A 57671-nucleotide genomic window follows, 5' to 3' on the forward strand; every position below is an offset into this window, starting at 1 on the left:
CAGGCTGCGGGGCACCACCCTGTCGGTCGTGCCGCGTGGGGACGGCTGGCAGGTCCGCCGCACCCTCTACTGAGCGGGCGGCCGGCTCAGCCGACCGGCAGGTGCTGGGCGAGCCACGCCGTCGTGCGCTCCCACGACAGGCGTGAAGCCTCGGCGTCGTGGAGGAAGAAGTCGGGGTTGTCGAACGCGTGGTCCGCCGTCTCGTAGCCGTGGAACGTCACCTGCTCCAGGGGCTCGAGCGCGTCCCGCACCTGCTCGACGACCGGAGGGGTGAGGAACCGGTCGGCCAGGCCGAAGTGGTGCAGGGAGGGTGCCGTCACCGCCCCGGGCTCGACCACCGTCACGGGCGCGTCCGGCTCGACGAGACCGAGGATGTCCGGCAGGGCCGAGCCGTAGTAGCTCACCAGCACGTCGGGCGACGACTCGGCGGCGACGCTGAAGCCCAGGCCGCCGCCGAAGCAGAACCCGACGATCCCGACGCCGCCGACCACCTCGCTGCGCGCGCCGAGCTGCTCCAGGGCATCGAGGCTGTCGCGGACCGCGGCCTGCCAGTCAGCCTGCTGGAGCAGCGCCAGGGCCTCCTCCAGGGCCTCGGGACCCTCCTCGACCCGGGAGACCCCGAGTCGCCAGAAGAGCTCCGGGACCAGGACGACGTAGCCCAGCCCGGCCAGGTCCCGGGCGCGCTGCTCGATGTAGCGGCTCACCCCGAAGATCTCCTGCAGGAGCAGGATCCCGGGCCCACGGCCGGCCTCCGGCAGCCACAGGTGGGCCGGCATGTCGCCGTCGGGGGTGCTGACCGGGACCGGGGTGCTCGTCATGCCGAGCAACCTAGCGCCCTCGGGCACCGTGCCCCCGTGAAGCGCGAAGGCCCCCGACCGTGGTGGTCGGAGGCCTTCGTCGTACGACGCGGGGTCGGGGTCAGCCCTTGCGCTGGGTGACCTGCTCGGTCGCGGCCGGCAGGACGGTGTGGAGGTCGCCCACCACGCCGAAGTCCACGAGCTCGAAGATCGGGGCCTCCTCGTCCTTGTTGACCGCCACGATCGTCTTCGAGGTCTGCATCCCGGCACGGTGCTGGATCGCCCCCGAGATGCCGTTGGCGACGTAGAGCTGCGGCGACACGGTCTTGCCGGTCTGGCCGACCTGGAACGCGTGCGGCATCCAGCCCGAGTCGACCGCGGCACGCGAGGCACCCACGGCCGCACCGAGGGAGTCGGCGAACTGCTCGATCGGCTCGAAGTTGCCGCCCGTGCCACGACCACCGGAGACCACGATCGCGGCCTCCGTCAGCTCGGGGCGACCGGTCGACTGCCGCGGCTGGGCGGCGATGATCTGCGCCGTCTTCGCCACGTCGGAGATCGTGACCGGGAAGGCCTCCACCGTGGCCGCGCCCTCGGTCTCCTCCGGGGCGGCCGAGTTGGGCTTGACCGTGATGATCGGCGTGCCCTGGGTGACCTTGGCGGTGACGGTGTAGTTGCCCGCGAACACGCTCTGCGTGGTCACCGGGCCCTCCTGCACGTCGACAGCGTCGGTGATCAGCCCGGAGCCGGTCTTGATCGCCAGCCGGGCGGCGACCTCCTTGCCCTCGAACGTCGAGGGGATCAGCACGGCGGCCGGCGAGGTCTTCTCGACCAGCTGCTGCAGCGCCTCGGCCTTGGGGGCCACGAGGTAGCCCTTCAGCTCGGCGTCGTCGATGACGTAGACCTTCTCCGCGCCGTACTTCTTGACCTTCTCGGCCACCGCGTCACCCTGCGCCGGGGCGCCGAAGAACACCGCGGACGGCTCGCCGAGGCGACGGGCGATGGTGAGCAGCTCGTACGTCGGCTTCTTGACCTCGCCCTCGGCGTGGTCGATGACAACAAGAACTTCAGACATGTCTACGCAGCTCCTCAGATGAACTTCTTGGACGCGAGGAACTCGGTCAGCGCCGCAGCGCCCGAGCCGTCCTCGTCCTTGACGATCTCGCCGGCGGTGCGCGGCGGGCGGGCGGTGGTGTCCGCGACCTGCGTCCACGCCACCGACAGGCCGACCTGGTCGGCCTCGACACCGATGTCGGCCAGCGACAGGACCTCCATCGGCTTCTTCTTCGCCGCCATGATGCCCTTGAACGACGGGTAACGGGCCTCACCGGACTGGTCGGTCACCGAGAGCACCAGCGGCATCGTGGCCCCGATGACCTCGGTCGAGCCCTCGTTGTCGCGCTTGATGCGGACCTGGTCGCCCTGCGACTCGATCATCGAGGCCAGCGTGACCTGCGGCAGCCCGAGGCGCTCGGCGAGCATCGCCGGGATGACGCTGCCCGACGCATCCGTCGAGGCCATCCCGCAGATCACCAGGTCCGGTACACCGATCTTCTCGATGGCCTTGGCCAGCACGAGCGAGGTGGCGGCGTAGTCGGAGCCCGCGATCGCGTCGTCGAGGACGTGGACCGCCTTGTCGGCACCCATCTGCAACGCCTTGCGGGCAGCGTCGACGGCCTTCTCCGGGCCCACGCACAGCGCGGTCACGGTGACCTCCTCGTCGGCGCGCTTCTCCTTGAGCTGGAGCGCCTGCTCCACGGCGTACTCGTCGAGCTCGGACAGCAGACCGTCCACGCCGACCCGGTCAACGGTGTAGTCCTCCTCGAAGTGCCGGTCGGCAGTCGAGTCGGGCACGTACTTCACACAGACGACAATGTTCATGGTGTGTGGCCTTTGCGGCCCCTCCTGTGCTGGTTCTCCGTGGGCAGGGGGCCCATCGGATCCGAGGATGGTGTGGTGGCGAGGTTACAAGTCAGTAACCCCACCGCGGAACAGGGTCCGCGGTGGGGTTACTCACAGTGACGCTGTCAGGGACGTCCCGGGTCAGGGACGGATGATCCGGTCCAGGATCCGGCCGATCACGAGCCACGCGACGGCGCCGAGGCCCCAGTTGACGAGGGCGTTCTTGGTCGCGGCGTTCTCCCCCTCGAACTTCATGATCCCGTCGTTGCGGTCGAAGACCCCGAGGTCGACGGCGTCCGCCGCGTCCAGGATGAAGACGACGAGCGCGTTGTCGGTGTTGGCCTTGAGCGCCACCAGCAGTGCTCCGGACGCGAGCGCCAACGCGCACAGCACGCAGACCAGCCAGACCAGCTGGGCGAGGCGGGCGCGCACGGTGGTGACCGCGCTCGCGGCGCTGCGCTTCTTCGTCGAGGTGGTGTCTTCCTTGGCCACTGGGTGGTCCTTCCGGTGCGTGGTCGTGTGCGTGAGCAGGGTCGTGCCGGGGGCGGTCGCGGCTACCGTGCCACGAAGGCCGCCTTGCCCGGCCCCTGCTCAACGAACGACTGCATGCCGATGGCACGGTCCTCGGTGGCAAAGAGTGCGGCGAACTGCTGGCGCTCGATCTCCAGGCCGGTCTCGAGGTCGACCTCGAGGCCCCGGTCGATCGTCTCCTTGGCCGCGCGGACGGCGTACGACGCGGCGTTGCTGAACTGGCCGGCCCAGGCGAGGGCGGTGTCGTACACCTCGGCCGCCGGGACCACCCGGTCGACGAGGCCGATGGCCAGCGCCTCGTCGGCGGCGACGAAGCGGCCGGTGAAGATCAGGTCCTTGGCGCGGCTGGGACCCACCAGGCGGGTGAGCCGCTGCGTGCCGCCGGCGCCGGGGATGATCCCGAGCAGGATCTCCGGCTGCCCGAGCGTCGCGTCGTCGGCCGCGATCCGGATGTCGGCGCAGAGGGCGAGCTCGCAGCCGCCGCCGAGGGCGTAGCCGTTGACCGCCGCCACCACCGGCTTGGGGATCCGCGCGACCGCGGAGAAGGCGGACTGCAGCCCGCCGGAACGCTTGACCATGTCGGTGTAGGACATGTCGGCCATCTCCTTGACGTCCGCCCCGGCGGCGAAGACGCGCTCGCCGCCCCAGACCACGACGGCCTTCACGTCGTCGCGCTCGGTCGCCTCGTGGGCGGCGGCCCGGATCTCCTCCTGCACCTGCACGTTGAGCGCGTTCATCTTGGGCCGGTCGAGGCGCATCGTGGCCACTCCGTCGGCCACCTCGAGCCGGACGAACTCCCGGGTTGCGTCAGTCATGTCGCTCCTTCGTGCTCTGTGCGTGGTCCTCTGGAAGGTCGAGTCATTCAATCAGGGACAATGCCGGGCGTGACACCGGGAATGTGGGAGCACCACGACGAGACGACCGAGGTGTGGCCGGGTCGCAACTGGCCGCTGGGCGCGACATGGTCGCCGGAGTCGACCAACTTCGCCGTCTACGCGCCGCTGGCGCGTGCCGCCTGGTTGTGCCTGTACGACGACCGCGACGCCGAGCGCCGCATCGACCTCACCGAGCACTCCCTCGGCATCTGGCACTGCGCCGTCCCCGACCTGCGCCCGGGCACCCGCTACGGCTACCGCATCGACGGCGACTGGGACCCCGACCGCGGTCTGCGCTTCAACCCGGCCAAGCTGCTCCTCGACCCCTACGCGTCCGCGATCGCCGGGGACCTCACGGTGCACCCCGCCCTCTACGGCTACGACGTCGACCACCCGGAGCTGCGCAGCGACCTCGACTCCGCGCCGTACACCGCGCGCAGCGTGGTCGTGGACCCCGCCTTCGACTGGGAGGGCGACGTCCCCCAGCGCCGGCGCTGGCGCGACACCGTCATCTACGAGCTGCACGTCAAGGGCATGACCGCCCTGCACGACCGCGTCCCCGAGCACCTGCGCGGCACGTACGCCGGGCTGGCGACGCCCGCCGTCGTGGAGTACCTCCACGACCTCGGCGTCACGGCCGTCGAGCTGCTGCCCGTGCACCAGTTCTTCAGCGAGCCGGCGCTGGCCGAGCGCGGGCTGGTCAACTACTGGGGCTACAACTCGCTGGGCTTCTTCGCCCCCCACAACGCCTACTCCTCCTCCGGCGACCGCGGGCAGCAGGTCGCGGAGTTCAAGCAGATGGTCAAGGCGCTGCACCAGGCGGGCATCGAGGTGATCCTCGACGTCGTCTACAACCACACGGCCGAGGCCGGACCCGACGGTCCGACGTTGAGCTTCCGGGGCCTCGACGACCTGGGCTACTACCAGCGCGTCGTCCAGCGCGACCCGCGCGCCGAACCTGCCCCCGACACCTACTGGGACGTCACCGGCTGCGGCAACACCGTCGACGCCAGCCGCACCCAGAGCCTGCGGATGATCCTCGACTCGCTTCGCTACTGGGTCAGCGAGATGCACGTGGACGGCTTCCGCTTCGACCTGCTGAGCGCGCTCACCCGCACGGGCCAGGAGATCGACCTCGGCAGCCACCTGATGACCGCGATCGGGCAGGACCCGGTGCTGCGGCACGTCAAGCTCATCGCCGAGCCCTGGGACGCCTCGATGGACGGCTACCGCGTCGGGGAGTTCCCGCCTCCGTGGGTGGAGTGGAACGACCAGTACCGCGACACCGTCCGCGACTTCTGGCGCCGCCACACCTCCGGTGTGCGGACCGTGGCGACCCGGCTCGCCGGCTCGAGCGACCTGTACGCCGACGACGGGCGCTCGCCGTACGCCTCGGTCAACTTCATCACCGCCCACGACGGCTTCACGCTGCGCGACCTGGTGTCCTACAACCTCAAGCACAACGAGGCCAACGGCGAGCAGAACCGCGACGGCACCGACAACAACCGGTCGTGGAACTGCGGGGTCGAGGGCGAGACCGACGACCCGGACGTGATCGCGCTACGGCGTCGCCAGGCGGCCAACCTCATGGTGACGCTGTGCCTGTCCAACGGGGTGCCGATGCTCACCGCCGGCGACGAGCGGGGACGCACCCAGGGCGGCAACAACAACGCCTACGGCCAGGACAACGCCACCTCGTGGATCGACTGGCGCCCCGACGACGCGTGGCTCGACGTCTACGAGATCACCAAGACGGCGCTGCGCCTGCGTCGCGACCACCCCGCTCTGCGACAGCGGCACTGGTTCGAGGGACGACCGGCCATCAAGGGCGGCGCCAAGGACCTCGCCTGGATGCACCCCGACGGCCGGGAGATGACCCCCGACGACTGGCACGACGACGCCCTGCACACGGTGGGGATGTTCGTCTCCGGCGACCCGCTCCGCTCCCCCGGCCCGCGCGGGGAGCAGCTGCGCGACTCGTCGTTCGTCATCTGGCTCAACGCCTCCCCCGACGACGTCACGGTGCGGCTGCCCCGCAACGAGTGGGTCAACAAGGGCGAGGTGGTCCTGTCCACCTGTCCGCACAACCCGATCGGCACCGTGGTCACCTCGGGCGGCTCGCTCGAGCAGGAGGCGCGCTCGGTCGTGGTGATCCGGGAGGTCAAGGCATGAACTGGCGCACCATCCCGGTCATCAGGCACCCCTGCGCGGACCTGCTGATCGTCCAGCTGCTGGGGATCCTCGTCTACCCGTTCCTCGGCGACGCACCGCTGGGCCGGGCACTCTTCTCGATCTTCGCCCTCTTCGTACTGGTCCTGGCCGTCTTCGCCGTGCGGATGACGCCCGCCCTGAGCTGGATCTCGGGCGTCCTGGGCGTGCCGGTCGTGGTGTTCACCATCTGGGAGGCCGTCGACCCCGGCGTGGAGGCCGTGGTGCTGTGGTCGGCCGTCTTCCACGCGGCGTTCTACTTCTACACCGCCTACGCGCTGCTGCGGTACATGTTCGACGACCACATCGTGACCACGGACGAGCTCTACGCCACCGGCGCGACGTTCACGGTGGTGGCGTGGGGCTTCGCCTACGTCTACCTCGCCGTCGACGTGGTCGTGCCCGACTCGTTCACCGCCGTCGGCGACCCGCTGCAGGCCAGGGCGTGGTTCGAGATGCTCTACCTGTCGGTGACCACGATGACCAGCCTGGGACTCTCCGACATCGTGCCGGTCCGCCCGCACGCCCGTTCCTTCGTGATGATCGAGCAGATCGCCGGGATGCTCTACCTCGCCCTCGCGGTGGCCCGGATCATGGCGCTCACCGTCGCCCGCAGCACCGCCCGCGAGGAGCGCCGGCGCGGCTGAGACGCGACTCACCCACCGCCCCGGAGGGACGGTGGGTGAGGTGGGCGTGACGAGCGCGTACGCCGCCGATCAGGCGGGCGTGGAGACCAGCCCGAGCTCGGCCACCGAGGCCAGCGACTCGTTGCGCGGCACGACGCGCACGGTGTAGCCGAACGGGCCCGAGCGGTCGAGCTGCACGTCGGCGTCGAAGCGGTGCCGGTTGCCCTCGTAGGACTCCGAGACGTGCATCGAGGAGGTCACCTGGTCGAGCAGGTCGTCGTCGACGCCGGGGCGGCCGTGGACGACCTGCACCTCGACGTCGTCGGGGCTGAGGTCGCCGAGCGCGACGTAGGCGCGGACGGACAGCGTGGCCCCGACCTCGGCGGCGTCACCGACGCCCTCGGAGTCGACGTGCTCGACCCGCACCGAGACCCACGCACCGCGCACGTGCTGCTTCCACTGCGAGAGCTCACGGGCACCGGTGTAGTCGGAGTTGAGCGCGCGCGAGGTCTGGGCGGCCGGCGCGTAGAGCTCGCGCACGTAGTCGCGCACCTGGCGGGTGGCCAGCACCTTGGGACCGAGCGACTTGAGCGTGTGGCGCAGCATCTCGACCCAGCGCGTGGGCACGCCCTGCTCGTCGACGTCGTAGAAGCGCGGGGCGACCTCGTTCTCGATGAGCTCGTAGAGGGCCGTGGCCTCGAGGTCGTCGCGCCGGTCCTGGTCGTCGACGCCGTCGGCGGACGGGATCGCCCAGCCGTTGTTGCCGTCGTACCACTCGTCCCACCAGCCGTCGAGGATCGACAGGTTGAGGCCGCCGTTGAGCGCGGCCTTCATGCCGGACGTGCCGCACGCCTCGTAGGGGCGCAGCGGGTTGTTGAGCCACACGTCGCAGCCGGGGTAGAGCGGCTGGGCCATGGCGATGTCGTAGTTGGGCAGGAAGACGATCCGGTGCCGCAGCTCGGGGTCGTCGGCGAAGCGCACCATCTCCTGGATGAGCTTCTTGCCGCCGTCGTCGGCCGGGTGCGACTTGCCGGCGATGACCAGCTGGATCGGGCGCTCGGGGTCGAGGAGCAGGCGCTTGAGGCGGGCCGGGTCGCGCAGCATCAGGGTGAGCCGCTTGTACGACGGCACGCGGCGCGCGAAGCCGATGGTCAGCACGTCGGGGTCGAGCGCCGTCTCGATCCAGCCGAGCTCGGCCGGCGCGAAGCCGCGCTTGGCCGACGACTTGGCCAACCGGACGCGCGCGTCGTCGACGAGCTTGCCGCGCAGGGTGCGCTTGAGGTCCCACAGGCGCTTGCCGTCGATGCGGTCCACCAGCGGCCACAGGCCGTCGGTGTCGTCGCCGTCGACGTCGGCGCCCAGCTCGGCGGCGAGGTCGAAGATCTCGCGGGCGATCCAGGTCGGGCCGTGCACACCGTTGGTGACCGAGCCGATCGGGACCTCGGCCTCGTCGAAGGCCGGCCAGAGGCCGTTGAACATGCCGCGCGACACGTGGCCGTGCAGCTGGGAGACGCCGTTGGCGCGCTGGGCGAGGCGGAAGCCCATGACGGCCATGTTGAAGACCGCGGCGTCGCCGCTCTCGTAGTCCTCGGCGCCGAGGGCGAGCACCCGATCGACGGGCACGCCGGGGGTCGGGGACGCCTCGCCGCCGAAGTACTGCTGCACGAGCTCGCGCGGGAAGCGGTCGATGCCGGCGGGCACCGGGGTGTGCGTGGTGAAGACCGTGCCGGCGCGCGACACCTCGAGCGCGGTGTCGAAGTCGAGGCCTGGGCCGCCCTCGCCGACGGTGAGCTCGCGGATCCGCTCGATGCCGAGGAAGCCGGCGTGGCCCTCGTTGGTGTGGAACACCTCGGGCGCCGGGGCACCGGTGATCCGGGAGTAGACGCGCAGCGCGCGGACGCCACCCACACCGAGGAGCAGCTCCTGGCGGAGGCGGTGCTCGGAGTTGCCGCCGTAGAGGCGATCGGTGACGTCGCGGTAGTGCTGCGGGTTCTCCTCGATGTCGGAGTCGAGGAGCAGCAGCGGGACCCGTCCGACGTGCGCGACGAAGACGCGGGCCAGCAGCGGCTGGCCGCCGGGGAGGTCGATCGAGACGATGGCCCGCGAGCCGTCGGCCTCGCGGAGCAGCGTGAGCGGCAGCTCGTCGGGGTCGAGGACCGGGTAGGTCTCCTGCTGCCAGCCCTCGCGGGACAGCGACTGCTTGAAGTAGCCGTGGCGGTAGAAGAGACCCACGCCGACGACCGGGATGCCGAGGTCGGAGGACGCCTTGAGGTGGTCGCCGGCCAGGATGCCGAGGCCGCCGGAGTACTGCGGGAGGACGGCGGTGATGCCGTACTCGGGCGAGAAGTAGGCGATGGAGCGGGGCGCGTCGGCGCCGGCCTTGCGGGCGTACCAGCGCTCACCGTGGAGGTAGTGGTCGAGCGACTCGGTCGCGACCCGCAGCCGCTCGAGGAACGCCTGGTCACCGGCCAGCTCGTCGAGGCGCTCGCGGCCCACGGCGCCCAGCAGGCGTACCGGGTCGTGGTTGACCCCGGTCCACAGCCGCTCGTCGATCGCCCGGAAGACGTCCTGCGTCTCCGGGTGCCACGACCAGCGCAGGTTGCCGGCCAGGGTGGCCAGGCCGGCCAGCGGCTCGGGCAGGACAGGACGGACGGTGAATCGTCGTATCGCTCGCACGGACTGACCGTAGGGCATTTCTTTGATCGATCCAAGAGCCGTCTACGACCCCCTCACCGGGGCACCGGACCGGTCCACCGCGTAACCCCGCTCACACCTGCGCCGTTGTCGGCGCATGACCCGCACCCGCGCCTCGCGCCGCACCGGACTGCTCTCCGGCCTGCTCGCGCTCACCGTGATCGGTGGACTGTCCCAGCTGCCCGCCTCCGGCAGCCCTGCCGCCGCACCCGACGTCGACGTCGACGCGATCACCACCCTGGGGGACCCCGTCGACGCCCTCGGCGACCGCGACCTGCGCGGCACCGCTGCCCCGCTCGCGGGCCAGCGACAGGCGGCCGAGGCGCTCGGCACGGCCACCGTCCGGTGGAACGACCTCGGCACGCCGGCCTCGATCCTGCCGGCGGACGGTTCCCTCGGCGCGGCACCCGGCGATGCGGCCCCGGCCGCTCGCGCCTGGTTGCGTGACCACGCCGCGGTCTTCGGGTTGAGCGCCGCCCAGGTGGACGGGCTCGAGCTGGTCAACGACCAGCGGTTCGCGGGCAGCGAGGCCCGCGCCGTCCTCCTCCGCCAGCAGTACGACGGCCTCCCGGCCGCCGCGGGCGGGCTGGTGACCGTGGGGGTCTCCGGCGGCCAGGTCCGCTACGTGTCGTCCACGCTGGCCCGCAGCAGCACCTCGTCGGTCCCCGACGCGGCGCTCAACCCGCTCGACGGCTGGCTCGCCGCGGCGGCCGACGCCGGGCTGCCGCGGATCGAGGCGGCCGAGGTCGACGTCCAGCCGGCAGGCACCCGCACCGGGTGGACCCGCCTCACGGTCCCCGGTCTCGACGGGGAGCAGCAGGTGCGCCTGCGTGCCCTCCCGATGGCCGACGGCACCGTCCGGCCCGTGCTCGAGGCCAACGTCGTCGACGTCTCGGGCGGTGCCGCCTCGGCGTACACCTCGCTCGTCGACGCGGTGACCGGCGAGGTCCTCGTGCGCCGCAACCAGGTCGACAACGCGGCGTACAACGACCTCTTCACGGGTGCGATCACCGCGACGGAGTGCGGTCCGCGGCACGCCTTCGAGCTCGGCGACGACCTCACCCGGTCGATCAACGCGGTCGCCGTGGCCCTGCCGGCCGACGACGTGACCATCAAGCTCTTCGGTCCCGGCGACGAGCTGCTCGGCAGCTACGACCTCGGCACCAGCCCCGAGGTCGCCACCTACTCCCCCGCTCCCGGTCAGGCGGCCGCGATCCCTGCCGGCACCTACTCCGTCCGGGTCTGCCCGTTCGACGACGCCTCGGTCGTCGTCGGGCAGTACACCCTCGCCGTCTCCACCAGCGACACCGCCGCCCCGTCGGGCGGCGATGCCGGCTTCGAGCCGCGGTGGCGCTACTTCCCGGCCAACCCGACCCTCGACTCCCCCGCCGAGACGCCGACCAACGGCGTCGTCGGCTGCTGGTTCCTCCCCGGCGAGGCCTGCGACACCCCGCCCGGCGAGCTGGCCAACGTGGCGGCCTTCGGACCGTGGGACCACGTGGCGGCCGGCCTGTCCAGCACCACGACCGTCGGCAACAACGCCAACACCCACGAGGCGTGGGGCAGCCCGCTGACCCCCGGCGGTCTTGCCCAGGCCCCGGTGTCGCCGACGCGGGACTACACCGCCGAGTTCACCGACGCGTGGAACAACTCGCGCTGCAACCCGGCCGAGCTGGTCCCCGGCGGCAACGACGTCGAGGCGTCGGTGACCAACCTCTTCGTCGCGCACAACCGCATGCACGACTTCAGCTACTACCTCGGCTTCACCGAGGACAACTACAACATGCAGACCGACAACGGCGGCCGCGGCGGAGTGCCCGGTGACCCCGAGGTCGGCAACGCGCAGGCCGGGGCGATCACGGGCTCGCCCGCGACGACAGGGCTCGGTCGCGACAACGCCAACCAGATCACCCTCCAGGACGGCACCCCCGGCATCACCAACCAGTACCTGTTCCAGCCGATCGCCGGCGCCTTCTACGCCCCGTGCACCGACGGCGGGCTCGACATGGGCATCGTCGGCCACGAGTACACCCACGCCATCAGCAACCGGATGGTCGCCGGCCCCGACGAGGGCCTGACCTCCGAGCAGGGCGGCGCGATGGGCGAGTCGTGGAGCGACCTGGTCGCCGCGGAGTACCACTACGAGCACGGCTACGACAACGGCGGCAACGTCTGGGCCGTCGGCACCTACGCGACCGGCAACCCCGACGCGGCGATCCGCGACTACGCCATCGACCGCAACCCACTCAACTTCTCGGACTACGGCTTCGACATCACCGGTCCCGAGGTCCACGCGGACGGCGAGATCTGGAACGGCACGATGTGGGAGGTCCGCCAGGCGCTCGTGGACGCGTACGACGCCTCGCACCCCTCGGCCGACGCGGCGCTGCAGCTGCGGTGCGCGCAGGCGACGAGGAACGCCACGCCGACGCCGGCCGGGTCCTGCCCGGGCAACCGGCGCTGGCTCCAGCTGATGTTCGACTCCTTCCTGCTCCAGCAGGGCTCCACGTCGATGCTGGACGCCCGCGACGCGATGCTCGCCGCCGACCGGATGCGCTTCGACGGCGCCAACCAGGACGTGCTGTGGAAGGCCTTCGCCCGCCGCGGCATGGGGGTCGACGCGTCGGTCACCTCCGGCGACGACCACGAGCCGGTGCCGGGCTTCGCCGCGCCGGCCGGCAACACCGCGGTGACCTTCGAGACCACCGGCCAGGCCGAGGTCTTCGTCGGCGACTACGAGGCCCGGGCGACCCCGGTGGCCGACACCGACCCCGGGACGCCCCTGGAGGCGACGGCGTCGTTCACGCCGGGCGACTACGAGATGCTCGCCGTCTCGCCGGACCACGGGTTCACCCGCTTCACCCTCACCGTCCCCGCAGGCGGTGGTGCGCTCACCGTGCCGGTGGCCGACGAGCCCAACCTCGCGTCCGCCGCCGCCGGCGCCACGGTCATCGGGGCGACCGAGGGCTCCCTCAACGCCGAGGCCCTCATCGACGGCACCGAGTCCACCAACTGGGGCGGCGTCACCGAGGGCAACGTCGACCAGTCGCAGCCGTCGGTGGCGGTCGACCTCGCGGGTGACCTGCACACGGTGGACCGGGTCGGCGTCAGCGCCTTCCTGACCCCGGCCCCCGCCGACGACAGCGCGATCCCCCTCGCCCAGGAGGACCCCGACTCGGGCTCGCGCTTCACCGCGCTGCGCCAGTTCGCCCTCGAGGCGTGCACCACCGCGTGCGACTCCGCCGACGCCACGTGGTCTCGGTTCTACACCTCGCCCGCCGACGCCTTCCCGGGCGTGCGGCCCCGACCCGTCGCCCCGGACCTGACCATGCGCGACTTCGACGTGCCCGACACCGAGGCGGCCGCCGTCCGCCTGGTCACCCTCCACAACCAGTGCACGGGTGCCCCGGACTACGCCGGGGAGCAGGACGACGACCCGCTCAACGACACCGACTGCGCCACCGCGTCCGACCGAGGCACCATCGTGCACGCCGCCGAGCTGCAGGTCTTCGCGGCCGACGGCGGTGCGGGCGCCGACACCGGCGACACCGGGACCGGCACCGGCACCGGCACCGGAGGAAGCGACACCACCGGTGGCACCTCCGGATCGGGCAGCACCACGGGCGGCACGACCGGCAGCACGACCGGCGGCACGACCGGCGGCACACCCGCTCGGGTGGGCACCTCGGTGCGTCTCCGGATCGTCCGGTCGGCCCGGTCCACGGCCGGCTCCGCGCCCCGCCTGGTGGCGCGTCTGCGCCTCGACGGCGACCGTGCAGACCGCCTCGGGCACTGGGTGGTGACCGTCGACGGACGCCGCCTGGCGAAGGTCCGCGTCGACCGGCTGACGCTGAGGATGCCGCTGTCCCGGCGCCTGGCGCCGGGCCGGCACCGCGTGCGGGTGGCCTTCCGGCCGGCGGACCGCACGGCCTTCGCTGCGTCGCGATCGGCGCTCGCCCGGGTCGTCGTACGACGCTGAGTGCCGCGACCCGGCCGCTCCACCGTCCGCACCGTTCCCGCCCAGCGGGCGAGACGGCGGCGACGCGGCCGGGTCCCGGCTTGCGTCGGCCCCCCGGGTTCGCAAGTGTGGGCGCATGGTTGGACGCATACCCGTCATGGACGTCTCCCCCGTCGTCGACCTCGGTCGACAGGCGGCCAAGGCCACCGTCGGTGAACCCCTGCCCGTGCGCGCGTCGGTGTTCCGTGAGGGGCACGACCAGCTGAGCGCCGAGGTGGTGCTCACCGACCCGTCCGGCGCGCGGCGCGCGCCGCAGCGGATGGTCAAGCACGGCGAGGTGCCGGACCGGTACGACGCCTGGGTCACCCCCGACACGGAGGGCGCCTGGACGTTCGAGATCTCGGCCTGGTCCGACCCGCTCGCCACCTGGGAGCACGACGCCGGGCTCAAGATCCCCGCCGGGGTGGACGTCGAGCTGATGTTCACCGAGGGGCGCCTGCTGCTCGAGCGCGTCGCCGCCGCCGGCGATCTCGACGACCACGAGCGCACGATCGTCAACGGCGCCGCGCAGGCCGCCGGCGACGGCCGCCGCCCGGTCGAGGCCCGCCTCGCGGCCATGCAGAGCCCCGAGCTGTGGACCGTCCTGGGCGCCCACCCGCTGCGCGAGCTCGTCTCGACCGAGGGCCCCTACCCGATCTACGCCGACCGCACCCGCGCGCTCTTCGGCAGCTGGTACGAGTTCTTCCCCCGCTCCGAGGGTGCGACCAAGGACGCGAGGACCGGCACGGTCACCACCGGGACCTTCCGCACCGCGGCGAAGCGTCTCGACGCCGTGGCCGACATGGGCTTCGACGTGATCTACCTGCCGCCCATCCACCCGATCGGCGAGGTCAACCGCAAGGGCCCCAACAACACCCTGACTCCCGGCCCGGAGGACACCGGCTCGCCGTGGGCGATCGGCAGCAAGGACGGCGGGCACGACGCCATCCACCCCGACCTGGGCGACTTCGACGACTTCGACGCCTTCGTCGCGCGCGCCGGGGAGCTCGGCCTCGAGGTCGCGCTCGACCTCGCGCTCCAGGCGGCGCCCGACCACCCCTGGGTCACCAGCCACCCGCAGTTCTTCACCACCCGCGCCGACGGCTCCATCGCCTACGCGGAGAACCCGCCTAAGAAGTACCAGGACATCTACCCGGTCAACTTCGACAACGACCCGACCGGCATCTGCCGCGAGGTCCTGCGCATCGTGCGGCTGTGGATGTCCCACGGCGTGCGGATCTTCCGCGTCGACAACCCGCACACCAAGCCGCTCGCGTTCTGGGAGTGGCTGCTCAAGGAGATCCGCCGCACCGACCCGGACGTCCTGTTCCTGTCCGAGGCGTTCACCCGGCCGGCGATGATGCACGGCCTCGGCGCCATCGGCTACCACCAGAGCTACACCTACTTCACGTGGCGCACCGGCAAGCGCGAGCTCGAGGACTACCTCACCGAGGTCGCGACCCAGTCCGACCACCTGATGCGGCCCAACTTCTTCGTCAACACCCCCGACATCCTGCACGGCTACCTGCAGTACGGCGGACCGGCGGCCTTCAAGGTCCGTGCGGCCATCGCGGCCACCGGCTCCCCGAGCTGGGGCGTCTACGCCGGCTACGAGCTCTACGAGCACGTGGCGGTCAAGCCGGGCAGCGAGGAGTACCTCGACTCGGAGAAGTACCAGATCCGCATCCGCGACTGGGACGCCGCCGACGCCGAGGGCCGCACCCTCGCGCCGTACCTCACGCGGCTCAACACGATCCGCCGCGAGCACCCCGCCCTCCAGCTGCTGCGCAACCTCACGGTCCACCACAGCGACGACGACTCCGTGCTCGTCTACTCCAAGAAGCAGGGCGACGACGTCGTCCTCGTGGTCGTCAACGTCGACCCGCACGGCACGCGGGAGACGATGATCCACCTCGACATGCCCGCCCTCGGCCTCGACTGGCACGACTCGTTCGTCGCGCACGACCAGATCACCGGGGAGGAGTGGAGCTGGAGCCAGCACAACTACGTCCGCCTCGACCCCGGCCACGAGCCCGCCCACATCATCTCCGTCAGGAGGCCCCGTTGACGACGTCCAGCGTCCCCGACATCACCACCGAGACCGGCCACGAGGAGTTCGAGGACACCTCGACGACCGCCGCGACGCCCGACTGGTTCAAGACGGCCGTCTTCTACGAGGTGATGGTCCGGTCGTTCCGCGACTCCAACGGCGACGGCGTCGGTGACTTCAAGGGTCTGATCGAGAAGCTCGACTACCTCCAGTGGCTCGGCGTCGACTGCCTGTGGGTGCCGCCGTTCTTCACCTCGCCGCTGCGCGACGGCGGCTACGACGTCGCCGACTACACCAACATCCTCCCCGAGTGCGGGACGGTCGAGGACTTCCACGACTTCCTCGACGAGTGCCACAAGCGCGACATCCGGGTGATCATCGACTTCGTCATGAACCACACCAGTGACGCGCACCCGTGGTTCCAGGCGAGCCGCGAGGACCCCGAGGGCCCGTACGGCGACTTCTACGTCTGGTCCGACACCGACGAGCTGTACGAGGACGCCCGCGTCATCTTCGTCGACACCGAGCCGTCCAACTGGACGTGGGACCCGGTGCGCCAGCAGTACTTCTGGCACCGGTTCTTCCACCACCAGCCGGACCTCAACTTCGACAACCCCAAGGTCCACGACGCGATGCTCGAGGCCATGGCGTTCTGGCTGGACATGGGCCTCGACGGCTTCCGGCTCGACGCGGTGCCCTACCTCTACGAGAGGCCGGGCACCAACGGCGAGAACCTCCCGGAGACCCACGAGTTCCTCCGCAAGTGCCGCAAGTTCGTCGACGACAACTACCCCGGCCGGGTCCTGCTGTGCGAGGCCAACCAGTGGCCGGCCGACGTGGTGGAGTACTTCGGCGACGCCAGCGTGGGCGGCGACGAGTGCCACATGGCGTTCCACTTCCCGGTGATGCCGCGCATCTTCATGGCCGTCCGCCGTGAGTCGCGCTTCCCCATCTCGGAGATCCTCGAGCAGACGCCCGAGATCCCCGACAACTGCCAGTGGGGCATCTTCCTGCGCAACCACGACGAGCTGACCCTCGAGATGGTGAGCGACGAGGACCGCGACTACATGTGGGAGGAGTACGCCAAGGACCCCCGCATGAAGGCCAACATCGGCATCCGCCGGAGGCTGGCCCCGCTCCTCGACAACGACATCAACCGGATGGAGCTCTTCACCGCGCTGCTCCTGTCCCTGCCCGGCTCCCCCGTCCTCTACTACGGCGACGAGATCGGGATGGGCGACAACATCTGGCTCGGTGACCGTGACGGCGTACGCACGCCGATGCAGTGGACCCCCGACCGCAACGCCGGCTTCTCCTCGGCCACGCCGGGGCGGCTGCACCTGCCGGCCATCCAGGACCCGGTCTACGGCTACCAGTCGGTCAACGTCGAGGCGCAGCTGGAGAACTCCTCCTCGCTGCTGCACTGGACCCGCCGGCTGGTGCACGCCCGTCGGCGCCACCACGCCTTCGGGCTCGGCACCTTCACCGACCTCGGCGGCTCCAACCCGTGCGTGCTGTCCTACATCCGCGAGCACGTGGACGCGGACGGCAACCGCGACGTGATCCTCTGCATCAACAACCTGTCCCGCTTCCCGCAGCCGGTCGAGCTCGACCTGCGCCACTGGGAGGGCATGGTCCCCGTCGAGCTGCTCGGCGGCGTGCCGTTCCCGCGGATCGGCGAGCTCCCCTACCTGCTCACCCTGGGTGGCTACGGCTTCTACTGGATGCGGCTCGTCGAGGAGGAGATCAACCCGTGACCGACACGCTGCGCGACTTCATCGCCGGAGCCCGCTGGTTCGGCGGCAAGGGTCGGGACTGGACCCTGACCGGCGTACGCCGCGTCGGCGAGCTCCCCGACCCGCCGCCGGGCCTGCACGTCACCATCGAGCTGGCCGAGCTCACCTATGAGACGGGTGAGACCGAGCTCTACCAGCTGCCGCTGGCCTACTACGCCGAGCACCAGGAGCGCCTCGAGCACGCCTCGGTCGGCGAGTGGCATGACGACGACTTCGGGCACGCGTTCGTCTACGACGCCGTCCACGACCGCGAGGCGATGGGCCTGTGGCTGCGGGCCTTCGCCGAGGTCACCGACGGCCGGGTGACCCGCGACCAGCTGGCCTTCCACCGTGTGGAGGGCCACGAGCTCGACCTCACCGTCCACTCCACCCTCTTCAAGGGCGAGCAGTCCAACTCCTCGGTGGCCTTCGGCGAGGACTCGCTGATGAAGGTCTTCCGCAAGGTCACCCCGGGCGTCAACCCGGACATCTCGATCCACGAGGTGCTGACCCGGGCGGGCTCCGACCACGTCGCGGCGCTCTACGGCTGGCTGGACGTGGTCGACGACGAGGCCGACACCACGATCCAGCTCGCGATGCTCCAGCAGTTCCTGCGCACCGCGTCCGACGGCTGGGACCTCGCGCTCTCCAGCGTCCGCAACCTCTTCGCCGAGGCGGACCTGCACGCCGAGGAGGTCGGCGGCGACTTCGCCGGCGAGGCCTCCCGGCTCGGCACCGCGCTCGCCGAGACGCACGAGACGCTGGCCGCGCACTTTCCCGTCACCACCCGCTCGGCCAAGGAGACGGTCGCGCTGGCCGACGCCATGCGCACCCGCCTCGACGCGGCCCTGGCCGTGGTGCCCGCGCTCGCCGAGCACGAGGCCACGCTGCGGTCGACGTACGACGCCCTGGCCGCGCTCGGCGAGGTGACCGTCCAGCAGGTGCACGGCGACCTCCACCTCGGCCAGACGCTGCGCACGGTCCGGGGCTGGAAGATCGTCGACTTCGAGGGCGAGCCGGCCAAGCCGCTCTCCGAGCGGATGCTCCCCGACTCGCCGTGGCGCGACGTCGCGGGGATGCTCCGGTCCTTCGACTACGCCCCGCGCGTGGTCATGATGACCGGCTTCGCGGCCGACCCCTTCGAGGGCTCGGAGGAGCAGAAGTCCTACCGTGCGACCGAGTGGTCCGCACGCAACGCACGCGCGTTCCTGGCGGCGTACGCCGGACGCGAGCTCACCGCCGACGAGCAGACCCTGCTCTCGGCGTACGTGGCCGACAAGGCCGTCTACGAGGCGGTCTACGAGGCCCGCAACAGGCCGGCATGGGTGGACATCCCGCTCGACGCGCTGGCCAGGATGGAGCAGGCATGAGCACTCCCACGACCCCGACCCAGCCGACCCCCGAGGGCACCGGCACCCCCGGGACGCCCGGGACGCCCGGGGCCCCCGGGACCCCAGCCGTCGTCGCCGACCCGAGCGCGCCCGGCGAGCTCGACATCCACCTCATCAACGAGGGGCGCCACGAGGAGCTCTGGAAGGTCCTCGGCGCCCACCCCACCCCGGACGGCACGACCTTCCGGGTGTGGGCGCCCAACGCGCTGGAGGTCCAGGTCGCCGGCGAGTGGGCCGGATGGGACGGCTCGCAGCACCCGATGAGCCGGGTGGGCGACTCCGGTGTCTGGCACGTCCTGGTCCCCGAGGCCGGCCTCGGCTCGCAGTACAAGTACCGCCTGCGCGGCGCCGACGGCGCCTGGGCGGACCGCGCCGACCCGATGGCGTTCTACGCCGAGAAGCCGCCGAGCTCCGCCTCCATCGTCTGGGCATCCGACTACGAGTGGAACGACGCGGAGTGGATCGAGGCCCGGGCCGCCAAGCAGCCGGTCGACGAGCCGATGGCGATCTACGAGATGCACCTCGCGTCGTGGCGGCGCCACTACGGCGGCGACATCTACGCGTGGGACGAGATCGCCGACGCGCTCGTCCCCTACCTCGACGACCTCGGCTTCACCCACGTCGAGCTGATGCCGGTGATGCAGCACCCGTTCGGCGGCTCCTGGGGCTACCACGTCACGTCGTACTTCGCTCCCGACGCACGCTTCGGCGACCCCGACGGGCTGAAGCGGCTCATCGACCGGCTGCACCAGGCCGGCATCGGCGTCATCCTGGACTGGGTCCCCGGCCACTTCGCCACCGACGAGTGGGCGCTGGCCCGCTTCGACGGCACCCCGCTCTACGAGGACCCCAACCCGCAGCGCGGGTGGCACAAGGAGTGGGGCTCCCACATCTTCAACTTCGGCCGCCACGAGGTGCGCAACTTCCTCTACGCCAACGCGCTCTACTGGCTCGAGGAGTACCACGCCGACGGCCTGCGCGTGGACGGCGTCGCGTCGATGCTCTACCTCGACTACGGCCGCGAGCACGGCGAGTGGAGCCCCAACGTCCACGGCGGCCGGGAGAACCTCGAGGCGGTGCAGTTCCTCCAGGAGATGAACGCCACCGTCTACAAGCGGGTGCCCGGGGCCGTGACCATTGCCGAGGAGTCGACCGCGTGGCCGGGGGTCACCGGCCCGACGTCCGACGGCGGCCTGGGCTTCGGCTTCAAGTGGAACATGGGCTGGATGCACGACTCCCTGGGCTACGCGTCCAAGGACCCGATCTACCGCAGCCACCACCACGGCCAGATGACGTTCTCGCTGGTCTACGCGTTCACCGAGAACTACGTGCTGCCCATCAGCCACGACGAGGTCGTGCACGGCAAGGGCTCGCTGCTGCGCAAGATGCCGGGCGACCGGTGGCAGCAGCTGGCCAACCTGCGGGCCTACCTGGCCTTCATGTGGGCGCACCCCGGCAAGCAGCTGCTCTTCATGGGCGCCGAGATCGGCCAGGAGTCGGAGTGGGCCGAGTCCCGCGAGCTCGACTGGTGGCTGCTCGAGCACCCCGAGCACTCGGGTGTCCACGCCATGGTGCGCGACATGAACGCGGCGTACGTCACGTCGGGAGCCCTGTGGGGCCGGGACAACTCCCCGGAGGGCTTCGAGTGGCTGGACGCCAACGACGCCAACCGCAACGTGTTCTCCTTCGTGCGCCGCTCCCCCGGTGAGCCCGACGTCGTGTGCGTGGCCAACTTCGCGGCCCTGCCGCACGAGGGCTACCGGCTGCCGCTGACGTCCACGGGACGCTGGACCGAGGTGCTCAACACCGACGCGACGGCCTACACCGGGTCGGGCGTCGGCAACCTCGGCGCGGTGCAGGCGATCGAGGGCGGGCACGGGCACCACCCGGCGTACGCCGACATCGTGGTGCCGCCGCTGGCGACACTGTGGTTCCGCCACGAGGCCGACGACTGAGCGAAGAGCCACGACAGCGTGCTGGACGAGGCTGCGTCGCGGCCGGGATGGGGCCCGGACCGCGACGCAGCTGCTCGTTCACCAGCCAGGGCGTGCTACCGATGTGATCGTGCCCGGCACCCCCTGCGACGGGTCGCCCGTGCCTGCGGCGCTGCCGCCACCACCGAGGTGGATCATCTTGAGCATGCCCATGAAGGCGTGCGGCATGCCCTGCATGTTCGGGTCGGGGAAGAAGCACATGATCACGTACTGCCCCGGAGGCAGGTCGTAGTTCACCGTCATCTTGCGACCGGGGCTGAGCGACCCGGTGTCCATGCCGGCGGGCAGCATGAAGTCCGGCGGCGGGCCCTCCTCACCGCTGGTCAGCGCCGCGAGGACCTGGTCGGTCGTGGTGCCCTCCACCACCTGCTGGAGGACCACGAAGTGCGGCACCGTCTTGTCCGCGTTCTTGAACAGGAACGTGCCCTTCGCCGGCAGGGTGTTGGATCCGCCCCACACCGGCCCGGTCTTCCCGACGATCTTGCCGTCCACGTCGGGGGCCGGGCTGGTCCGACCCTTTCCTGCCGTGAGCACCGCGTGACCGCGGGACTCGAACGAGAAGACGGTGTACTCCCCGGCCTTCGGCAGCACGATCGTGCCGCTGCCTCCCGACTGGAAGCCTCCGAGGATCGTCGTGTTGGCCAGGGCGCGCTTGAGCGCCTTCATGTTGCCCTTGTCGGCAGCGGCGGCGTCCTTGCTGAAGTCTCGGTAGTCGTAGCCACGGTCGAACATGGCGATCTCGGCGCTCCCGCGGCCCTTGACCTGGACCTTGATGCGACCGGCGTCGAGACCCTTGGCGCCCTTGACGGTGATCGCCTGCTTGGCGACCCTGATGGTGATGGACTGGATGGCGGCAGCCTCGGCACGCTGTGCCGTGGCGGTGGCGGGCACCAGGAGTGGTGCCGCCACGAGGGCGGACGTGCACACGACGGCCATTCCGGCGCGCGCTGACCTGAGCAGACGCATGAGCGACTCCTTGCAGATGTGAGATGTGGATGTGGGGTGACGAGCCCTCCCACGATGCTCGCGATCCGGCCGGATGGTGGACGCCGGTGCAGGGATCTCCCCAACGCTGGGCATGACCGGTGTCATGAAACGTGCGTTCACTGACCGGGTGGGCACGCGGACGGGACGCCGGTGGAGCGGCTGGGTGGCCGGTCTCCTGGGACTGGCCCTGGCCGCCGGTGGCGCCCTGGGCGCCGCTCCGCCGCCCCCGTCCCCCGCGCAGGCGGCAGTCGCCCCGGTGTCGGCCACCGTGGTCGTCGACCGGGGGCAGGTCCGCTTCACGCCCGGGGAGGTCTCCCTGGCCGGTGGAGGCACCCTCACCCTGGTCAACCTGGACACCTTCGACCACACGGTCACGTCGGTGGCCACCGACGCGGGAGGCGTGCCGCTCTTCGACGTCCGCGTGGCCGCCGGGACCAGTGCCACGATCACCGGTGTCGAGGCGCTCGGGGAGGGCGACTACGCGTTCTTCTGCAAGCTGCACCCGCAGATGCGCGGCGTGCTGGTGGTCGAGGGCGGTGACGGCACGGCGACCCCCCAGCTCCCGTCGTTCGACCAGCCCCTGGTCGTCCCGGACCGCATCCGCGGTGCCGAGGTCACGCTGCCGATGCGCGAGGCACGGGTGCGGATGCTGCCGACCGGTCCGCGCACCCGGATGTGGACGTACGGCGGCACCTACCCGGGACCCACCGTCGTGGGGCGCGCCGGGCGCGAGACCCGGGTGCGGTTCGTGCACAGGCTGCCGCGCCGGGCCGGCGCCATGAGCGTGCACCTGCACGGTGACCACCACGCGTCGGAGCACGACGGGCAGCCGACCACGCAGCTGGTGCGCCCCGGGCGGTCCCGCACCTACGACTACCCGCTGACGTACGGCGGGCTGCCGGAGCCGAGCTCGTTCTTCTTCTACCACGACCACCGGATGGACCGGACCGCCCGCAACAACTGGCGCGGCCTCCAGGGGATGTTCGTGGTGGAGGACCCTGCGGAGAGGGGGCTGCGTCTGCCCACCGGGCGCCGCGACGTGCCGTTGATGATCTCCGACCGGTCGTTCCGCGGCGACAACTCGCTGACCAACCCGTTCGCCGGCGGGGCACGGATGGTGGGTCACCACGGCGCGATGGCGTGGGTCGGTCCGAAGGCTCCCCCGGACGACGCGACCGTCGGCACGCACGTGCTGGTCAACGGCCGCTACGCGCCGTACCTCCGGGTGAGTGCGACCCGCTACCGGCTGCGGCTGCTCAACGCGTCGCACTTCTCGGCGTACTCCATCGGTCTCTCCGACGGCCGGCCGCTGCTCCAGGTGGGCACCGGCAACGGTCTGCTGCGGCGCCCGGTGGTCCGCGACCGGGTGCTCCTCGGTCCGGCCCAGCGCGCCGGCGTGGTCGTGGACCTGCACGGGGCCGCGGGGCGGGACCTGGTGCTCGACTCGGTGCCGGCGGCGCCGGGCCAGAGCGGCGACGACGCCCGGCCGGCCGCCCTCATGCAGCTGCGCGTGGGCGCCGAGGCCGCGGACCCGTCACGCCTCCCTGCCCGGCTGCCGTCCCCCGACCTGGTCCGGGCACCGGCCCGGGTGTCGAAGACCTGGACCTTCGACCTGGACAGCACCGCTCACGGCCAGCACGGGAGAGCCACCTACTGGTCGGTCAACGGGCACGCCTTCGACCCCGGTCGTGTCGACCACCGGGCCCGGCTCGGCACCGTCGAGCGGTGGCGGTTGCGCAACACCAGCGACATGACCCACTACGTCCACATCCACGCCGAGCAGTGGCGCACGGTGCTCCGCGACGGGAAGCGGCCCCCGCCCTGGGAACGCGGTCTCGAGGACACCTGGCGGCTCGAGCCGGGCGAGGTCGTGGAGGTGGCCGCCCGCTTCGAGGACTACACCGGGCCGTTCATGATCCACTGCCACATGCTCGACCACGAGGACCACGGCATGATGGCGCGCTTCGACGTCGTCCGCCGGTGACGAGCGGACCTCAGTCGAGTCCCTGGTGCCGGTTGAGCACCGCCCGCACGTGGGCGGACGCCGCTGCCGCGGCGGCGTCGGCGTCGCCGGCGCGGATGGCGGCCAGGATCGCGCGGTGCTCGGTGAGGGCCTTGCGCGGCCACCGCGACAGGTCGCCCGAGAGCATCGCCACCTGGGCGCGGCCGAGGAGCGGGCCGAGCGCGCGCGTGAGGTGCTCGTTGCCGGCGGCGTCGAGGACGGTCTGGTGGAACGCCTGGTCGGCGACGATGATCGCCTGCTCGTCGCCGGCCTTGATGGCCTCGCCGTGGTCGCTGATGGAGGCGCGCAGCGCAGCCAGCAGGGCGGCGTCGTGGTGGTCGGCCACCAGTGACGCGGCGAGGCCCTCGAGCACCCCACGCACGGCGTAGACGTCGGCGAGGTCGTCCGCGTCCACGCCGGCCACCCGGGCGCCGCGGTGGAACTCCTCGACCGCGAGCCCCTCGACGACCAGCCGCTGCACGGCCTCGCGGACCGGACTGCGGGACAGCCCGAGCGACTCGGCGAGCACCGGCACGCTGAGGTGGTCGCCCGGCACCAGCTGGCGCGCCAGGATCTGGCCGCGCAGCACGGCGTACACCTGGTCGGCGAGGCGCTGGCGCGAGATCACGGGCCGATCGTCCACGGTCACGGCGTGGTCCTTCAACCGCCACGCCGCGCGGGGACGCCCGACGCCTGCTCCAGGACCCCCAGCACCGCGATCGAGTCCCGGGCGCCGAGCCCGGCCTCGACGCCGTCGGTGTGCAGGGCGAGGGCGGCCTCGGACACCGGTACCGGGACCCCGGACTCCGCGGCCAGGGCCACCGCCAGCGCGTTGTCCTTGCGCATCAGCGCCAGCGAGAAGACCGGGTCGTAGTCGCCGTCCACGGCGCGCGGCGCCACGTCACGGAAGAGACCGCTCACCGACGCGGCCCCGCTGTCGATCACGGTGTCCACGAAGACGCCCGGGTCGAGCCCGGCCGCCGCGGCCAGTGCCAGGGCCTCGGCCGTGCCGGCGTTGATGATCGCCAGCATCTGGTTGTTGACCACCTTGACGGTGGCCCCGGCCCCGACGTCACCGACCGGTACGACGCGCGCCGCCACCGGCGCGAGCAGGTCGGCGAGGTCCTGGTCCGGGCTGGACCCGCCGACCGGGACCGTCCAGCGACCGACGGCCGCCGGGCGGCCGAGCACCGGCGCGTCGACGTACGCGACCCCGCGCCCGGCGCACCGGGCGGCCTGGGTGCGCGAGTCGGCCGGTCCGATCGTCGAGGTGTCGACGACCAGCGTCGGCGGGGCGCCCCCGGCCAGGAGCACGTCGAGCACGGCCGCGACCACCGTCGCGTCGGGCAGGGAGAGGACGACGGTGTCCACGGCCTCCCCCAGTGCGGCCAGCGACGGGGCCACCTCGCACCCGGAGGCCGCTCCCCTCGCGGCGGCCTCCGGGGACGGGTCGTGCACGACGACGCGCCGGTCAGCGGCGAGGGCGGCAGCGATCGCGCCGCCCATCGCCCCGAGCCCGACGACGCCGACCGTTCCGTGCGGACGGGACGTCACTCGAGGTGCGCCTTCGCCTGCTCGATGAAGAGCGAGGTGTCGAAGAACTCCGACGGCTCGACGTACTCCGGCACGCCGCCGAGCTCGACGTACGCCTGCTCCGCCGTGCCCACGACGTCGAGGACGGTTCCGTCCTCGTAGGCCGCCAGCCACTCCTCGGCCGTGTAGTCGGTTTGGCTCTGCACCTGGTACTGGAGGTCCTCCAGGGTGGCCGCGTCCTCGTAGGCCTCGGCGTGGACCGTCTCCAGCGAGCCCTCGGGGTCCTCGCGGAAGTCGTCGTTGACGTCCAGCCAGGCGTCGATGATCGTCCGGACGGTGTCCTCGTTGTCGGCGTACCAGTCGTTGTTGGCGATCCAGCCGTCGCCGACCGCGGCATCGGGGTAGTTGCCCGCGTCGTCGATCTCGACGGCGTCGGGCATGGCTTCCTGCACGCGCAGGTCGAAGGGGACCCACAGGGCGATGGCGTCGGCCGAGCCGCCCACGAACGCCTGCACGGCGTCGGGCATCTTGGCGTTGACCACGTCGACGTCCTCGCGGTCGACACCGGCCTCGGTGAGCGCGCGGTGCAGGAAGATGTCGGCGGTGGTGCCCTCGGTGGTCACCACCGTCTTGCCCTCGAGGTCCGCGGCGTTCTTGATGCCGCTGCCGGGCGCGGCCCAGAGCCGGGCGGTGGCGTTCTCGATCGAGTTGAGCATGAAGATCTGGCCCTGGCCCTGGGCCGGGAAGTTGGAGGTGACGCCGCCCATGATCGCGACGTCGAGGCTGCCACCGGCCAGGGCCTGGCTCAGCTCGATGCCGGTGGCGAACTCCGTCACCTCGAGGTCGAGTCCGTGGTCTGCCCAGTGCCCGTCCACCTGACCGAGCCAGAGCTTGTCGTCGACGGCGATGGTGTGGAGGTAGCCGACCTTGACGGGCGTGCCGCCCTCGGCCCCGGAGTCCGTCTCGCCGCCCTCGTCGAGGGCGCCGCACGCGGACACGAGGGTCAGGGCGAGGCCGGCGGCCAGCCCGGTGGTCAGGACGCGCAAGTGGCTGCGGATTGATCTCATGGGTGTGCCTTTCGGAAGGCGCTCCCCGAGAGGGAGCGCATGACGCCCTCGAGGTGCCCACGCAGCTCGAGGAACTCGGGTTGGAGCCGCGACTCGGGCGAGCGCGGCCAGGGGACGTCGACGTCGACGACCTCGTGGACCCGGGTCGGCCGGTTGCCCAGGACGACGATCCGGTGGGAGAGGTAGATGGCCTCCTCGACCGAGTGGGTGATGAGCATCGCGGCGCGACGCTCGGCCTGGCTCGCCTCGTGGAGGAGCTCCTGCATGAACTCGCGGGTCTGCGCGTCGAGCGCGGCGAAGGGTTCGTCGAGCAGCAGCACGTCGGGGTCGGTGGCGTAGGCCCGGGCGAGCGCCACGCGCTGCCGCATGCCGCCCGAGAGCTGCTTGGGCAGGGACTTCTCGAAGCCCTCGAGCCCCATCAGCTCGATGTAGCGCCGGACGCTCTCCTCGGTCTCGGCGCGGGAACGGCGGTTGCGCTTGAGCGTGAGTCCGAAGGCGATGTTCTTCTCCACGGTGAGCCACGGGAAGATCGCGTACTGCTGGAACACCACTCCCCGTCTGCTGTCCGGGCGGGTGACGCGGTCGCCGTCGAAGCGCACCTCGCCCGCGTCGGGGGCGAGGAAGCCGGCCGCCATGTTGAGCAGCGTCGACTTGCCGCAGCCCGACGGGCCGAGCACGCTGACGAACTCGCCGGGGCGGACGTCGAAGGACACGCCGTCGATGACCTCCACACGCTTGCCACCGCGGCCGAAGCCGACGTGGACGTCGCCGAAGGAGATCCGGGCGCTGCCGGTGCCGTCGGTCATCGGACCACCCGCTCCTGCCAGCTGACGGCGCGGGCCTGCACCAGGCGGACCCCCATGTCCATGAGCAGCGCACAGAAGCCGATGAGCAGGATCCCGGCGTAGACCTCCTCGGTCCGGAAGAAGCTCGCCGACCTCTGGATCGTCCAGCCGAGCCCACGCTGGGCGGCGATGAGCTCGGCCGCGACCAGGGTCGCCCAGGAGACCCCGAGGGCGACCCGGACCGCGACGAACATCTGCGGCACCGTGGCCGGCACGATCACCCGGCGGAAGAGCTCGAGGTCGGAGGCGCCGAGCGCCCGTCCCGCCCGGACGTAGATGTCCTCGACCGCGGCGATCCCCTCGTAGAGGACGACGACCGAGGCGAAGAACGCCGCCCAGACCAGCACGAGCAGCCGGGCCTCCTCGCCGATGCCGACGTAGATGATCACCAGCGGCGAGAGCGCGATCGGCGGCAGGGCCCGGCAGAAGTTGATGATCGGGTCGAACATCGCGCGCAGCGTGGGGAACCACGCGAGCGCGAAGCCCACCGGGAGCGAGAGTGCGCACCCGACGGCGACACCGATCAGCACCCGCAGGACGCTGAGCCGGATGTCGATGAGCAGTCCCTCCGGCTCGCGCAGGCCCTCCCAGGCCGCGGCGAAGACCTCGCCCGGCGTGGGGACCTCCTTGCCGGTGATGCCGGTGGTGGCGGTCAGCCACCACGCCGCGATCACCACGGCGAACCCTGCGAACGGCAGGACGGTGCGTCGAAGCGCCGTCACATGTCCTCCTGAGTTAAAGTCGATCGACTTCATGCACATTAGCATGCACATTGGATGTAATGTGTAACAGGCAAATCCCCCGACGTGAAGGGCATCACATGCAGGTCGAGCTGGAGTACGGCGACGGACACGTCACCGTCGAGGTCCCCGACGACTCCGTGGTGGTCTCCGCGGACCGCACCGACCACGAGCCGGAGCCGCTCGACGACCCCGTGGGCGCCACGCGCGCCGCGCTGGACGCGCCCCTGGGCTGCGGGCCGATCGGTGACCTCGTCGGGCCCGGACAGACGGTCACCATCGCCTTTCCAGACCGCGTCAAGGGCGGCCAGCACGAGACCGCCCACCGGCGTGTCGTGCTCCCCCAGCTGCTCGACGACCTCGAACGGGCCGGCGTCGCGGCCGAGGACATCCGCCTCGTCTGCGCGATCGGCCTGCACCGCAAGAACCGCTGGGAGGAGTTCGAGGCCTACCTCGGCCGCGACGCGCTCGCCCGACTCCCCCGCGCCAACGTGGTCAACCACGACGCCGAGGACCCCGCCGGCATGGTCGACCTCGGTCTCTCCGAGCTCGGCGACCCGGTGCAGGTCAACCGCGCCGTCGTCGACAGCGACCTCACCATCCTCATCGGGCACACGGCCGGCAACCCGTACGGCGGCTTCAGCGGCGGCTACAAGATGCCCGCCACCGGCCTGACCAGCTGGCGCTCCATCGCCTCCCACCACGCGCCCCGCAGCCTCTACCGCGAGGACTTCGTGCCGGTGTCCACCCGCAGCCGCTTCCGCGACCAGCTGCGCGCGATCGGGCAGCGGATGGAGCAGGAGATGCCGCAGCCCTTCTTCAGCGTGGACGCGGTCCTCGACTCCCGGTCGCGCCAGCTCGGCGTCTACGCCGGGCGCATCCCCGACGTGGAGCAGGCCTCGTGGCCGCTGGCCACGGCCCGCACCGACCTGCGCATCGACGCGCCCTGGGAGGGACGGGCCGACGTGCTGGTCGTCGGCATCCCGCGCAACTTCCACTACGGGCCGGGCATGGGCTCCAACCCCATCCTGATGACCCAGGCCGTCGGCTCCAGCCTGATCCGCGCCAAGCGGGCGCTGGTCGACAAGCCGGTGGTGATCGCGGCGGCGGTGTGCGACGGGTGGTTCAACAGCACCGAGTTCCCGCCCTACGAGGCGGCCTTCGAGCGGCTCCAGGCCTGCCAGCACCCGGCCGACATGGTGCAGCACCAGGAGGAGCTCGCCACCGACCCCGAGTGGGTCTACCGCTACCGGCACCACTACGGCTACCACCCGTTCCACGCGTTCTCGATGATCTACGTCGGCGGCATCGCCCGCGAGCACTCCTCGCAGTTCTTCCTCGCCGGGGCCAGGCGGCCAGACCTGGCCCGGGCGATGGGTGCCCGCACCACGGCCACCGTCGAGGAGGCGCTGCGTGAGACGGCGGCCGCACTCGGCCGCCCGCCGCGCGTCGTCGTCGTACCCGCCCTGTCGCAGCCGGCGTTCCACCTGACGGCCGGGGGCCCGGGGACCGCGTGAGCAGGCGTCCCGGGGTGGGCGCTCACCGGCTGGCTAGGGTGGCCGGGTGAGCCAGCCCATCACCGTGACGACGGTCGCCGAGGGGGTCGCCCGCCTCGCCTGGACGGCCGACCACACGATCGACGAGGTACGCCGCGAGGTCGCGGAGGCGCTCGTCCACCACCCCCGCGTGGAGACGCTCGTCGACCCCGACGACCAGGGTGCGCAGCGGACGGCGACCTGGTCCGGCATGCACCGCGAGGGAGTGATGCGCGGCGTGACCGTCGACGACGGACCGGCCGACCGGATCGTCTACGCGCGCCTGGCCACGGACGCGCCGGTCAACGAGCCCGGCGGCTTCCGCGCGCTGCTCAACTCGTTCCTGCCGCGCAAGCGGGCGATCAGCCAGATGCTGGTGCGCGACCCGGACGATCGTGTCCTGCTCTGCCGGCTCACCTACAAGCAGGACTGGGACCTCCCCGGCGGCGTCGTCGAGGTCGGCGAGTCCCCCCGGGTCGCGGTGGTCCGCGAGGTCGAGGAGGAGCTCGGGCTGGCCCTCGACGCCGGCGAGCTGCTGCTCACCGACTGGCTCCCGCCCTGGGGCGGCTGGGACGATGCCGTCTGCCTGGTCTTCGACGGCGGGGTGCACGACGCCGCGGTGCTCGACGACGTGGTCAAGCAGGAGCGGGAGATCCGCGACGTACGCTTCTGCACCCTCGAGGAGGTCCGCGAGCTCGCCGCCGACTTCACCGCCCGCCGCGTGGAGGCGGCGCTGCGCGGCGAGGTGGACTACACCGAGTCGGGCCGCTGACGGCCCGCGGATCGACCGCCCGGACGCCAGTTCCCCGCTTTTGCCCGACTCGTGCCGCGTCGGCACTGCCCAATTCGCCGTCGGAGGAGCAAGATGCCTGAGGTGAACACTTGGGTCTACGACTTCGCCGACGGTGACCGCGACCAGAAGGACCTGCTCGGGGGCAAGGGTGCCAACCTCGCCGAGATGAGCAACCTCGGTCTCCCCGTCCCACCGGGCTTCACCATCACCACGGAGGCCTGCCGGGCCTACCTCGAGCACGGTGCCGAGCCGGACGGCCTCGCCGACGAGGTGACCACCCACCTCGCCTCGCTCGAGAAGGCGATGGGACGTCGGCTGGGTGACCCCGACGACCCGCTGCTGGTCTCCGTGCGGTCGGGCGCCAAGTTCTCCATGCCCGGGATGATGGAGACCGTCCTCAACATCGGTCTCAACGACGCCTCCGTGGCCGGGCTCGCCCGGCAGAGCGAGGACGAGCGGTTCGCCATGGACTCCTACCGCCGGCTGCTGCAGATGTTCGGCGGGACGGTGCTGGACATCCACGGCGAGCACTTCTCCGGCGCCCTCGACGCGGCCAAGGACGCCAAGGGCGTCACCGACGACCTCGACCTGGATGTCGAGGACCTGCGCACCCTGGTGGAGGAGTTCAAGGGCATCATCCGCGAGCACGCCGGGATCGAGTTCCCCCAGGACCCGCGCGAGCAGATGGACCGCGCCGTCCGTGCGGTCTTCGACTCGTGGAACACCCCCCGCGCCGTCCTCTACCGCCGCCAGGAGCAGATCCCCGAGGACCTCGGCACGGCCGTCAACATCCAGGCCATGGTCTTCGGCAACCGCGGCATGACGTCGGGCTCGGGTGTCTGCTTCACCCGCGACCCGGCCTCCGGCGACCAGGGGGTGTACGGCGACTACCTCCAGAACGCCCAGGGCGAGGACGTCGTGGCCGGCATCCGCAACACCGTGTCGCTGGCCGACATGGCGACCATCGACAAGGCGTCGCACGACGAGCTGCTGGGCATCATGTCGACACTCGAGCACCACTACCGCGACATGTGCGACATCGAGTTCACCGTCGAGCTGGGCAAGCTCTGGATGCTCCAGACCCGGGTCGGCAAGCGCACCCCCGAGGCGGCGTTCCGGATCGCGGTGCACATGGTCGACGAGGGCCTCATCGACATGGACGAGGCGCTGCGTCGCGTCACCGGCGAGCAGCTGGCCAACCTGATGTTCCCGCGCTTCGATGCGTCCGCCAGCAAGGACCTGCTGGGCGTGGGGATGAACGCCTCCCCCGGTGCCGCGGTCGGCAAGGCGGTCTTCGACTGGGCGACCGCGGTCGAGTGGGCCGAGCAGGGTGAGGACGTCATCCTCGTCCGCAAGGAGACGACCCCCGAGGACCTGCACGGGATGATGGTGGCGCGCGGCGTCCTCACCAGCCGGGGCGGCAAGACGTCGCACGCCGCCGTGGTGGCCCGCGGCATGGGCCGCACCTGCGTCTGCGGTGCCGAGTCGCTCGACGTCGACACCCGCGAGGGCGAGTTCACCGTGCGCGGCGGCAAGACCGTCCGTGAGGGCGACGTGATCTCGATCGACGGCTCCACCGGTGAGGTCTTCGACGGTGCCGTGCCGGTCGTGGACTCCTCCGTGGTGCGCCACTTCGAGGGCGAGGACACCGACCAGCCCGTCGTCGAGGCGGTGGCGCGGCTGATGGAGCACGCCGACGCCAAGCGACGGCTGGGCGTGCGCACCAACGCCGACACGGCCGACGACGCCCTGCGGGCGCGCCGGTTCGGCGCCCAGGGCATCGGGCTGTGCCGCACCGAGCACATGTTCCTCGGCGAGCGCCGCCAGCTCGTGGAGAACCTCATCGTGGCCGAGGACGAGGCCGAGCAGGACGCGGCCCTGGCCGAGCTGCTGGTGCTCCAGCGCCAGGACTTCCTCAGGATCTTCGAGGCGATGGACGGCCTGCCCGTGACCATCCGGCTGATCGACCCGCCGCTGCACGAGTTCCTGCCCGACATCACCGAGCTGAGCGTCGCCATGGCGGTCGCCGACGTGCGCGGCCAGCGCAAGAAGCGGCAGCGCAAGCTGCTCGCGGCGGTGCAGCGGCTGCACGAGTCCAACCCGATGCTCGGGCTGCGCGGCGTACGCCTCGGCATCGTGATCCCCGGCCTCTTCACCATGCAGGCCCGCGCGATCCTCGAGGCCGCGGCCCAGCACATCCGCGAGGGAGGGCACGCCGAGCCGGAGATCATGATCCCGCTGGTGGCCAGCGTGCGAGAGCTCGACCTGGTCAAGGGCCGGATCGTCCAGCTCGCGCACGAGGTGGAGGCGGAGCTCGGCGTCGAGGTCCCGCACAAGATCGGGACGATGATCGAGCTGCCGCGGGCGGCCATGACCGCGGGCGCCATCGCCGGGTCGGCCGACTTCTTCTCCTTCGGCACCAACGACCTGACGCAGATGACGTGGGGATTCTCCCGCGACGACGTGGAGGCCTCCTTCTTCAGCACGTACCTCGCGCAGGGCGTGTTCCCGGTGTCGCCGTTCGAGTCCCTCGACGTGGAGGGCGTGGGAGCGCTCGTACGCCGCGCCGCCACCGACGGGCGGGCGGCCAACGCGGACCTGCACCTCGGGGTCTGCGGCGAGCACGGCGGCGACCCCGCGTCGATCCACTTCTTCGACGAGGTCGGTCTGGACTACGTGTCCTGCTCACCGTTCCGGGTGCCGGTCGCCCGGCTCGAGGCGGGCCGGGCTGCGCTGGAGACCGAGGGCTCGTAGGGCTCGCCGCTCAGGGCGCCGCGGTCAGCACGGGCGGCTCGTCGCGGACGGGTCGCTCCGCACGACGGGGGCGCAGGGCGACGAGCGCGCCGACGAGCAGGAGCACGCCGCCGCCGGTCTCGGCGGCGTTGGGGGCCTGGCCGAGCAGCACCCAGGCCGACACCATGGCGACGACCGGGGCGAGCAGGACCCACGGGACCACCGCGCCGGACGGCCAGCGCGCGAGCAGCCCGGTGAAGATCCCGTAGCCCACCAGGGACGCCAGCGCGGCGGTGTACAGCGTCGACACCCCGGCCTGCCAGGAGAAGTCGGCGAGCGCCGCCCCGACCACCTCCGGCCCGTCCACCAGCAGCGAGAGCCCCAGCAGCGGCACCGGGACGACCAGGGCGGACCACACCGTGAGTGACAGCCCGCCGGACACGCCCGCGGCCCGCGCGATCACGTTGCCGCAGGCCCAGGACAGTGCAGCCAGCAGGCACAGCACGAGCGCGACGAGCGGGACGTCGCCACCCCTCCCGGCACCGACGACGACGAGGCCGAGGGTGCCGAGCGCCACCCCCGCGACCTGCGAGGTCGTGGGCACCTCGCGGAGCACGCCGGCCGCGATGACGATGGTGAGGACGACCTGCGCCTGCAGCACGAGGGCAGCCAGACCGGGCGGCATGCCGGCAGCCATCGACACGTAGAGGAAGCCGAACTGTCCCAGCGACATGAAGGCGCCCACCCCGAGGATGACCCGCCGCGGCGCGTCGGGGCGGCGGACGAGGAAGACGGCCGGCAGGAGCACCGCCGTGAACCGCACCGCCGCGAAGAGCAGCGGCGGCACGCCCTCCATCCCCCAGTCGATGACGACGAAGTTGAAGCCCCAGATCGTGGCGACCAGGGCTGCGAGGAACGAGTCGCGGAGGTTCACGTGACCCAGTCTGGACGCCATGACGATGAAGCACCAGCAAATGAATATGCGCACGACCTTGTAGCATCACTGCATGATCGATCTCGCCGCGCTCCTCTCGCTCCGGGCGGTCGACACCCACGGCTCCGTGGTCGCCGCCGCCGACGCCCTCGGCTACACGCCCAGCGCCGTGTCGCAGCAGGTGAAGCGCCTCGAGCGGCAGGCCGGCGTACCCCTGCTGGAGCGGGTCGGTCGGGGCGTGATGCTCACCGGTCCCGGACGGCACCTGGTCGAGGCCGGAGGCCGCCTGCTCACGGACCTCGAGGGGCTCGAGTCGTCGCTGCACCGCGACGCCGACCGGGTGGCCGGGCACCTGCGGGTGGCGGCGTTCTCCACGGCGATGCGCGGCCGCGTGGCACCGTCGGTGCGCGCCCTCCTCGATGCCCATCCCGATCTCGGGCTCACGCTGGCCGAGCACGAGCCCTGGGAGACGATCGACCTGGTGGCCTCAGGGCAGGTGGACCTGGGGGTCGTGCACAGCTGGGGCGACGTGCCGCTGGAGATCCCCGACCACGTGGTGGCCTCGGCGGTGGGTCGCGACGTCGCGGACGTCATCGTGCCGGCCGGCCACCGGCTCGCCGACCGCGCCCGCGTCTCGCCCCGCGACCTCGTCGACGAGGCCTGGATCGCCACCCCCGACGGCACGATCTGCCGGCAGTGGCTGCGCCGGATGTACGACGGCACCGGCCGGCTGCCTCGGATCGCCCACGTCGCCGCGGAGTTCGACAGCCACCTCGCGCTCGTCGCCGCCGGGCTCGGCATCGCGCTCGTCCCCCGGCTCGGACGCTCGCCGCTGGGCGCGGACGTCGTCGCCGTCGCCGCACACCGCCCCACGCCCACGCGCGAGCTGATGGTCCTGCACCGTGCGTCGATGAGCGACTCCCCCGCCGTGCGCGCCGTCGTCGCCGCGCTCTCCTGAGCCGTCCGTTCAGGCGTCGCTACACGACCGGGCCGACCGGGCCGACCGGGCTGTCGAGCGCGTGCCCGTGCTCGTGGGACGCCCGAAGACATCCGCCGATACCGCGCTCCTCCTACGTCCTCCTGTGGAAGCGGACACTGCCGTCGGGGAGCCGGGTGGTGTCGTAGTGAGGGTCGTGGATGACGCGGTGGTGGCGGTGGCACAACAGACGAGCGTCGCGAGTGTTCGTGTGACCGCCCTGGGACCAGGGGGTCTCGTGGTGGACGTGGCAGGCACTCGGCGGGAGGTCACACCCCTCGGCGGTGCACCCGCCGTCCTGGAGCGCGATCGCGATCCGTTGCGCGTGGTTGTGGTAGCGGGAGGTCCGCCCGAGGTCGAGGACCTGGGAGGCGCCGCCGAGGACGGCGGGGATGATGCCGGCCTCGCAGGCCAGGCGGCGGGCCTCTCCGGCACTGATGCGGGTGCCGGTGTCCAGCGACGCGGCGGCCAGACCTCCGAGGAGGGTCTCGAACGGCATCGTGACGACGATGGCGGCGTTCGTGCCGCCGCAAGTGGGCAGGGCCGCGGCAGGATAGGTCTCGATCCATTCCACCAGGGCCCAGCCGAGGCGCGTCCCGAGCGGCTGACGCTCGGTGTCCGACCCGCCGGACGGGTCCGCGCCAGCACCGGAGCCACCACCGGCGGTGGGCTGCTGCCGAACGGGGTTGGCCAGGGCCAGGAGCTGCTTGCGAAGTGCCTGGCCTGCAGCGACGGGCAGGGTGAAGCGACCGTGGACCGACCCTCGACCGTCGTCGCGGAGGGAGAGGTGGACCTTGCGGGCCGCAGCGGCCTCCTCGCGGGCCAGCGCGGCGGCCTCGGCGTGCTCACCGACCTCCGGAGCGATGAGGTCCAGCACCCGGCGACCGAGGACCTTGAGGGCGTGGGCGTCATGGTCGCCGGCGAGCAACAGCAGGTGGTCGCGGGCCTGCGCCTTCAGCTCAGCAGGGGCCGGGGCGCCAGTGGGCAGGTCCTGCGGACGGCTGGGAATTGCCTCGACGGCGGCCACGATCACAGCCGCCTGCTCGGCATGCAGGGTCCCGGCGGTCAGGGCGTCCCGCACGGGTCGGTGCAGGTCGTCGCTGAGCTGGCGGCCGAGACGGGCGGTCCGGCCGGCCTCGGGGCGAGTGAGCCGGGTGCGCTGCGCCCACCAGGCGCCGGTGTGCCGGGCCCCGGTGACATCGCCGAGAGCCCGACGATCGGCCTCCCCCACCGCCGTGGCGGTGAGGCCGGCGACGCGCGCGGCGAGGCGGGTGGCGTGGTCCAGCAGACGGGTCACGTCGTCATCACCGAGCGACTCGATCGCGACCCCGGCCAGGGCATCGAGGCCCGCGTCCACCGACGACAGCGCGTCGGTGAGCACCGGCAACGGCGGCACCGGAACGCCCGGGGCACACCAGTCGCCGTCCGACTCGTCACGAGCTGTCGACACCGCGCCACCCCATCGAGGAGATCCACCCCCGACACCCGCGTCGGGGAGAGAGTCCCGGGGCTTCACCCGGGTGCGCACTGGGGCCGGCCACAACCAATGGGGGTCGTGTTCGAGGAGCAGACCATCGCCCACCAGTCGTGCCGGACGCGGCACCCCTATCGTACAAGTGTTCGAAGTGTCGGGCAGTGCTGGATCCACAGGCCCGTCGTCTCTCGAGCCGGACGTCCGCGCTCTCCCGGTCGTCGCGCGGGCACCGTATGGGACCATCCTCGACCAACGGCTGGGACCCGTTGCGGAGAAGTTCCGCGTGACGTGCAACGCCGCGGGCTCCCGGGACGACAGAAGGGGTGTGACGACGACGGACAGGCACGGGCCCACCTTGGGATTCGACGAGGCGTACCAGGAGCACCGGCTGCCCCTCCTGCGGCTGGCGTACCTGATGTCCGGATCGCACGACGTCAGCGAGGACGTCGTCCAGTCGGTGTTCACCTCGGCGCACGAGCGCTGGGACCAGATCGAGAAACCACTGCCGTACCTCAAGCGGGCCGTGGTCAACGCCGTCAAGGACGGCCAGCGCCGCCGGCTCCGCCTCCTGTCGAGGCCGTCCGAGCGACCACCGGTCGTGCTTCCGCCCGAGGTCGACGAGACCTGGGCCCACATCGGGCGGTTGTCGTGGGTCCAGCGCGCCGTCGTCGTCCTCCACTACTACGAGGACCTGCCCCTGACCGAGGTCGCAGCCGTCCTCGACCGTCCCCCGGCGACGGTGCGCTCCGACCACCGCCGCGCCCTCGACAAGCTCCGGAAGGCCCTCGCATGAACGCCACCCACGACGACCAGGACCTCGAGCAGCGCCTCCGCAGCAGCCTGCGCACGGTGGCCGACGCTCTCACCGAGGACGCCCTCGCGACCCCACCCACGCGAGCCCCTGCACGGCCGTCACGCCGCGGTCGACGCGTCGCCCTCGGTGTGGCCGCGCTCGCGGTCCCCGTGGCCCTGGCGGCGGGGGCATTCGTGCAACAGGGGCCCGAGTACGTCGACACGATCGCCCCCGAGCGGATCGTGATGACCGGTTCCGTGGACGGCAGCAGCTACCTGCTCGTCGAGTCGGACCGGACCGATGCGTGCGGGCGACCGGTGACCGGAGTGGAGCTGGTCGAGGAGCGGGAGAACCTGCTCGGCAGCGAGTGGAACACGTCGGGCTACGAGTACGGCGAGCACGTCGAGCGCGACTGCGGAGGTGCCGTCATCGACACGTCGCGCTACCTCGAGGACCCGGCGCTGTTCACCGACTCCGGAGTAGAGGTCGGGGACTCGTTCGTGTGGGTCTATGCCGTCCACCCCGACGTGGACACGGTGCGGATCACGGCCGGCGACGACACCACGAACCTGCGTGTCTACGACGTCGACGGAGCCGGATACGCCCCCTTCGAGATCCCCGCGGGCCTCGAGGAGTACACCTCGGAGCTGCTGATCGACGGACAGGTCGTGACCGGGTCCCGGGAGGAGCAGACCGTGCCGCGCCGTTGAGGGAGCGCGGTCGCGTGACGGCACGCGCCTACCATCGGTCCCACCGACGGGGAGGGGCGACGATGCGACGTGCCACGACCGCGCTGCTGGGCGCGGTGACCGTCCCGCTGCTCCTGGGGGCGTGCGGGACGGGGAGCGACGACACGAGCGACGCCGGGACGGCGAGCGCTTCCACCACGCAGCAGCCCGCCACCCAGAACCCCACCGCCGACAGCCCGACGAGCGACCCCACGACGGAGCCCACGACACCGAGCCCCACGACGGAGGCCCCCACACCGACGCCGACGACGAGTCCCACGGAGGACGAGACCGACGGAGATCCGGCGTTCCCCACGGACACGTCGACGCAGTTCGCGGAGAGCTCCGGCGAGTGGGACCTGGTGCTCACCGACGTGCGCGTGGGCGGGCACGAGGGCTTCGACCGGATCGTCCTGGAGTTCACGGGCACGGGCGTCCCCGGCTGGTCGGTGGGCTGGGTCGACAGGGCGCGGCTCGACGGGAGCGGCGAGGCGGTCGACCTCGACGGCGACGCGACCCTGGACGTCTACGCCTCCGGCACCACCTGGCCGGCCGACGGCTACTACGACGGACCCCAGCGACTCGAGCACGACGGCGGCGAGGTCGACGACGTGTACGTCGGCGGGACGTTCGAGGGCTACACGCAGGTGCTCGCCGGGATCGACGGCCCTCCCTCCCCCGTCCGGGTGTTCGCGCTCCCCGACCCTCCCCGCCTCGTGGTGGACGTCTCCGACAGCACCGACTGATGGTCCACGAGCCGGAGCAGACACCGGAGCCCGTACGACGCCGCCTCGGCCGCCGCGGCCTCCTCGCGGCCGGAGGCGTGGTCGGGCTCGGGGCACTGGGCTGGCAGCTCGCTCCCCCGTCCCTGACCGAGCGCGTCGAGCTCAGGCTCGGCATCGAGCCGGAGGTGTTCGTGCCCGACGCCCCCGAGGGCATGGTCCGGGTCGAGCGGGTGACGTCGCAGGCGATGGGAGACCTCGACCTCTTCACCGCGGTGCCGGCCGGTCACGGCGAGGGCGCGGGCCTGCCGGTCGTCGTGGTGCTCCACGGCTCCAGCGCCTCGGCGGCGCAGCTGCAGGGCTTCGGCCTCGGCCGCTTCGTCACCGCCGCCGTCGAGGCCGGGACACCGCCCTTCGTGCTGGTCGGCACCGACGACGGGCCCGCGGGCTGGATCCCGAGCGGGGACGCCGACCCCCAGCGGATGCTGCGTGACGAGCTCCCGCGCTGGCTCGGGCAGCGGGGCTACGCCGCCGACCGGCGAGCACTGTGGGGCTGGTCGCGGGGAGCGTACGGCGCCCTGCGGTTCGTCGCGGAGGAGCCCGACTGGGCGGCAGCGCTGGCCCTCTTCAGCCCGGCCCTCGGCCCCGACGACCCCGCACTCCGCGACCTCGACGCGCTGGCCGACATCCCCTGGGGCCTGTGGTGCGGGGAGTGGGACCCGTTCCGCGATGGGGCGGTCGCCCTCGCCGAAGCCGCCCCGGCCGCCCCCGACCCGTGGGTCGGCGGCGACGGCGGTCACACCCGGGCCTACTGGAACGCCCACACCCTGGAGATGCTGGACCGGCTGGTCCGGGAGCTGTAGCCGGCCGGCGAGGAGGCGAGCCTCAGAAGAGCGCGGAGGCCAGGTTGCGACGCCCGGCGAGCACCCGCTCGTCGTCGTTGCCCACGGCCGCGAAGAGGCCGAGCAGGTGGTCGCGGGCCCTGGTCCGGTCGGCGTCCGAGGTCCGGGCGACGAGCGCGACGAGCCGGTTGAACGCGTCCTCGACATGACCACCGAGCAGGTCGAGGTCGGCGACCAGGGTCTGGGCGTCGACGTCGTCGGGCGCGTCGGCCGCGGCGGCCCGGGCCGCGTGCAGGTCGGCGCCCTGGGTGCGCTGCAGGACCTTGGCCATCGCCAGGCCGGCGGCCGCCTCGGTGTCGGCCGGGTTGGCGTCGACGAGCTTCTGGTACTCCGCGACGGCCAGGTCGATGTCGCCCTCGCCCAGCGCGTCCTGCGCCGCGGCGTACCGCGGGTCGACCTGCGGCTCGTCGTCCTCGCCGGCGGCGGGCGCGGCCGAGCGGGGCTGGTGCCGGCCCGAGATGCCCTGGGCGGTGAGCTGCTGGCCCAGCTGCGCGAACAACGTGGTGAGCTCCTCGCGCGACAGCGCACCGGGGATCGGCTGGGTCACCGGACGGCCGTCGAGCACGACGAGCATGAGCGGGACCTGCGGGATCTGCATCGCCTGGGCGATCTCGGGGGCAGCGTCGATGTCGACGAGGCCCGCGAGCAGCCGACCCTCCTGGCCCTCGACGACCGCGGCCACGTCGGCGGCGTACGCGTCGCTGCCCGGCGCCTGCGTGGCGCTGTGGAAGACCAGCACGACGGGCGCCGTCATGGACTCCTGCAGCATCTGCTGGAAGTTGTCCTGCGTGACGCTGACGGAGTACGACGAGCCGCCCGCGGCGCCCGTGGCCGGTGCCGCACCCGCGGGGGGTGAGGAGGCCGACCGCTGGAGGCCGGAGAGGTCGATGGCACCGGGACGGGAGAAGGGCTGCTGCGTCATGGGCCCATTCTCCCCACACAACCTCGGGGTTGGTCGAACGGGCACCCCACGAGCCGCATATCCTCCTCGCGTGACCGCTCTCGGGAGGACCCTCGAGCGCCACCGGCACAACCTCGTGCTGCTCGGGCGGTTCGCCGCGGTGGGCGCCAGCGGGGTGGTCGTCAACCTGCTCGTGCTGGTGGCGGTGAAGCGGCTCGGGCCTCCGTTCGAGGACGCCCTGGTGGGGATCCCGGCCAGCGAGTTCAACGTCCGCTGGTACCACGTCTACTCCACGGTGGCCTTCCTCGTCGCCAACCTCTGGAACTTCCAGCTCAACCGCAGCTGGACCTTCCGCAGCGCCGGGCACTCGCGCTGGTGGCGCGAGTACTGGCCGTTCCTCGCCGTCGGGCTGGTCGGCCAGGCCGTCGGCCTGGCCCTGCTCACCGTGCTGCTGCACCCGGGCTCACCGCTGGCCCTGCCGACCTCGGTGCTCGACGACTCCAGCGGCCTGCGCAGCCGGCTCTACTGGGGCCAGCTCATCGTGATCGCGGTCGTGACCCCGCTGGGCTTCGTGCTCAACAAGCTCTGGACCTTCGGCACCGTGCGGAAGCACCACCGCGAGCTCGGGGACCCCACGCACTCCTCCGAGCTCCTCCGCTAGAAGCGCGCGGGCTCGCGGTACTCCCCCCACTCCGCCTTGAGCGCGTTGCAGATCTCGCCCAGCGTCGCCTCGGCGCGGCAGGCATCGAGCATCGCCGGGATCATGTTGTCGTCGGTGCGCCCGACCTCGACCATCCGCTGGACAGCGGCGGCCGCGGCAGCGTCGTCGCGCTCGGTACGACGCTGGGCCAGCAGGCGGACCTGCTCGACCTCGACCTCGTGGCTGACGCGCAGGATCTCCAGGTCGTGGGTCACCGACTCCTCGTGGCAGTTGACGCCCACGATGCGCTTGTCCTTCTTCTCCAGCGCGACCTGGTACTGGAAGGCCGCCTCGGCGATCTCGGACATGAACCAGCCGCTCTCGATGCCCTGGAGCAGGCCCTTGGTCATCGGGTCGTCGCCCGAGCGCGCCGCGGCGGCGAGGCCGTCGACGTCGTCGTGGGTCAGCGTGGAGCCGCCCATGGCCAGGATCTTGTCGAAGATCGCGTTGGCCTCGGCCTCGATCCGGTCGGTGAGGGCCTCGACGTACCAGCTGCCGCCGAGCGGGTCGGCGACGTTGACGACGCCGGTCTCCTCCATGATCACCTGCTGGGTGCGCAGGGCGATCTCGGCGGCCTGCTCGCTGGGCAGCGCGAGGGTCTCGTCGAGCGCGTTGGTGTGCAACGAGTTGGTGCCGCCGAGGACGGCCGAGAGGGCCTCGATGCCGGTACGGACCACGTTGTTGTAGGGCTGCTGGGCGGTCAGCGAGACGCCGGCCGTCTGGGTGTGGAAGCGCAGCCACTGCGCCTTCTCCGTCTGCGCGCCGTAGACGTCGCGCAGCCAGCGGGCCCAGATGCGGCGGGCCGCGCGGAACTTGGCGATCTCCTCGAAGAAGTCCACGTGGGCGTCGAAGAAGAACGACAGGCCGGGTGCGAAGACGTCGACGTCCAGTCCCCGCGACAGCCCCAGCTCGACGTAGCCGAAGCCGTCGGCGAGCGTGAAGGCGAGCTCCTGCGCGGCCGTCGACCCGGCCTCGCGGATGTGGTAGCCGGAGACCGAGAGCGGCTTGTAGGCCGGGATGTGCTCGACGCAGTGCTCCATCAGGTCGCCGATGAGGCGCAGGTGCGGCTCGGGGGTGAAGAGCCACTCCTTCTGCGCGATGTACTCCTTGAAGATGTCGGTCTGCAGCGTGCCGTTGAGCGTGCCGGTGTCGACACCTGCGCGCTCGGCGGCGACGATCATCATGCAGAAGATCGGCACGGCCGGTCCGCTGATCGTCATCGAGGTGGTCACCGAGCCGAGGTCGATGCCGTCGAAGAGCGTCTCCATGTCGGCGGCCGAGTCGATGGCCACGCCGCAGTGCCCGACCTCGCCCAGCGACCGCGGGTCGTCGGAGTCGAGGCCCATGAGGGTCGGCATGTCGAAGGCGACGCTGAGGCCGCCCCCGCCGCGACCGAGGATCATCTTGTAGCGCTCGTTGGTCTGCTGGGCGTTGCCGAAGCCGGCGAACTGCCGGATCGTCCAGGTGCGCCCGCGGTAGCCGGTGGGGTACAGGCCGCGCGTGTAGGGGAACTGGCCGGGCCACTCGCCCTCGTCGGTGCCGTAGGCCGGGTCGACCTCCACGCCGCTGAGCGTCGTGAAGTCGACGTCGCGGGTGCGGGCCCCGTCGTAGCCGGCCTGCCAGCGCTCGCGGGCCGATCCGGTCTCCTGGCTGCCTGTGTCCTGGGTCATACCGGCAATAGTAGGACGTCCTACTATCTCGCGCGAAACACGACCCGGAGGGCCTCCGCGGTCGATCGGACTAGAAGTCGCCGGCCTCGCGACGCACCGGTCGCAACAGCTCGGACAGCTGGGTGAGCGCGTCGTCGTCGAGCGCGCCGAGCCCGAAGTCGGCCGAGGTGAGGTCGACCGTCGCCCGCTCGACGACGGCCCGGCCCTCGTCGGTGATCTCCGCGAGGACGGCCCGCCCGTCGGACGGGGAGTCGCGGCGTACGACGAACCCCGACGCCTCGAGGCGTCGCACGATCGACGTCACCGAGGTGGGGTGGACCTGCAGCCGCTCCCCGACCTTGCCCAGCGGGAGCGAGCCGCGCGAGGAGAAGGTCAGCAGCACCAGCGCCTCGTAGCGGGCGAACGTCAGCCCGTGCGGCCTGAGCAACGCGTCGAGCCGGCCGATCACCAGCTGCTGCACGCGCATCAGCGAGGTGACCGCGTGCATGGCCGGCACGCCGTCCCAGCGCCTGCCCCACTGGCGCGCGGCCTCGTCGATGAAGTCGAGGTGCCGGGCGGACATGGTGTGCAGGCTAGACGAGGGCGTCCTGCTCGACGTCATGGCGCTCGTCGTCGGCGACCGGGCGGGGCGCCCGCTGCTTGTCCACGAGCGCCGATCCCTCGACGTCGAGGTGCGGCAGGACGCGGTCCAGCCAGGCCGGCATCCACCAGACCTTGTCGCCCAGCATGGACATCACGGCGGGCGTGAGCGTCATCCGGATGAGGAAGGCGTCGAGCAGCACGCCGACCGCCAGCCCGAGGCCGATCGGGCGCGCCATCGTCATGTGCGACCACACGAAGCCGGCGAAGACCGACACCATGATGAGCGCCGCCGCGGCGACGACGCGGGCGCCGGAGACGAAGCCGCTGCGCACCGCCTGCCGGGCGTCCTGGCCGTGCACGTAGGACTCGCGCATGCCGGACACCAGGAACATCTGGTAGTCCATCGCCAGGCCGAAGAGGATGCCGATGAGCAGGGTCGGCATGAAGCTCAGCACCGCACCCGGGTCGTGCACGTCGAAGACGCCACCGAGCCAGCCCCACTGGTAGACCGCCACGATCACGCCGAAGCTGGCCACGACGGAGAGCAGGAAGCCCGCGGTCGCGATGATCGGGACGAGCACCGAGCGGAACACGATGGTGAGCAGCAGCAAGGAGAGGCCGATGACGAGCACGAGGTAGAGCGGCAGCGCGTCGGCGAGCTTCTGCGAGACCTCGATGTTGGCGACGGTCGCACCCGTGACCCCGACGTCCACGCCGTCGGCCGCGAGCTCGTCGGTCACCGAGCCGCGCAGCTCGTCGACGATCGCGACCGTGGTCTCGGCGGACGGGCCGTCGCTGGAGACGACCTGGAACGCGAGCGTGCGGCGGTCCTCGCTCACCCCGATCGGGAGCACGTCGCGGACGCCCTCCACCTGGGCGAGCTCGGAGCCGATCCGGGCCTGGGTGGCCACGACGTCGGCCTGCGCGAGAGGCTCCTCCACGTCGGCGGAGACCACGATCGGGCCGTTGGCGCCGGCGCCGAAGGCCTCCCCCACCCGCTGGTAGGCCTGGTAGGCCGTCGAGTCGGGCGGCTCGGACCCGCCGTCGGGCAGGCCGAGGCGCAGCGACAGGGCGGGGATCGCCAGCACCCCCATGAGCAGCACGACGGCGACCACGGCGGCGGGAGCACGGCGGGTGACGGCGTCCACCCACTTCTCCGGCCAGCCGTCCGTGCGGGGCGTGTCCTTCTTCCTGCGTCGCGGGATCGCGCGGCGACCGGCCAGCGCGAGCAGGGCCGGCGTCAGGGTCAGGGCCACGAGCACCGTCACCAGCACGGTGGCGGCGGCGAGGACACCCATCTGCACCAGGACCGGGATGCCCGACACGAGCAGCGCCGCGAGGGCGATCACCACGGTGGCGCCCGCCACGACGACCGCGGTGCCGGCCGTGCCGGTGGCCAGGCCGATGCTGTGCCGGATGTCCTCGCGGTCGATCTCGGTGCCCGCGTGGTCGAGGTCCGCGAGCTGGCGCCGGTGCCGGTTGACGATGAACAGGGCGTAGTCGATGCCGACCGCGAGGCCGAGCATGGCGCCCAGCACGGGCGCCATCTGCTGGAGGTCGAGCCAGTGGGTCAGCGCCAGCGCGCCGAGCAGACTGACGCCGACGCCGGTGAAGGCCACGGCGAGCGGCATCCCGGCCATCACCAGGGACCCGAGCATCACCAGCAGCACGACGGTGGCGACGCCGACACCGATGGCCTCGCCGATGCCACCGACCTCGGTGGAGAAGACCAGCTCCTGGCCGTAGTCCACCTCGACGCCGGCGTCGGCGAGCTGCTCGCCCGTCTCGGGCACCAGCGCCAGGTCGTCCGGCGAGATCTCCTGCATGCTGGCGTCGAAGCGCACCTGGACGAGGGCCGTGGTGCCGTCCTCGCTGACGAGGCGGACGCCGTCGCCGAGGCCGCGCAGGGTGGCGCCGTCGGTGTACTGCTGCTCCCCGTCCTCGAGCCGCTCGCGGGCGTCGGCGAGCCGGGCCTCGCCGTCGGCCAGGGTGGCCTCCAGCTCGGCCTGCCCGTCGATGCGGGCCGGCAGCGTGGCGTCGTCGGGGTTGGTGCGCTGCAGCCGGGCGATGTCGCGCTCGCCCTCGCCGATCAGCCACCGCAGCTGCTCGAGCTGGCGGGCCCCCTTCTCGTACTCCTCGCGGCCGTCGATGAGCTGCCGACGACCGTCGCGCAGGTCGGCGTCGCTGCTGTCGAGCTCGGCCTGCGTGGCGAAGGGATCGACCGTGCCGGTGACGTGCGGGAGGTCCTCCCAGTCGGCCAGCGTCGCGTCGATGGCGTCGCGCTGGGCGCCGGTGAAGCCGTCCTCGGAGTGCAGGACCACGGTGCCCGTGCCGCCCGCCACCTCGGGGATCTGCTCCCCCAGGTCGGCGAGCACCTGGGCGAACTCGCTGTCCGGCAGCTCGAACTCGTTGGTGAGCGGGCGCTGGAGCGAGAGCATCGCCCCGACGACGGTGCCGAGCACCAGGACCCAGGCGAGCACGAAGGCGAGCGGGCGCCGGGCGGCGGCGCTGCCGAGGCGGTAGAGCAGGGAGGCCACGGTCAGTTCTCCTGGGGAGCGGTGGGGGTGCGGGTGCCCGGACGCAGGGCCGCGGACTCGTCGAAGCCCGCGAAGAGGAGGTCGAAGGACTGACGGATGACGGTGAGGAACCTCCGCGAGACCGCGGGGTCGTCGGGGTCCGCGTCCGGCATCTCGCGCACGAGCAGGCGCGTCACCCGGTCGAGGATCGCCACGCTGGCCGCGGCCAGGGTGGCGACGTAGACCGGGTCGGCGTCGGGTCCGAGGCGGTCACGCAGGCCCTGCTCGAAGGCGTCGACCTGGCCGTCGCTGAACTCCCGGAGGAAGCGGCGGGTGGCCGGCGAGGCGTCGGCCGCGCGCTCGAGCAGGCACGCCTGGGCGAAGACCGGCTCGTCGAGCAGGCCCTCCAGCACGGCGACGACCGAGCTGCGCAGCGGCTCGTCCGCGGGACGGGCGACGAAGGCCGCCAGGGTGTCGGTGGTGACCTCCTCGATGGAGGCGGTCAGCACGTCCTCGACCCGCGGGAAGTAGTTGAACAGCGTCCGGCGGGAGACCCCCGCGTCGGCGGCGATCCGATCGGCGGTGAGGGCGTCGATGCCCTCCGCGGAGACGATCCCGATCGCGGCCCGGCTCAGGGCGTCGCGCGTGCGCTGCTTGTTGGCGGCACGCAGTCCGCCCCCCGGGAGATGGTCGCACGAGCTCGGCATACCTGCACCCTAGAGCAAACTTGCACGGTGGTGCACATCGGGATCGGGTGATCCGGCTCACTCGTCGTACGTCGCCTCCGCACCGTCCGGGTCCACGTCCGCCATCAGGTCCGCCACCGCCCGTCGCCAGCGACGCTCGAGCTCGACGAGGTCGGCCCGGTGGTCGACGATCCGGCAGCCCCGTCCGGAGGGCTTGAGGGCGATCCCCTCCTCGAGCCAGTGCGGCACCGCCTCGTGGAGCAGGTCGGGCGGGAAGTCACCCGCGGCGTTGGTCACCCGCCACCACGCCACCCCGGCCCCGTAGCGGCTCAGGACCGAGCCCACCCGGCGCGGGCCGATCCCCACGACGTGGCCGAGGTCGCCGTAGGAGACGACGCGGCCCCGCGGCACCAGCTCGACCGCGCGCAGCACGAGCTCGTCGAGGCGCTCGTCCACGGACGGCGCCCGCTAGTTGGCCACGCGCGGACCGCGCAGGCCGGAGCGCTGGACCACACGCTGGATGGAGAGGTCGCGGTCGTCGGGGCGACCGACGTACCGGATGTCGCGCAGTCCCTGCTCCTGGGCGGCGGACTCGAAGACGAAGTGGCCGAAACCGAGGATGCGACCGTGCAGCGGCTTCTTGACGGTGATGTCGAGGATGCGCGAGAGCGGCATGGTCGCCAGCTGCTGCGACAGCACGCCGTGCACCCGGAAGACGCGCATGTTGGTGATCACGAAGCGGTCCATGTGCTCGCCCAGCGCACGCCACGCGGCGTGCGCCCAGAGGCCGAAGGCGAGCGCGAAGGGGAACCACGCGAGGTCCATGTCGATGAAGGGCACCGCGACGAGCAGGGCCAGCCCGAGGAGGGCCTCCAGCGTCGGGACGACGTAGACGATCCAGTGGTGGCGCACCTCGTCGACGATGACCTCCCCCTCCTCGCGCAGCAGGTGCCGGCGGATGTGGGGGTCGAAGACGCCGCGCATCATCCGTCAGTCCAGCGCCGGGTGGTGCGTCACGTCAGGGCGCCCACGAAGTCGATGATCGCCGTGAACAGCTGCTGGGCCAGGACCCACGCCTGCTCCGCGCCGGCGCTCGCGGCGTCGGCGAGCCCGTTGGGGTCGGTGAACATCCAGAAGCCGAGAAAGACGATCACCAGGGCGAGGATCACCTTCTTGGTGTTCATGGGGGGAGCTCCTCGTGCGGACGGGCAGGGGACCGGACTTTCCTACCAGTCCTCGCGCCCGCCGCGAGGGAGGCGCGCAGGCGTCAGGCCTCGCAGGCGGTCAGCGCGCTCGGTCGCAGCGCGGCGCCGGAGCGGACCTGCTTGCCGCGGTCGATGGCGAACCCACGCTGCCAGTCCGACACGACACCGGTCTGGTTGTGCTCGGCCCCCGGGGCGCCGACCATGCTGAAGCGCAGCGTCATCGGGACGTCGGACACCGCTTCGCCGCCCTTGACGGTCCCGATCGGGCGGCCGTCCCAGAACCACGTGATGTGGTCGCGCGCCACCTCGACGGCCACGGCCGGCGAGGTGTGGACCAGGCTCGGGATCCGCCGGGTGCCGGTCCACTGCACGGTGTCGGCCCGGGCACCGAAGGTCATCGTGCTGCTGTGCGCCGCGACCTGCGCGAGGACGATGTTGCGCCGTCCGCACGCATAGTCCTCGGGGCGCTCGGGCACCAGCTCGACCAGCACGGTGAAGTCCGTGGCCGTCGCCTCGGCGCTCTTGAGGCGCAGCCGCGCCTCCCACCGGCCGTAGGCCTGGGCGGCTCCCCGCAGCGTGGCGCGGGTGGTGCCGAAGTCGCCGGGGCCGCCGGCGTTGCTGCGCTGGCTGTCGAGGTAGAGCCCGCCGTTCTGCCGGCTCACCCGGCCCGCCCCGTCGGAGTAGTCCTGCCACCAGCCGGTGCGCACCGAGCCGACGTCGGGCGGGCTGGTCAGCGACTGCCCGGCCTCCCACGTGTAGTCCCACAGCGTGGGGTACCAGCCGTAGCGGCTGCTCGCGGTGGTGCTCGCGGCGCCGGCCCCGCGTCGTGCGGCCGGCGGCGGGGTGGGTGTGGCGCTCGTGCGCATGGCGACCGGTCGGTGTACGGGCGCCGAGGACCTGAGCACCTGGCCCGGATCGAGGACGGTGACGTACGTCGGGAAGGTCTGCATCCAGCCGATCCGGTTGGCCCCGGACATGACGTCCTCCTGGCGCACCCGGTAGACGACCGTGCCGGCCGCCGCGGTCACGCCCGTGAACCACCCCATCCCGTCGGCCTGGACGGTGGAGGTGCCGAGGGTCTCCCACGTGGTGCCGTCGACCCGGCGCTGGAGCGTGAGCGTGCGTCCGGCGAAGACCGGCAGCCCGATCGTCTCGGGGCGGCGGACGAGGCTGGGCGTGGTGTCCACGGCGATCGTGAAGGGCAGGCCGGCGACGGCCTGGCCGACGACCCACATGGTGAGGTCCTGGCCCTTGGCCCGGAGGCTCACCGGCGGGCTCGCGACGCCTCCCTTGCCCACCACGCGGAAGCGGATGCCGCCCATCGCGGGCGCGGGGAACGAGAAGGAGAAGCTGCCGTCGGCGGCGGTGGTGCCGGAGAAGCCGCGCACCGCGAACCAGCGGTCCCCCGGCCGGTTCATGTGCTGCTGCAGGGTGATCCGGCGGACGCCGCTGCGGCCGAGGCTGCCGCTGAACGTGAGCGCCTGCCCCCCGACGTACGACTGCGGGGAGTAGGTGAGCGAGCCGGCACGGGCCGCGACGCGGCTGCCGGGGTCGCTCGCGGGCGCCTCGTCCGGGGTCGCGGCGGCGGGAGCCAGGGTCAGGACCAGCCCGCCGAGGGCCAGGGCGAGCGCGGTGTGGAGGTGCCTCATGCTGGCGAAGATAGGAGCGCGGGGGCTCGCGCGTGACCGGAATGGAGCAATTGCCTCCGGTCGGGCGGGACCATGGGGCATGACCGACACAACCCCGCAGGTTGCTCCCGGCGCCCGTCCGTGGTGGCCCGTCCTGGTGGGCGCCTGCTGGATCGGGGCCTCGGCCTGGATCTGGGCCACGCGCGCCGGCGTGCTCCTGGCCGGCCACCCGGCGTACGCCGTGCTCACCACGCTCGTCGGCATCATCGGCCTGCTGGTCGTGGTCCGCGCCCTGCGTGGCCGACGGGACGGCCGCCGGGACGGCCCGCGTCGGCCCTGGCTGCGCGCGCTCGGCCGGGTCGCTGCCGCCGTCGTGACGCTGGTCGTCGTGGGGTCGCTGCTCTGGCTACGCCCTTTCCCCGCCTCGCCCACCGCCCTGGACGCCATGGACGGCAGCCCGGAGGTGCGGGTGACCTCGAGCGCGACCCGCATCACGCTCACCCCCACCGCAGGGGCACCACGGACCGGGCTGGTCTTACAGCCCGGCGCCCGCGTGGATCCGCGCGCCTACGTGCCGCTGCTGACCCGGGTGAGCGCCGCCGGCGTCCTGGTCGTCGTGGTCAAGCAGCCCCTGGCCATCGGCTTCACCGCGATCGGCGCCCCGGGCGACGTCATCGACGACCACCCCGAGGTCGAGGAGTGGTCGGTCGGCGGGCACAGCCTCGGCGGGGTGGTCGCGTCGGTGTACGCCGAGGACCATCCCGACGAGGTCGGCGGCCTGCTGCTGTGGGCGTCGTACCCCCTCGACTCCCTGGCCGACCGCACCGACCTGGCGGTGGCCTCGGTGTCGGGCACCAACGACGGCCTGGCCACGCCCGCGGACATCGAGGCCAGCCGGGCCGACCTGCCCGCGTCCGCGACGTTCGTCGCCGTCGAGGGAGCCACCCACGCCTTCTTCGGCGACTACGGCGACCAGCCCGGGGACGGCACCCCGACCATCAGCCGTGCGGACGCGCAGGAGCAGATCGCGGAGGCGAGCATCGCGCTGGTGGCCACGGGACCGTGAGCCCGGCGCCGGGCCTCAGCCGCTGATGTCGTCCAGCAGCGTGTCGGCGGCCGTGTAGGGGTCCGACTCCCCCGCCACCACGGCGGCCGCGAGCTCGTCGAGCTCGGAGCGGCCGTGCACGTCGCCCCACCGCTCGCGCAGCGCGGTGACGGCGATCGCCTCGATCTCGTCGCGGGCCCGTCGCGTACGCCGCCGCGCCAGCTCACCGCTCTCCTCCAGCCAGGCGTGGTGGCGGTCGATCTCCGCCACGACGGCGTCGAGGCCCTCCCCGCGGGCGGCCACGGTGCTCACGATCGGTGGCTTCCAGGCCCCCTCGGGGCGGTCGGCGAGAGCCAGCATGGAGCGCAGGTCGCGCTTGACCTGGTCGGCACCGTCGCGGTCGGCCTTGTTGACGACGTAGAGGTCGCCGATCTCCAGGATACCCGCCTTGGCGGCCTGGATCCCGTCGCCCATCCCCGGCGCGAGGAGCACGAGGGTGGTGTCGGCCAGACCGGCGATCTCGACCTCGCTCTGCCCCACGCCCACGGTCTCGACGAGGATCACGTCGCAACCGGCGGCGTCGAGGACGCGCAGGGCCTGCGGTGTCGTCCAGGCGAGCCCGCCGAGGTGGCCGCGGGAGGCCATCGAGCGGATGTAGACGTCGCGGTCGGTGGCGTGGTCCTGCATGCGGACCCGGTCCCCCAGCAGCGCGCCGCCGGAGAACGGCGACGACGGGTCGACCGCGAGCACGCCGACCCGCTTGCCGGCGCGGCGCAGCTCGCCCACGAGGGCGTTCGTGGAGGTGGACTTGCCGACGCCCGGCGAGCCGGTGATCCCGACGACCTGGGCGTGCCCGGCGTGCGGGGCGAGCCCGGCCATCACCTCGCGCAGCAGGGGCGAGGTGTCCTCGACCAGCGAGATGAGGCGGGCCACCGCGCGGGCGTCGCCCTCCCGGGCCCGGGCGACCAGCTCGGGGACGGGCGCCGTCGCACGACGCCGTCCCCGCGCCGGGGCGGCGGGCGCGGGCGAGCCCGGCCCGGCAGGGCCGGGGGTCACGCCTGCGGGACCCGGATGATCAGGGCGTCACCCTGGCCACCACCGCCGCACAGCGCGGCGGCACCGGTGCCGCCGCCACGGCGCTGGAGCTCGAGGGCCAGGTGCAGCACGATCCGGGCACCGGACATGCCGACCGGGTGGCCGAGCGCGATGGCGCCGCCGTTGACGTTGACCCTGTCCTCGCCGACGCCGAGCTGGCGGGCCGACTCGATGCCGACCGCGGCGAAGGCCTCGTTGAGCTCGAACAGGTCGATGTCGGACACCGCGATGCCCTCCTTGGCCGCGGCCTTCTCGATGGCCCGGGCGGGCTGGAGCTGCAGGGTCGAGTCGGGACCGGCGACCTGGCCGGACGCGCCGATCTCGGCGAGCCAGGTGAGACCGAGCTCCTCGGCCTTGGCCTTGCTCATCACGACCACGGCGCACGCGCCGTCGGAGATCTGCGAGGCGGACCCGGCGGTGATGGTGCCGTCCTTGGACACCGGGCGCAGGCCCGACAGGGACTCGACGGTGGTGTCGCCGCGGATGCCCTCGTCCTGGCTGACGGTGATGTCGCCCTTGCGGGACGGAATGGTCACCGGGACGACCTCGTCGTCGAAGACGCCGTTCTTCCACGCCTCGGCCGCGCGCTGGTGCGACTGGGCGGAGAACGCGTCCTGCTCCTCGCGGGTGAGGTGCGCGCCGGCGGCGTTGCAGCCCTCGGTGAGGTTGATCATCGCCTGGTCGGTGAACTGGTCGAAGAGGGCGTCGTAGGCCATCGAGTCCACGAGCGCGGTGTCGCCGTACTTGAAGCCGGAGCGCGAGCCGGGCAGCAGGTGCGGGGCGCGGGTCATCGACTCCATGCCGCCGGCCACCACGATCTCGTGCTCGCCGGCGCGGATGAGCTGGTCGGCCAGCGCGATCGCGTTGATGCCCGACAGGCAGACCTTGTTGATGGTGATGGCGGGGACGTCCATCGGGATGCCGCCCTTGACCGCGGCCTGGCGGGCGGTGATCTGGCCGGTGCCGGCCTGGATGACCTGGCCCATGATCACGTACTCGACCTGCTCGCCGGAGACGCCCGCCTTGTCGAGGGCACCCTTGATGGCGACCCCGCCGAGGTCGGCGGCGGACTGGTCCTTGAGCCCACCGAGGAGGCGACCGATGGGGGTGCGGGCCCCGGCGACGATGACAGAAGTGGACATGAGCGGTGCCTCCAGGCGGTGTGGACAAGATCTGTGGGACGTGATCGTTCGTGACGATACCGCCGCCCCTCGCCCGCGGCGTCCGGGGTGGCGGGGATCACGTTGCGGGCCCCGTCCCACCTGCCACGATGTCGGCCATGACCGCACCCCTGGACCTCCCCGACCACCTGTTCACCGCGATCGACCACGTCGGCATCGCCGTGCCCGACCTCGACGTGGCGATCGCCTACTACCGCGACACCTTCGGGATGCACGTGGCCCACGAGGAGACCAACGAGGAGCAGGGGGTGCGTGAGGCGATGGTCGCGGTCGGCGACTCCGGCTCGCACATCCAGCTCCTGGCGCCGCTCTCCGAGGAGTCGACGATCGCCAAGTTCCTCGACCGCTCCGGGCCGGGCATGCAGCAGCTCGCCTACCGCGTCACCGACGTCGAGGCCGTGTCCGCCGTCCTGCGCGAGCGCGGCGTCCGCCTGCTGTACGACGCCCCGCGGCGCGGCACGTCCGACAGCCGGATCAACTTCATCCACCCCAAGGACGCGGGCGGCGTGCTCGTCGAGCTCGTCGAGCCCGCGGCCCCCGGCTCGGCGCACTGACCCGGTGGGAGCCCTCGTCACCGGCGCCGGGCGCGGCCTCGGCGCCCGGATCGCCGCCCTGCTGGCCGAGCGGGGCCACGTCGTGCACGTCACCGACGTCGACCTCGCCACGGCCACGGAGGTCGCCGGGAGGATCGGGGGCGGCGCGTTCGCGTCGGTCCTCGACGTCCGGGACGCCGCCGCCTGCGACGCCGCCGCGGCACTCACCGTCGAGCGCACGGGCTCCCTGGACGTCTGGGTCAACAACGCCGGGGTCATCGTCACCGGTCCGGCGTGGGAGCAGACCCCCGAGCAGCGCCGTCTCGTGGTCGAGGTCAACACCATCGGCGTCATGAACGGCACGGTCAGCGCGATCGGCCGGATGCGCGAGGGCTCCGGCGGGCACGTGGTCAACGTGGCCTCTCTGGCCGGCCTGGTCGCCGTGCCGGGTGAGGGGGTCTACGCCGGGTCCAAGCACGCGGTGCTCGGCTTCAGCCTCAGCACGGTGGCCGACCTGCGGCTGGCCGGCATCCGGGGCATCGACATCAGCTGCGTCTGCCCGGACGGCATCTGGACGCCGATGCTGCACGACAAGCTCGACGACCCGGGGGCCGCGCTGTCCTTCTCCGGCGTCCTCCTGACCGTCGAGGACGTCGCCACCGCCGTCGGCCGGGTGCTCGACCGGCCGAGGCTGGTCACCGCGGTGCCCCGCTGGCGGGGTGCGCAGGTGCGCGTCGTGGACGCCTTCCCGCGGCTCGGCCAGCACGGCCTCGCGCTCGGCGTACGGCTCGGTCGCCGGGCCCAGCGACGCCTGCGAGGCACGGGCGTCCCGCCCTCGTCGTGCTAACTACGTCACACACCCCACCGCCGGTGGTTACCGACCGGTACCTTCGCTCCGATCGCGACACCGATGCCTCACCAGGAGACACACGTGCACACCATCCTCGAAGCCATCCAGTCCGGAGACGCCACCTCTGACGACTTCGCCCACCTCGAGCTGCCGGAGTCCTACCGCGCCGTGACCGTCCACAAGGACGAGGTCGACATGTTCGAGGGCCTGACCGCGAAGGAGAAGGACCCCCGCAAGTCGCTGCACGTCGAGGAGGTCGCCCTCCCCGAGCTCGGTCCCGGCGAGGCGTACGTCGCGGTCATGGCCTCCGCGATCAACTACAACACCGTGTGGACCTCGATCTTCGAGCCCGTCTCCACCTTCGGGTTCCTCGAGCGCTACGGCCGCCTCTCCGACCTCACCAAGCGCCACGACCTGCCCTACCACGTGGTCGGCTCCGACCTGGCCGGCGTGGTGCTCAAGACCGGCCCCGGCGTGACCAAGTGGAAGCCCGGCACCGAGGTCGTCGCGCACTGCCTGTCGGTCGAGCTCGAGGACTCCGACGGCCACGACGACACGATGATGGACCCGCAGCAGCGGATCTGGGGCTTCGAGACCAACTTCGGCGGCCTCGCCACCATCGCCCTGGTCAAGTCCAACCAGCTGATGCCCAAGCCCGCCCACCTCACCTGGGAGGAGGCCGCCTCCCCCGGGCTCGTGAACTCCACCGCCTACCGCCAGCTCGTCAGCAAGAACGGCGGCAACATGAAGCAGGGCGACAACGTCCTCATCTGGGGCGCCTCGGGCGGCCTCGGGGGCTTCGCCACGCAGTACGCCCTCAACGGCGGCGCCGTGCCGGTGTGCGTGGTCTCCAACGAGGAGAAGGCCGCGATCGCCCGCTCGATGGGCGCCGAGCTGGTCATCAACCGCTCCGAGGAGGGCTACAAGTTCTGGAACGACGAGAACACGAAGCAGGACCCTAAGGAGTGGAAGCGCTTCGGCGCCAGGATCCGCGAGCTCACGGGGGGTGAGGACATCGACATCGTCTTCGAGCACCCCGGCCGCGAGACCTTCGGCGCCTCGGTCTACGTCACCCGCAAGGGCGGCACCATCACCACCTGCGCCTCCACCAGCGGCTACATGCACGAGTACGACAACCGCTACCTGTGGATGAACCTCAAGCGCATCATCTCCTCCCACTTCGCCAACTACCGCGAGTCCTGGGAGGCCAACCGCCTCATCGCCAAGGGCATGATCCACCCGACCCTGTCGAAGACCTACACCCTCGACCAGGTCGGCCAGGCCGCCCTCGACGTCCACCACAACGCCCACCAGGGCAAGGTCGGCGTGCTCTGCCTGGCCCCCGAGGAGGGCCTCGGCGTCCGCGACCACGAGATGCGCGCCCGCCACGAGGACGCCATCAACCGCTTCCGCGGCGTCTGACCGACATTCCTCACATCACACCCCGGTTCGCGGATCGTTTCCGCGAGCCGGGGTGTGTTTGTCCCCGGGCGTCGTACAGACTGGACCGACCGCAACGCAACACCGCAGATCGACGCAGAGAGTGGGTGCTCCACCATGAGCCGCGACCAGGGACTGTCCATCTTCGACGAGGAGCCGGACAACGACGCCGACCTCACCGGGGAGACGACCGGCGAGTCCGTGAGCAGCTCCACCGGCACCTCCACCAGTGGCTCCGGGCGCTCGGCTGCCGCGGCGCCCGACGGCGAGTCGACGCAGGTGATGCCCGCCGTACCGCCGGCCGGCCCCGCCGACGAGACACCCACCGCGCAGACCCCGGCCGCCCCCGCCGCGGCCCGGAAGGCGCCGGCTCCCGCGCGCCCGTCGGCCCCCGCCGCCGCGTCCAGGCCCGCTCCCGCCGCGGCCCCGGCCGCTCCTGCTGCGTCCCCGGCCGCTCCTGCCGCCCCCGCCGGCTCCGCACCCGCCCGGCCCGCCTCCCCGGTCGCCGCGGCCCTCCCGATGGTCCGCCGTGGCGGCTACGACAAGGCCGCCGTCGACCAGCGCCTCAACCAGCTCACCGCCGAGAAGTCCGGCCTCAGCTCCAGCCTCACCGCCTCCGAGCAGCGCGTCATCGAGCTCGAGCGCGAGATGGAGCGTGTGCGGGCCGAGCTCGACGAGAACAAGAACCCGACGTACGCCGGTCTCGGCGGGCGCGCCACCTCGATGCTCAAGCTCGCCGAGGAGGAGGCAGCCGACGTCCGCTCGGCCGCCACCCGCGACGCCTCCGACATCCGCGAGCAGGCCAACCGTGACGCGAAGGCCATCCGGGCCGACGCGTCCCGCGAGGCCGACGACATGCGCATGGTCCAGCTCAAGGAGCTCGACGAGATGCGCACCCGGCTCACCACCGACGCCGAGCAGGAGCGCACCCTGGCCAAGGCCGAGGCCGAGGACATCCTGGCCGCGGCCAAGCGCGAGGCCGACCAGGTCCGCCTCGCCGCCCAGCAGGAGACCAACGAGCTGCGCACCACCGCGCGACGCGAGGCCGAGCAGGCCCGCGCGGCCGCCGACCGCGAGGTCCAGGAGGCCCGCCGCACGCTGGCCGTGGAGAAGGAGCGCCTGGCCCGCGAGGCGTCCGAGCACCACTCCAGCGCCACCGCGGAGACGCAGCGCCTGGTCCAGGAGGCCGAGGACCGGGCGGCCGCCGCGGAGCAGCGTGCCCGCGAGGCGACCGCCCAGGCCAACGCCCACCGCCAGCAGGCGCAGAGCGAGGCCGAGGGCCTGCTCAGCAGGGCCCGCCGCGAGGCGGAGCAGATCGTCGCGTCGGCCACCACGCAGGCGGAGTCCGTCTCGGCCAGCGGGGCCGCCGACGCCGAGCGCGAGCTCGCCGCCGTGCAGGCCGAGGTCGACCGGATGACCAAGCGTCGTGACGCCGTGGCCGCCCAGCTCGGCGCGCTGCGCGACGTCGTGGCGGGCTTCTCCGAGGACGAGTCCTGAGCTGGATCGACCGCCTCCGCGGTCGCCTCCAGCAGTCGGGCACCGCACCCTCGCACCTCGGGTCCGACTCGTCGCGTCCCGCTGACTCCCCCGACGCCCCCGACCGTGCCGAGTTCGACTCGGTCGAGGACTACGTCGAGGAGGCGGTGGACCACGTCAACGACCGGGCCGAGCACGCGGAGCGGCAGGCCGAGGTCGCCCAGGCGGCCGCGGACCGGGCCGACGGGGCGGCCCAGGTCGCCGACGAGGCGGCCGCGTCGTCGGTGGCCGTGGCCGAGCAGATCAACGACTCCACCGACCTGGTGGTCGAGACCACCCCCTACGTCCCCGCGTCGCCGCCGGAGCCGACGCCTCGGTCACTGCTGCGCCACTCGCCCTTCAACATCGGCTTCTTCGGCGCGTTCGGCGCCCTCGTCGCCGTCTTCCTCAGCCAGCAGCTGCTCAGCATCTCCTCGGTGCTGATCCTGCTCGTGCTCTCCATGTTCCTGGCGATCGGGCTCAACCCCAGCGTCGAGTGGTTCATGCGCAAGGGCATGCG

At 72.2% G+C, this 57671-nt stretch carries 49 protein-coding genes (2 of these 49 cut by a window edge); 24 read left to right on the forward strand and 25 right to left on the reverse strand.

What is annotated here, in order from left to right; genetic code table 11:
- On the forward strand, window positions 1–73 hold the end of the coding sequence (locus ASG88_RS15775) for a hypothetical protein (RefSeq protein WP_157559771.1). The gene continues 1487 nt to the left of window position 1, outside the view; only the last 73 of its 1560 coding nucleotides appear in the window; the start codon falls outside the window, past its left edge; it ends in the stop codon at window positions 71–73.
- 13 nt (window positions 74–86) lie between these two features.
- Here ASG88_RS15775 and ASG88_RS15780 read toward each other — a convergent pair whose 3' ends face one another.
- The 5 genes from ASG88_RS15780 to ASG88_RS15800 all read right to left on the reverse strand — a co-directional run bounded on the left by ASG88_RS15780 (window position 87) and on the right by ASG88_RS15800 (window position 4045).
- Window positions 87–818, reverse strand: coding sequence for a dienelactone hydrolase family protein (locus ASG88_RS15780; protein WP_056888400.1), 732 nt, complete (start codon window positions 816–818; stop codon window positions 87–89).
- Window positions 819–918: 100 nt separating this feature from the next.
- Complete coding sequence (locus ASG88_RS15785; RefSeq protein WP_056888401.1) at window positions 919–1872, reverse strand: electron transfer flavoprotein subunit alpha/FixB family protein; 954 nt, start codon at window positions 1870–1872, stop codon at window positions 919–921.
- A 14-nt stretch (window positions 1873–1886) separates the two neighbouring features.
- The gene (locus ASG88_RS15790) at window positions 1887–2678 is read right to left on the reverse strand and encodes an electron transfer flavoprotein subunit beta/FixA family protein (RefSeq protein ID WP_056888402.1); all 792 of its coding nucleotides are present in this window, start codon (window positions 2676–2678) and stop codon (window positions 1887–1889) included.
- A gap of 162 nt (window positions 2679–2840) precedes the next feature.
- Window positions 2841–3191 (reverse strand): hypothetical protein, encoded by a 351-nt coding sequence (locus tag ASG88_RS15795; protein ID WP_235534879.1) that lies wholly within the window; start codon window positions 3189–3191, stop codon window positions 2841–2843.
- A gap of 62 nt (window positions 3192–3253) precedes the next feature.
- Window positions 3254–4045 carry an enoyl-CoA hydratase/isomerase family protein gene (locus tag ASG88_RS15800; RefSeq protein WP_056888403.1) on the reverse strand — a complete coding sequence of 264 codons (792 nt, stop codon included), beginning with the start codon at window positions 4043–4045 and terminating at the stop codon, window positions 3254–3256.
- A 69-nt stretch (window positions 4046–4114) separates the two neighbouring features.
- Between ASG88_RS15800 and glgX the strand changes: the two genes are divergently transcribed.
- Window positions 4115–6277: a glycogen debranching protein GlgX gene (gene glgX / locus ASG88_RS15805; RefSeq protein ID WP_056888624.1), complete on the forward strand. Its 2163-nt coding sequence runs from the start codon at window positions 4115–4117 to the stop codon at window positions 6275–6277.
- The gene (locus ASG88_RS15810; RefSeq protein WP_056888404.1) at window positions 6274–6960 is read left to right on the forward strand and encodes an ion channel; all 687 of its coding nucleotides are present in this window, start codon (window positions 6274–6276) and stop codon (window positions 6958–6960) included. Before glgX ends, ASG88_RS15810 begins: the two co-directional genes overlap by 4 nt.
- A 69-nt stretch (window positions 6961–7029) precedes the next feature.
- On the opposite strand, the gene glgP is transcribed toward ASG88_RS15810, so the two are convergent.
- Window positions 7030–9615, reverse strand: a complete 2586-nt coding sequence (gene glgP / locus ASG88_RS15815) for an alpha-glucan family phosphorylase (RefSeq protein ID WP_056888625.1) — start codon at window positions 9613–9615, stop codon at window positions 7030–7032.
- A gap of 115 nt (window positions 9616–9730) precedes the next feature.
- On the opposite strand from glgP, the gene ASG88_RS15820 reads away from it, so the two are divergent.
- The 5 genes from ASG88_RS15820 (at window position 9731) to glgB (ending at window position 20801) form a co-directional block, all read left to right on the forward strand.
- Window positions 9731–13612 carry a M36 family metallopeptidase gene (locus tag ASG88_RS15820; RefSeq protein WP_200956475.1) on the forward strand — a complete coding sequence of 1294 codons (3882 nt, stop codon included), beginning with the start codon at window positions 9731–9733 and terminating at the stop codon, window positions 13610–13612.
- 115 nt (window positions 13613–13727) lie between these two features.
- Entirely contained in the window at window positions 13728–15698 is a 1971-nt protein-coding gene (locus ASG88_RS15825; RefSeq protein WP_056888405.1) for an alpha-1,4-glucan--maltose-1-phosphate maltosyltransferase, read from the forward strand.
- Window positions 15699–15718: 20 nt separating this feature from the next.
- Window positions 15719–17437 carry a maltose alpha-D-glucosyltransferase gene (gene treS / locus ASG88_RS15830; protein ID WP_056888626.1) on the forward strand — a complete coding sequence of 573 codons (1719 nt, stop codon included), beginning with the start codon at window positions 15719–15721 and terminating at the stop codon, window positions 17435–17437.
- Window positions 17434–18825, forward strand: a complete 1392-nt coding sequence (locus ASG88_RS15835; protein ID WP_056888406.1) for a maltokinase N-terminal cap-like domain-containing protein — start codon at window positions 17434–17436, stop codon at window positions 18823–18825. The genes treS and ASG88_RS15835 overlap by 4 nt, the downstream gene beginning before the upstream one ends.
- Entirely contained in the window at window positions 18822–20801 is a 1980-nt protein-coding gene (glgB, locus tag ASG88_RS15840; protein ID WP_235534881.1) for a 1,4-alpha-glucan branching protein GlgB, read from the forward strand. Before ASG88_RS15835 ends, glgB begins: the two co-directional genes overlap by 4 nt.
- A 78-nt stretch (window positions 20802–20879) precedes the next feature.
- Here glgB and ASG88_RS15845 read toward each other — a convergent pair whose 3' ends face one another.
- The gene (locus ASG88_RS15845) at window positions 20880–21806 is read right to left on the reverse strand and encodes a hypothetical protein (RefSeq protein WP_157559772.1); all 927 of its coding nucleotides are present in this window, start codon (window positions 21804–21806) and stop codon (window positions 20880–20882) included.
- A gap of 148 nt (window positions 21807–21954) precedes the next feature.
- Here ASG88_RS15845 and ASG88_RS15850 point away from each other — a divergent pair, with 148 nt between their 5' ends.
- Window positions 21955–23811: a multicopper oxidase domain-containing protein gene (locus ASG88_RS15850; protein WP_056888408.1), complete on the forward strand. Its 1857-nt coding sequence runs from the start codon at window positions 21955–21957 to the stop codon at window positions 23809–23811.
- Window positions 23812–23821: 10 nt separating this feature from the next.
- Here the strand turns inward: ASG88_RS15850 and ASG88_RS15855 are convergent, their stop codons facing one another.
- From ASG88_RS15855 to ASG88_RS15875, 5 genes are read right to left on the reverse strand one after another with little or no spacing between them, the layout of a single operon-like run.
- Window positions 23822–24478 (reverse strand): GntR family transcriptional regulator, encoded by a 657-nt coding sequence (locus ASG88_RS15855; protein ID WP_056888409.1) that lies wholly within the window; start codon window positions 24476–24478, stop codon window positions 23822–23824.
- 11 nt (window positions 24479–24489) lie between these two features.
- Window positions 24490–25383, reverse strand: coding sequence for an NAD(P)-dependent oxidoreductase (locus tag ASG88_RS15860; RefSeq protein WP_056888410.1), 894 nt, complete (start codon window positions 25381–25383; stop codon window positions 24490–24492).
- The gene (locus ASG88_RS15865; protein ID WP_082600547.1) at window positions 25380–26429 is read right to left on the reverse strand and encodes an ABC transporter substrate-binding protein; all 1050 of its coding nucleotides are present in this window, start codon (window positions 26427–26429) and stop codon (window positions 25380–25382) included. The genes ASG88_RS15860 and ASG88_RS15865 overlap by 4 nt, the downstream gene beginning before the upstream one ends.
- Entirely contained in the window at window positions 26426–27235 is an 810-nt protein-coding gene (locus tag ASG88_RS15870; RefSeq protein WP_056888412.1) for an ABC transporter ATP-binding protein, read from the reverse strand. Before ASG88_RS15870 ends, ASG88_RS15865 begins: the two co-directional genes overlap by 4 nt.
- Window positions 27232–28029 (reverse strand): ABC transporter permease, encoded by a 798-nt coding sequence (locus ASG88_RS15875; protein ID WP_056888413.1) that lies wholly within the window; start codon window positions 28027–28029, stop codon window positions 27232–27234. Before ASG88_RS15875 ends, ASG88_RS15870 begins: the two co-directional genes overlap by 4 nt.
- A 65-nt stretch (window positions 28030–28094) precedes the next feature.
- On the opposite strand from ASG88_RS15875, the gene ASG88_RS15880 reads away from it, so the two are divergent.
- The 3 genes from ASG88_RS15880 (at window position 28095) to ppdK (ending at window position 33096) form a co-directional block, all read left to right on the forward strand.
- Window positions 28095–29531, forward strand: a complete 1437-nt coding sequence (locus tag ASG88_RS15880; protein ID WP_056888414.1) for a lactate racemase domain-containing protein — start codon at window positions 28095–28097, stop codon at window positions 29529–29531.
- 46 nt (window positions 29532–29577) lie between these two features.
- Window positions 29578–30321 (forward strand): NUDIX hydrolase, encoded by a 744-nt coding sequence (locus ASG88_RS15885; protein ID WP_056888415.1) that lies wholly within the window; start codon window positions 29578–29580, stop codon window positions 30319–30321.
- A gap of 93 nt (window positions 30322–30414) precedes the next feature.
- Window positions 30415–33096, forward strand: a complete 2682-nt coding sequence (ppdK, locus tag ASG88_RS15890) for a pyruvate, phosphate dikinase (protein WP_056888416.1) — start codon at window positions 30415–30417, stop codon at window positions 33094–33096.
- A gap of 10 nt (window positions 33097–33106) precedes the next feature.
- Here ppdK and ASG88_RS15895 read toward each other — a convergent pair whose 3' ends face one another.
- Window positions 33107–34009, reverse strand: coding sequence for an EamA family transporter (locus ASG88_RS15895; protein WP_157559775.1), 903 nt, complete (start codon window positions 34007–34009; stop codon window positions 33107–33109).
- A gap of 73 nt (window positions 34010–34082) precedes the next feature.
- Here ASG88_RS15895 and ASG88_RS15900 point away from each other — a divergent pair, with 73 nt between their 5' ends.
- Window positions 34083–34967, forward strand: a complete 885-nt coding sequence (locus ASG88_RS15900) for a LysR family transcriptional regulator (RefSeq protein ID WP_056888418.1) — start codon at window positions 34083–34085, stop codon at window positions 34965–34967.
- A 112-nt stretch (window positions 34968–35079) separates the two neighbouring features.
- Here the strand turns inward: ASG88_RS15900 and ASG88_RS15905 are convergent, their stop codons facing one another.
- Complete coding sequence (locus tag ASG88_RS15905; protein WP_162259858.1) at window positions 35080–36435, reverse strand: HNH endonuclease signature motif containing protein; 1356 nt, start codon at window positions 36433–36435, stop codon at window positions 35080–35082.
- Between the two features lie 379 nt (window positions 36436–36814).
- Between ASG88_RS15905 and ASG88_RS15910 the strand changes: the two genes are divergently transcribed.
- The 4 genes from ASG88_RS15910 to ASG88_RS15925 all read left to right on the forward strand — a co-directional run bounded on the left by ASG88_RS15910 (window position 36815) and on the right by ASG88_RS15925 (window position 39565).
- Complete coding sequence (locus ASG88_RS15910; protein WP_157559776.1) at window positions 36815–37252, forward strand: sigma factor-like helix-turn-helix DNA-binding protein; 438 nt, start codon at window positions 36815–36817, stop codon at window positions 37250–37252.
- On the forward strand, window positions 37249–37962 hold the full coding sequence (locus ASG88_RS15915) for a hypothetical protein (protein WP_056888421.1): 714 nt from the start codon (window positions 37249–37251) through the stop codon (window positions 37960–37962). The genes ASG88_RS15910 and ASG88_RS15915 overlap by 4 nt, the downstream gene beginning before the upstream one ends.
- Window positions 37963–38024: 62 nt before the next feature.
- A complete protein-coding gene (locus tag ASG88_RS15920) occupies window positions 38025–38726 on the forward strand; it encodes a hypothetical protein (protein WP_056888422.1) in 702 nt (233 codons plus the stop codon).
- Entirely contained in the window at window positions 38726–39565 is an 840-nt protein-coding gene (locus tag ASG88_RS15925) for an alpha/beta hydrolase (RefSeq protein ID WP_056888423.1), read from the forward strand. The genes ASG88_RS15920 and ASG88_RS15925 overlap by 1 nt, the downstream gene beginning before the upstream one ends.
- 22 nt (window positions 39566–39587) lie before the next feature.
- Here the strand turns inward: ASG88_RS15925 and ASG88_RS15930 are convergent, their stop codons facing one another.
- Complete coding sequence (locus ASG88_RS15930; protein WP_056888424.1) at window positions 39588–40526, reverse strand: co-chaperone YbbN; 939 nt, start codon at window positions 40524–40526, stop codon at window positions 39588–39590.
- 70 nt (window positions 40527–40596) lie between these two features.
- On the opposite strand from ASG88_RS15930, the gene ASG88_RS15935 reads away from it, so the two are divergent.
- Window positions 40597–41166, forward strand: coding sequence for a GtrA family protein (locus ASG88_RS15935; protein ID WP_056888425.1), 570 nt, complete (start codon window positions 40597–40599; stop codon window positions 41164–41166).
- On the opposite strand, the gene ASG88_RS15940 is transcribed toward ASG88_RS15935, so the two are convergent.
- The 8 genes from ASG88_RS15940 to ASG88_RS15970 form a co-directional block, all read right to left on the reverse strand.
- Window positions 41163–42875 (reverse strand): methylmalonyl-CoA mutase, encoded by a 1713-nt coding sequence (locus ASG88_RS15940; protein WP_056888426.1) that lies wholly within the window; start codon window positions 42873–42875, stop codon window positions 41163–41165. The two genes, ASG88_RS15935 and ASG88_RS15940, sit on opposite strands and share 4 nt — an antisense overlap.
- 70 nt (window positions 42876–42945) lie before the next feature.
- Window positions 42946–43437: a MarR family winged helix-turn-helix transcriptional regulator gene (locus ASG88_RS15945; protein ID WP_056888427.1), complete on the reverse strand. Its 492-nt coding sequence runs from the start codon at window positions 43435–43437 to the stop codon at window positions 42946–42948.
- 10 nt (window positions 43438–43447) lie between these two features.
- Window positions 43448–45994: an MMPL family transporter gene (locus tag ASG88_RS15950; RefSeq protein ID WP_082600554.1), complete on the reverse strand. Its 2547-nt coding sequence runs from the start codon at window positions 45992–45994 to the stop codon at window positions 43448–43450.
- Between the two features lie 2 nt (window positions 45995–45996).
- The gene (locus ASG88_RS15955) at window positions 45997–46680 is read right to left on the reverse strand and encodes a TetR/AcrR family transcriptional regulator (RefSeq protein WP_056888428.1); all 684 of its coding nucleotides are present in this window, start codon (window positions 46678–46680) and stop codon (window positions 45997–45999) included.
- Between the two features lie 57 nt (window positions 46681–46737).
- On the reverse strand, window positions 46738–47115 hold the full coding sequence (locus tag ASG88_RS15960) for an MGMT family protein (protein WP_056888429.1): 378 nt from the start codon (window positions 47113–47115) through the stop codon (window positions 46738–46740).
- A 12-nt stretch (window positions 47116–47127) separates the two neighbouring features.
- Window positions 47128–47646 carry a PH domain-containing protein gene (locus tag ASG88_RS15965; protein ID WP_056888430.1) on the reverse strand — a complete coding sequence of 173 codons (519 nt, stop codon included), beginning with the start codon at window positions 47644–47646 and terminating at the stop codon, window positions 47128–47130.
- 26 nt (window positions 47647–47672) lie between these two features.
- Entirely contained in the window at window positions 47673–47843 is a 171-nt protein-coding gene (locus tag ASG88_RS23135) for a hypothetical protein (protein WP_157559777.1), read from the reverse strand.
- A gap of 83 nt (window positions 47844–47926) precedes the next feature.
- Window positions 47927–49513: a hypothetical protein gene (locus ASG88_RS15970; RefSeq protein ID WP_056888431.1), complete on the reverse strand. Its 1587-nt coding sequence runs from the start codon at window positions 49511–49513 to the stop codon at window positions 47927–47929.
- 79 nt (window positions 49514–49592) lie between these two features.
- Between ASG88_RS15970 and ASG88_RS15975 the strand changes: the two genes are divergently transcribed.
- Window positions 49593–50558, forward strand: coding sequence for an alpha/beta hydrolase (locus ASG88_RS15975; RefSeq protein ID WP_056888432.1), 966 nt, complete (start codon window positions 49593–49595; stop codon window positions 50556–50558).
- 15 nt (window positions 50559–50573) lie between these two features.
- On the opposite strand, the gene meaB is transcribed toward ASG88_RS15975, so the two are convergent.
- Complete coding sequence (gene meaB, locus ASG88_RS15980; protein WP_056888627.1) at window positions 50574–51506, reverse strand: methylmalonyl Co-A mutase-associated GTPase MeaB; 933 nt, start codon at window positions 51504–51506, stop codon at window positions 50574–50576.
- Between the two features lie 83 nt (window positions 51507–51589).
- A complete protein-coding gene (locus ASG88_RS15985; RefSeq protein WP_056888433.1) occupies window positions 51590–52774 on the reverse strand; it encodes an acetyl-CoA C-acetyltransferase in 1185 nt (394 codons plus the stop codon).
- Window positions 52775–52911: 137 nt separating this feature from the next.
- On the opposite strand from ASG88_RS15985, the gene mce reads away from it, so the two are divergent.
- The 5 genes from mce to ASG88_RS16010 all read left to right on the forward strand — a co-directional run.
- The gene (mce, locus tag ASG88_RS15990) at window positions 52912–53367 is read left to right on the forward strand and encodes a methylmalonyl-CoA epimerase (protein WP_082600560.1); all 456 of its coding nucleotides are present in this window, start codon (window positions 52912–52914) and stop codon (window positions 53365–53367) included.
- 4 nt (window positions 53368–53371) lie between these two features.
- On the forward strand, window positions 53372–54193 hold the full coding sequence (locus ASG88_RS15995; protein ID WP_056888435.1) for an SDR family oxidoreductase: 822 nt from the start codon (window positions 53372–53374) through the stop codon (window positions 54191–54193).
- An 84-nt stretch (window positions 54194–54277) separates the two neighbouring features.
- Window positions 54278–55618 (forward strand): crotonyl-CoA carboxylase/reductase, encoded by a 1341-nt coding sequence (ccrA, locus tag ASG88_RS16000; protein ID WP_157559778.1) that lies wholly within the window; start codon window positions 54278–54280, stop codon window positions 55616–55618.
- A gap of 135 nt (window positions 55619–55753) precedes the next feature.
- Entirely contained in the window at window positions 55754–57133 is a 1380-nt protein-coding gene (locus ASG88_RS16005; RefSeq protein WP_056888437.1) for a hypothetical protein, read from the forward strand.
- 146 nt (window positions 57134–57279) lie between these two features.
- Window positions 57280–57671, forward strand: the 5' end (the start) of a protein-coding gene (locus ASG88_RS16010; RefSeq protein ID WP_056888438.1) for an AI-2E family transporter. 850 nt of this gene lie beyond the right edge of the window; the window shows 392 of its 1242 coding nt (coding positions 1–392); its start codon is at window positions 57280–57282; its stop codon lies off the right edge, out of view.

This window comes from Nocardioides sp. Soil777 (assembly GCF_001428425.1).
GTDB classification, from domain to species: Bacteria; Actinomycetota; Actinomycetes; order Propionibacteriales; family Nocardioidaceae; genus Nocardioides; species Nocardioides terrigena.

Coding starts and splice junctions, on each gene's coding strand:
- ASG88_RS15780 (WP_056888400.1), bottom strand. CDS start 818: ATGACGAGCACCCCGGTCCCGGTCAGCACCCCCGACGGCGACATGCCG.
- ASG88_RS15785 (WP_056888401.1), bottom strand. CDS start 1,872: ATGTCTGAAGTTCTTGTTGTCATCGACCACGCCGAGGGCGAGGTCAAG.
- ASG88_RS15790 (WP_056888402.1), bottom strand. CDS start 2,678: ATGAACATTGTCGTCTGTGTGAAGTACGTGCCCGACTCGACTGCCGAC.
- ASG88_RS15800 (WP_056888403.1), bottom strand. CDS start 4,045: ATGACTGACGCAACCCGGGAGTTCGTCCGGCTCGAGGTGGCCGACGGA.
- ASG88_RS15810 (WP_056888404.1), top strand. CDS start 6,274: ATGAACTGGCGCACCATCCCGGTCATCAGGCACCCCTGCGCGGACCTG.
- ASG88_RS15820 (WP_200956475.1), top strand. CDS start 9,731: ATGACCCGCACCCGCGCCTCGCGCCGCACCGGACTGCTCTCCGGCCTG.
- ASG88_RS15825 (WP_056888405.1), top strand. CDS start 13,728: ATGGTTGGACGCATACCCGTCATGGACGTCTCCCCCGTCGTCGACCTC.
- glgB (WP_235534881.1), top strand. CDS start 18,822: ATGAGCACTCCCACGACCCCGACCCAGCCGACCCCCGAGGGCACCGGC.
- ASG88_RS15845 (WP_157559772.1), bottom strand. CDS start 21,806: ATGCGTCTGCTCAGGTCAGCGCGCGCCGGAATGGCCGTCGTGTGCACG.
- ASG88_RS15865 (WP_082600547.1), bottom strand. CDS start 26,429: ATGAGATCAATCCGCAGCCACTTGCGCGTCCTGACCACCGGGCTGGCC.
- ASG88_RS15870 (WP_056888412.1), bottom strand. CDS start 27,235: ATGACCGACGGCACCGGCAGCGCCCGGATCTCCTTCGGCGACGTCCAC.
- ASG88_RS15875 (WP_056888413.1), bottom strand. CDS start 28,029: ATGAAGTCGATCGACTTTAACTCAGGAGGACATGTGACGGCGCTTCGA.
- ASG88_RS15880 (WP_056888414.1), top strand. CDS start 28,095: ATGCAGGTCGAGCTGGAGTACGGCGACGGACACGTCACCGTCGAGGTC.
- ppdK (WP_056888416.1), top strand. CDS start 30,415: ATGCCTGAGGTGAACACTTGGGTCTACGACTTCGCCGACGGTGACCGC.
- ASG88_RS15900 (WP_056888418.1), top strand. CDS start 34,083: ATGATCGATCTCGCCGCGCTCCTCTCGCTCCGGGCGGTCGACACCCAC.
- ASG88_RS15915 (WP_056888421.1), top strand. CDS start 37,249: ATGAACGCCACCCACGACGACCAGGACCTCGAGCAGCGCCTCCGCAGC.
- ASG88_RS15920 (WP_056888422.1), top strand. CDS start 38,025: ATGCGACGTGCCACGACCGCGCTGCTGGGCGCGGTGACCGTCCCGCTG.
- ASG88_RS15925 (WP_056888423.1), top strand. CDS start 38,726: ATGGTCCACGAGCCGGAGCAGACACCGGAGCCCGTACGACGCCGCCTC.
- ASG88_RS15930 (WP_056888424.1), bottom strand. CDS start 40,526: ATGACGCAGCAGCCCTTCTCCCGTCCCGGTGCCATCGACCTCTCCGGC.
- ASG88_RS15940 (WP_056888426.1), bottom strand. CDS start 42,875: ATGACCCAGGACACAGGCAGCCAGGAGACCGGATCGGCCCGCGAGCGC.
- ASG88_RS15945 (WP_056888427.1), bottom strand. CDS start 43,437: ATGTCCGCCCGGCACCTCGACTTCATCGACGAGGCCGCGCGCCAGTGG.
- ASG88_RS15955 (WP_056888428.1), bottom strand. CDS start 46,680: ATGCCGAGCTCGTGCGACCATCTCCCGGGGGGCGGACTGCGTGCCGCC.
- ASG88_RS15965 (WP_056888430.1), bottom strand. CDS start 47,646: ATGATGCGCGGCGTCTTCGACCCCCACATCCGCCGGCACCTGCTGCGC.
- ASG88_RS23135 (WP_157559777.1), bottom strand. CDS start 47,843: ATGAACACCAAGAAGGTGATCCTCGCCCTGGTGATCGTCTTTCTCGGC.
- ASG88_RS15970 (WP_056888431.1), bottom strand. CDS start 49,513: ATGAGGCACCTCCACACCGCGCTCGCCCTGGCCCTCGGCGGGCTGGTC.
- ASG88_RS15975 (WP_056888432.1), top strand. CDS start 49,593: ATGACCGACACAACCCCGCAGGTTGCTCCCGGCGCCCGTCCGTGGTGG.
- ASG88_RS15985 (WP_056888433.1), bottom strand. CDS start 52,774: ATGTCCACTTCTGTCATCGTCGCCGGGGCCCGCACCCCCATCGGTCGC.
- mce (WP_082600560.1), top strand. CDS start 52,912: ATGACCGCACCCCTGGACCTCCCCGACCACCTGTTCACCGCGATCGAC.
- ASG88_RS16005 (WP_056888437.1), top strand. CDS start 55,754: ATGAGCCGCGACCAGGGACTGTCCATCTTCGACGAGGAGCCGGACAAC.